Origin of the sequence: Pseudoalteromonas sp. L23 (assembly GCF_021728455.1) — a bacterium.
Classification (GTDB): domain Bacteria; phylum Pseudomonadota; class Gammaproteobacteria; order Enterobacterales; family Alteromonadaceae; genus Pseudoalteromonas.
The window spans coordinates 1-56,775 of sequence record NZ_JAKKCW010000023.1 but is presented as its reverse complement, the minus strand read 5'-3'; the positions used below and the strand labels follow the sequence as shown (position 1 = coordinate 56,775).

50 protein-coding genes and 7 tRNA genes are annotated in these 56,775 nt (G+C 43.3%); 27 read left to right on the top strand and 30 right to left on the bottom strand.

Features of this window, described 5'->3' with window-relative positions; all coding sequences use genetic code 11:
- The 8 genes from L3V43_RS22375 to murB form a co-directional block, all read right to left on the bottom strand.
- On the bottom strand, positions 1-127 hold a 127-nt coding region (locus tag L3V43_RS22375; protein WP_033023824.1), incomplete at its 3' end, for a GTP-binding protein.
- Positions 128-264: 137 nt separating this feature from the next.
- Positions 265-340 (bottom strand) — tRNA-Thr (locus tag L3V43_RS22370).
- 13 nt (positions 341-353) lie between these two features.
- Positions 354-428 (bottom strand) — tRNA-Gly (locus L3V43_RS22365).
- A gap of 44 nt (positions 429-472) precedes the next feature.
- Positions 473-557 (bottom strand) — tRNA-Tyr (locus L3V43_RS22360).
- A gap of 48 nt (positions 558-605) precedes the next feature.
- Positions 606-681: transfer RNA gene (locus tag L3V43_RS22355), tRNA-Thr, on the bottom strand.
- Between the two features lie 124 nt (positions 682-805).
- Positions 806-1,498 (bottom strand): type III pantothenate kinase, encoded by a 693-nt coding sequence (locus L3V43_RS22350; protein ID WP_102055890.1) that lies wholly within the window; start codon positions 1,496-1,498, stop codon positions 806-808.
- The gene (gene birA / locus L3V43_RS22345) at positions 1,495-2,487 is read right to left on the bottom strand and encodes a bifunctional biotin--[acetyl-CoA-carboxylase] ligase/biotin operon repressor BirA (protein WP_237117397.1); all 993 of its coding nucleotides are present in this window, start codon (positions 2,485-2,487) and stop codon (positions 1,495-1,497) included. The genes L3V43_RS22350 and birA overlap by 4 nt, the downstream gene beginning before the upstream one ends.
- Entirely contained in the window at positions 2,474-3,493 is a 1,020-nt protein-coding gene (gene murB / locus L3V43_RS22340) for a UDP-N-acetylmuramate dehydrogenase (protein WP_237117398.1), read from the bottom strand. Before murB ends, birA begins: the two co-directional genes overlap by 14 nt.
- Before the next feature lie 183 nt (positions 3,494-3,676).
- Between murB and L3V43_RS22335 the strand changes: the two genes are divergently transcribed.
- A complete protein-coding gene (locus L3V43_RS22335; protein ID WP_211868959.1) occupies positions 3,677-5,521 on the top strand; it encodes a M1 family metallopeptidase in 1,845 nt (614 codons plus the stop codon).
- A 71-nt stretch (positions 5,522-5,592) separates the two neighbouring features.
- Here the strand turns inward: L3V43_RS22335 and hemE are convergent, their stop codons facing one another.
- Positions 5,593-6,657, bottom strand: coding sequence for a uroporphyrinogen decarboxylase (gene hemE, locus L3V43_RS22330; protein WP_010374544.1), 1,065 nt, complete (start codon positions 6,655-6,657; stop codon positions 5,593-5,595).
- A gap of 466 nt (positions 6,658-7,123) precedes the next feature.
- Between hemE and L3V43_RS22325 the strand changes: the two genes are divergently transcribed.
- Positions 7,124-7,594: an Rsd/AlgQ family anti-sigma factor gene (locus L3V43_RS22325; protein WP_010607921.1), complete on the top strand. Its 471-nt coding sequence runs from the start codon at positions 7,124-7,126 to the stop codon at positions 7,592-7,594.
- Positions 7,595-7,670: 76 nt separating this feature from the next.
- Here the strand turns inward: L3V43_RS22325 and fkpA are convergent, their stop codons facing one another.
- Positions 7,671-8,423, bottom strand: coding sequence for an FKBP-type peptidyl-prolyl cis-trans isomerase (gene fkpA / locus L3V43_RS22320; protein WP_026001096.1), 753 nt, complete (start codon positions 8,421-8,423; stop codon positions 7,671-7,673).
- Between the two features lie 268 nt (positions 8,424-8,691).
- Between fkpA and L3V43_RS22315 the strand changes: the two genes are divergently transcribed.
- Both L3V43_RS22315 and L3V43_RS22310 read left to right on the top strand, forming a co-directional pair.
- Positions 8,692-9,705, top strand: coding sequence for a hypothetical protein (locus tag L3V43_RS22315; RefSeq protein WP_010607919.1), 1,014 nt, complete (start codon positions 8,692-8,694; stop codon positions 9,703-9,705).
- Complete coding sequence (locus L3V43_RS22310) at positions 9,702-9,914, top strand: SlyX family protein (protein WP_010374533.1); 213 nt, start codon at positions 9,702-9,704, stop codon at positions 9,912-9,914. The genes L3V43_RS22315 and L3V43_RS22310 overlap by 4 nt, the downstream gene beginning before the upstream one ends.
- 36 nt (positions 9,915-9,950) lie before the next feature.
- Here L3V43_RS22310 and L3V43_RS22305 read toward each other — a convergent pair whose 3' ends face one another.
- A complete protein-coding gene (locus tag L3V43_RS22305; RefSeq protein WP_237117399.1) occupies positions 9,951-10,151 on the bottom strand; it encodes a YheV family putative zinc ribbon protein in 201 nt (66 codons plus the stop codon).
- Between the two features lie 130 nt (positions 10,152-10,281).
- Between L3V43_RS22305 and L3V43_RS22300 the strand changes: the two genes are divergently transcribed.
- From L3V43_RS22300 to L3V43_RS22275, 6 genes are all read left to right on the top strand, one after another.
- Positions 10,282-12,210 (top strand): ATP-binding cassette domain-containing protein, encoded by a 1,929-nt coding sequence (locus L3V43_RS22300; RefSeq protein ID WP_237117400.1) that lies wholly within the window; start codon positions 10,282-10,284, stop codon positions 12,208-12,210.
- Positions 12,204-12,653 (top strand): TIGR02444 family protein, encoded by a 450-nt coding sequence (locus L3V43_RS22295; RefSeq protein WP_102055885.1) that lies wholly within the window; start codon positions 12,204-12,206, stop codon positions 12,651-12,653. Before L3V43_RS22300 ends, L3V43_RS22295 begins: the two co-directional genes overlap by 7 nt.
- A gap of 173 nt (positions 12,654-12,826) precedes the next feature.
- Positions 12,827-12,973, top strand: coding sequence for a hypothetical protein (locus tag L3V43_RS22290; protein ID WP_010374526.1), 147 nt, complete (start codon positions 12,827-12,829; stop codon positions 12,971-12,973).
- 247 nt (positions 12,974-13,220) lie between these two features.
- A complete protein-coding gene (locus L3V43_RS22285; RefSeq protein WP_010607915.1) occupies positions 13,221-14,228 on the top strand; it encodes a hydrolase in 1,008 nt (335 codons plus the stop codon).
- Between the two features lies 1 nt (position 14,229).
- Positions 14,230-14,475 carry a YheU family protein gene (locus L3V43_RS22280; protein ID WP_010607914.1) on the top strand — a complete coding sequence of 82 codons (246 nt, stop codon included), beginning with the start codon at positions 14,230-14,232 and terminating at the stop codon, positions 14,473-14,475.
- Positions 14,476-14,580: 105 nt separating this feature from the next.
- Complete coding sequence (locus L3V43_RS22275; protein ID WP_102055884.1) at positions 14,581-15,765, top strand: dipeptidase; 1,185 nt, start codon at positions 14,581-14,583, stop codon at positions 15,763-15,765.
- Positions 15,766-15,833: 68 nt separating this feature from the next.
- On the opposite strand, the gene L3V43_RS22270 is transcribed toward L3V43_RS22275, so the two are convergent.
- From L3V43_RS22270 to nudE, 6 genes are all read right to left on the bottom strand, one after another.
- Positions 15,834-17,423, bottom strand: a complete 1,590-nt coding sequence (locus tag L3V43_RS22270) for a methyl-accepting chemotaxis protein (protein WP_102055883.1) — start codon at positions 17,421-17,423, stop codon at positions 15,834-15,836.
- Positions 17,424-18,637: 1,214 nt separating this feature from the next.
- A tRNA-Met gene (locus L3V43_RS22265) sits at positions 18,638-18,714 on the bottom strand.
- A 165-nt stretch (positions 18,715-18,879) separates the two neighbouring features.
- Positions 18,880-18,956, bottom strand: a tRNA-Met gene (locus L3V43_RS22260).
- A 165-nt stretch (positions 18,957-19,121) separates the two neighbouring features.
- Positions 19,122-19,198, bottom strand: a tRNA-Met gene (locus tag L3V43_RS22255).
- Between the two features lie 241 nt (positions 19,199-19,439).
- Positions 19,440-20,243 (bottom strand): 3'(2'),5'-bisphosphate nucleotidase CysQ, encoded by an 804-nt coding sequence (cysQ, locus tag L3V43_RS22250; RefSeq protein WP_095728585.1) that lies wholly within the window; start codon positions 20,241-20,243, stop codon positions 19,440-19,442.
- 1 nt (position 20,244) lies between these two features.
- Complete coding sequence (gene nudE / locus L3V43_RS22245; protein WP_095728586.1) at positions 20,245-20,808, bottom strand: ADP compounds hydrolase NudE; 564 nt, start codon at positions 20,806-20,808, stop codon at positions 20,245-20,247.
- 61 nt (positions 20,809-20,869) lie between these two features.
- On the opposite strand from nudE, the gene yrfG reads away from it, so the two are divergent.
- Positions 20,870-21,529 (top strand): GMP/IMP nucleotidase, encoded by a 660-nt coding sequence (gene yrfG / locus L3V43_RS22240; protein WP_010607908.1) that lies wholly within the window; start codon positions 20,870-20,872, stop codon positions 21,527-21,529.
- Here the strand turns inward: yrfG and L3V43_RS22235 are convergent.
- On the bottom strand, positions 21,526-22,146 hold the full coding sequence (locus tag L3V43_RS22235; protein WP_017219351.1) for a dUTP diphosphatase: 621 nt from the start codon (positions 22,144-22,146) through the stop codon (positions 21,526-21,528). The two genes, yrfG and L3V43_RS22235, sit on opposite strands and share 4 nt — an antisense overlap.
- Positions 22,147-22,260: 114 nt before the next feature.
- On the opposite strand from L3V43_RS22235, the gene L3V43_RS22230 reads away from it, so the two are divergent.
- Positions 22,261-22,887 (top strand): peroxiredoxin-like family protein, encoded by a 627-nt coding sequence (locus tag L3V43_RS22230; protein WP_235368872.1) that lies wholly within the window; start codon positions 22,261-22,263, stop codon positions 22,885-22,887.
- Between the two features lie 39 nt (positions 22,888-22,926).
- Here L3V43_RS22230 and L3V43_RS22225 read toward each other — a convergent pair whose 3' ends face one another.
- The 3 genes from L3V43_RS22225 to L3V43_RS22215 form a co-directional block, all read right to left on the bottom strand.
- Positions 22,927-25,260, bottom strand: a complete 2,334-nt coding sequence (locus tag L3V43_RS22225; protein WP_237117401.1) for a fatty acid cis/trans isomerase — start codon at positions 25,258-25,260, stop codon at positions 22,927-22,929.
- Positions 25,261-25,632 (bottom strand): hypothetical protein, encoded by a 372-nt coding sequence (locus tag L3V43_RS22220; protein ID WP_237117402.1) that lies wholly within the window; start codon positions 25,630-25,632, stop codon positions 25,261-25,263.
- Between the two features lie 87 nt (positions 25,633-25,719).
- Entirely contained in the window at positions 25,720-26,385 is a 666-nt protein-coding gene (locus L3V43_RS22215) for an SDR family oxidoreductase (RefSeq protein ID WP_010607904.1), read from the bottom strand.
- A gap of 157 nt (positions 26,386-26,542) precedes the next feature.
- On the opposite strand from L3V43_RS22215, the gene L3V43_RS22210 reads away from it, so the two are divergent.
- On the top strand, positions 26,543-27,271 hold the full coding sequence (locus L3V43_RS22210; RefSeq protein WP_237117403.1) for a transporter substrate-binding domain-containing protein: 729 nt from the start codon (positions 26,543-26,545) through the stop codon (positions 27,269-27,271).
- Here the strand turns inward: L3V43_RS22210 and L3V43_RS22205 are convergent.
- Positions 27,268-28,068 carry a VOC family protein gene (locus L3V43_RS22205; protein WP_010607902.1) on the bottom strand — a complete coding sequence of 267 codons (801 nt, stop codon included), beginning with the start codon at positions 28,066-28,068 and terminating at the stop codon, positions 27,268-27,270. The two genes, L3V43_RS22210 and L3V43_RS22205, sit on opposite strands and share 4 nt — an antisense overlap.
- Positions 28,069-28,248: 180 nt before the next feature.
- Between L3V43_RS22205 and L3V43_RS22200 the strand changes: the two genes are divergently transcribed.
- Both L3V43_RS22200 and L3V43_RS22195 read left to right on the top strand, forming a co-directional pair.
- The gene (locus L3V43_RS22200) at positions 28,249-28,719 is read left to right on the top strand and encodes a DUF3015 family protein (protein WP_069023445.1); all 471 of its coding nucleotides are present in this window, start codon (positions 28,249-28,251) and stop codon (positions 28,717-28,719) included.
- Positions 28,720-28,728: 9 nt separating this feature from the next.
- On the top strand, positions 28,729-30,573 hold the full coding sequence (locus tag L3V43_RS22195) for a DUF4105 domain-containing protein (RefSeq protein ID WP_235387602.1): 1,845 nt from the start codon (positions 28,729-28,731) through the stop codon (positions 30,571-30,573).
- 4 nt (positions 30,574-30,577) lie between these two features.
- Here L3V43_RS22195 and L3V43_RS22190 read toward each other — a convergent pair whose 3' ends face one another.
- The 4 genes from L3V43_RS22190 to tesB form a co-directional block, all read right to left on the bottom strand.
- The gene (locus L3V43_RS22190) at positions 30,578-31,234 is read right to left on the bottom strand and encodes a DUF799 domain-containing protein (protein WP_102055878.1); all 657 of its coding nucleotides are present in this window, start codon (positions 31,232-31,234) and stop codon (positions 30,578-30,580) included.
- Position 31,235: 1 nt separating this feature from the next.
- Positions 31,236-31,580: a DUF4810 domain-containing protein gene (locus tag L3V43_RS22185; RefSeq protein WP_102055877.1), complete on the bottom strand. Its 345-nt coding sequence runs from the start codon at positions 31,578-31,580 to the stop codon at positions 31,236-31,238.
- A gap of 36 nt (positions 31,581-31,616) precedes the next feature.
- Positions 31,617-32,285 (bottom strand): CsgG/HfaB family protein, encoded by a 669-nt coding sequence (locus tag L3V43_RS22180; RefSeq protein ID WP_102055876.1) that lies wholly within the window; start codon positions 32,283-32,285, stop codon positions 31,617-31,619.
- Positions 32,286-32,618: 333 nt separating this feature from the next.
- Positions 32,619-33,476: an acyl-CoA thioesterase II gene (gene tesB / locus L3V43_RS22175; protein ID WP_095728597.1), complete on the bottom strand. Its 858-nt coding sequence runs from the start codon at positions 33,474-33,476 to the stop codon at positions 32,619-32,621.
- Positions 33,477-33,629: 153 nt separating this feature from the next.
- Between tesB and L3V43_RS22170 the strand changes: the two genes are divergently transcribed.
- Entirely contained in the window at positions 33,630-34,091 is a 462-nt protein-coding gene (locus tag L3V43_RS22170) for an EVE domain-containing protein (protein ID WP_102055875.1), read from the top strand.
- Here the strand turns inward: L3V43_RS22170 and L3V43_RS22165 are convergent.
- Positions 34,088-34,270, bottom strand: coding sequence for a hypothetical protein (locus L3V43_RS22165; protein WP_010374482.1), 183 nt, complete (start codon positions 34,268-34,270; stop codon positions 34,088-34,090). The two genes, L3V43_RS22170 and L3V43_RS22165, sit on opposite strands and share 4 nt — an antisense overlap.
- Positions 34,270-35,349: a potassium channel family protein gene (locus L3V43_RS22160; RefSeq protein ID WP_010607893.1), complete on the bottom strand. Its 1,080-nt coding sequence runs from the start codon at positions 35,347-35,349 to the stop codon at positions 34,270-34,272. Before L3V43_RS22160 ends, L3V43_RS22165 begins: the two co-directional genes overlap by 1 nt.
- A 122-nt stretch (positions 35,350-35,471) precedes the next feature.
- On the opposite strand from L3V43_RS22160, the gene L3V43_RS22155 reads away from it, so the two are divergent.
- From L3V43_RS22155 to L3V43_RS22135, 5 genes are all read left to right on the top strand, one after another.
- Positions 35,472-36,416 carry a chemotaxis protein CheV gene (locus L3V43_RS22155; RefSeq protein ID WP_010607892.1) on the top strand — a complete coding sequence of 315 codons (945 nt, stop codon included), beginning with the start codon at positions 35,472-35,474 and terminating at the stop codon, positions 36,414-36,416.
- A 145-nt stretch (positions 36,417-36,561) separates the two neighbouring features.
- The gene (uvrD, locus tag L3V43_RS22150; RefSeq protein ID WP_237117404.1) at positions 36,562-38,727 is read left to right on the top strand and encodes a DNA helicase II; all 2,166 of its coding nucleotides are present in this window, start codon (positions 36,562-36,564) and stop codon (positions 38,725-38,727) included.
- Positions 38,705-40,774, top strand: a complete 2,070-nt coding sequence (locus L3V43_RS22145) for a GNAT family N-acetyltransferase (protein ID WP_237117405.1) — start codon at positions 38,705-38,707, stop codon at positions 40,772-40,774. Before uvrD ends, L3V43_RS22145 begins: the two co-directional genes overlap by 23 nt.
- Positions 40,755-41,852, top strand: coding sequence for an ABC transporter substrate-binding protein (locus L3V43_RS22140; protein ID WP_010607889.1), 1,098 nt, complete (start codon positions 40,755-40,757; stop codon positions 41,850-41,852). The genes L3V43_RS22145 and L3V43_RS22140 overlap by 20 nt, the downstream gene beginning before the upstream one ends.
- 41 nt (positions 41,853-41,893) lie before the next feature.
- Positions 41,894-42,742 carry a CZB domain-containing protein gene (locus L3V43_RS22135; RefSeq protein ID WP_010607888.1) on the top strand — a complete coding sequence of 283 codons (849 nt, stop codon included), beginning with the start codon at positions 41,894-41,896 and terminating at the stop codon, positions 42,740-42,742.
- A 97-nt stretch (positions 42,743-42,839) separates the two neighbouring features.
- Here the strand turns inward: L3V43_RS22135 and typA are convergent, their stop codons facing one another.
- Positions 42,840-44,660 (bottom strand): translational GTPase TypA, encoded by a 1,821-nt coding sequence (typA, locus tag L3V43_RS22130; protein WP_095728606.1) that lies wholly within the window; start codon positions 44,658-44,660, stop codon positions 42,840-42,842.
- A gap of 387 nt (positions 44,661-45,047) precedes the next feature.
- Between typA and L3V43_RS22125 the strand changes: the two genes are divergently transcribed.
- The 6 genes from L3V43_RS22125 to L3V43_RS22100 all read left to right on the top strand — a co-directional run bounded on the left by L3V43_RS22125 (position 45,048) and on the right by L3V43_RS22100 (position 55,078).
- The gene (locus tag L3V43_RS22125) at positions 45,048-47,492 is read left to right on the top strand and encodes an ABC transporter permease (protein ID WP_227387609.1); all 2,445 of its coding nucleotides are present in this window, start codon (positions 45,048-45,050) and stop codon (positions 47,490-47,492) included.
- Between the two features lie 45 nt (positions 47,493-47,537).
- Entirely contained in the window at positions 47,538-48,899 is a 1,362-nt protein-coding gene (locus L3V43_RS22120; protein WP_102055873.1) for a sigma-54 dependent transcriptional regulator, read from the top strand.
- 193 nt (positions 48,900-49,092) lie between these two features.
- A complete protein-coding gene (locus tag L3V43_RS22115; protein ID WP_227387611.1) occupies positions 49,093-50,181 on the top strand; it encodes an ATP-binding protein in 1,089 nt (362 codons plus the stop codon).
- Between the two features lie 348 nt (positions 50,182-50,529).
- Entirely contained in the window at positions 50,530-51,783 is a 1,254-nt protein-coding gene (locus tag L3V43_RS22110; RefSeq protein ID WP_102055872.1) for an HlyD family efflux transporter periplasmic adaptor subunit, read from the top strand.
- A gap of 19 nt (positions 51,784-51,802) precedes the next feature.
- The gene (locus L3V43_RS22105; RefSeq protein ID WP_010607883.1) at positions 51,803-52,528 is read left to right on the top strand and encodes an ABC transporter ATP-binding protein; all 726 of its coding nucleotides are present in this window, start codon (positions 51,803-51,805) and stop codon (positions 52,526-52,528) included.
- 93 nt (positions 52,529-52,621) lie between these two features.
- Positions 52,622-55,078, top strand: a complete 2,457-nt coding sequence (locus L3V43_RS22100; RefSeq protein WP_237117406.1) for an ABC transporter permease — start codon at positions 52,622-52,624, stop codon at positions 55,076-55,078.
- Between the two features lie 642 nt (positions 55,079-55,720).
- Here L3V43_RS22100 and L3V43_RS22095 read toward each other — a convergent pair.
- A partial coding sequence (locus L3V43_RS22095) for an alpha/beta fold hydrolase (protein ID WP_237117407.1) occupies positions 55,721-56,775 on the bottom strand: 1,055 nt, incomplete at its 5' end.

Genomic DNA, 56,775 nt, shown 5'->3' with positions numbered 1-56,775 from the left:
CACCACCGTATACTTTTGCAAGTACGTTAGTGATTGCTGCAGTTAGAGTTGTTTTACCGTGGTCAACGTGGCCGATTGTACCTACGTTTACGTGCGGTTTTACGCGTTCAAACTTTTCTTTTGCCATGACGAAACCTATAAGTTTTGTGTATCTAGATTACATATAAAAATAATCCACGACGAGTGTGGATTAGAATTATTCAGTCTATTATAAATATTTTTTCGACAATTCAAAGGAAGTATTTGAGAAGATTCTTCGGAGACTGGTGCTGATAGGCAGATTTGAACTGCCGACCTCACCCTTACCAAGGGTGCGCTCTACCAACTGAGCTATATCAGCACGCCAGACGAACTGGAGCGGGCAGCGGGAATCGAACCCGCATCATCAGCTTGGAAGGCTGAGGTAATAGCCATTATACGATGCCCGCTTTAGGAACCTGTTCTTAACTACCTCTAACCGTCAAGAATAAAGTGGTGGAGGGAGCTGGATTCGAACCAGCGAAGGCTGAGCCGTCAGATTTACAGTCTGATCCCTTTGGCCGCTCGGGAACCCCTCCACGTAAAATTCTTTCCTAAAGCATCCTATACAAGATAGGGTAAAAAGATGGTGCCGACTATCCGAGTCGAACGGATGACCTACTGATTACAAGTCAGTTGCTCTACCAACTGAGCTAAGTCGGCACTGCTTTAGTACGGGGCGAGATATTAGAGCAACCATTGACTTGATGCAACAGGAATATGCAAAAAAATTTAAATTTATTGTTCAAACGCTCAGTTTTAAGCCAATCCCATGACATTTTTACAGTTATTGTGGGTTTTTCCACCAAACTGACAGCCCTTTGAATACCAAAAGGTCATCAAAAACCGCTGACGCCATATGATTTTTTATTAACTCGCCATATCCACCTGCACACAATACCAACGCAGACTCATTATTAAGTTGCTGTTTTGCACTATGTACGAGCCCAAGTGTTGCGGCTAACGCACCATTTTTCACCGCCTCTGGTGTATTTTTAGCAAATTCTGCGGCAAAAGGCGTGTTCTCATCACAAAATACCCGCTCTGCACGCGCGGTAATACTGGAAATCATGAGATCGATACCTGGTAAAATCCACCCTCCCATGTGTATCCCATGTGCAGTCACTACATCAACCGTGGTCGCAGTGCCAGAATCAATTACGATAATATCTTGTGTTGGATATAGAGCATGCGCGGCGAGTACCGCAAGCCACCTATCAATTCCCAAATTTTTAAAACTAGGATAGGCGCAAGTTACCCCAGCTCGCCTTGCCGATACTTGTGCTTGCTCTAGCACAAGACCAAACTCAGAGGCACGACTTTCCACCCACTGTAATCCCGCCACCTTACCAACCTGAGAGCAGACAATTGCGGTTAGCTTTTGCCATTCAATATCACTTTCTTTTACAGGACTAATACGGCCTTCATGCTCAAGCGCATATTTAACTGCAGTATTACCTACGTCAATTAGCAGTTTCACGATATCACCTTTCTTAACGAAATTTCACCGCCATAAAAAGCTTTAAGCTCACCATCTTGCCTAAGCAATAAGCCGCCTTGCATATCTATGCCTTCACAGATCCCACGCCATTCTCTTTGTCCTGTACTCAAGGTCACCGCGTCACCTTTAAAGACATTTAGACTATTCCACTCGGTCACCATATCACTCAGTCCAGACTCTTTATATTGCGTAAGACGCTCAGACAAAGAGTGAGTGAGCTGCACCACTAACTGATTTTTATCAATTTGGCCTAAGTGCGTTTGCAGATCTGTCCAAGCTTGGTCGATGTGCTTAGAGGCAGATTCTGGCATACATATATTTAGCCCAATCCCAATCACGAGATGGCAAGGCCCTTCCACCTGCCCTTCTAGCTCAACCAAAATCCCCGCCAGTTTTTGCTGGTTGAGATATATATCGTTTGGCCATTTTAATTCAACGGAAATACCATAAAGGACCTTTAACGCATCATATACCGCAAGTCCTACAGCAATAGATAAGCCCATCGCCGCTTGCATGCCAGCGTCAAACTGCCAGTAATAGCTGTAATAAAGGTTAGCACCAAAGGGCGATTGCCATACTCGACCTCTGCGCCCCCTGCCAGCTTGCTGCATTTCTGCCACCAAGACATGGCCTGAGCCCATATTCTGTTTGTCCTGCAAACGGCGCATTAGCTCGCTATTCGTTGAGTCTATAATTGCTTGATATTCGATTGGACACTCACTTTGAAACTGCTGTTGCCATAGAGTATTCAACTTACTTTGATGAATAAGCGGTAAGCTATAATTGAGTTTATAGCCGCGGCCATTGACTCGAAAAATATCCACGCCCATCTCTTGCAACGCCGCAATATGCTTTGCAATAGCCGCGCGACTAATACCTAATTGCTCACCCAACTCCTGCCCTGAGACAAACTTTCCTTTGTTCAAGGCCGCTAAAATCGTTTGCTTTTTATGATCAGGCTTTTTCATGATATTCCACACTTTGCAACTGACATTCACCATGCTTTGTTATAAGGCGCACTTCATGCTCGAGTAACACAGCAAATTTTTGCCAAACGGTTTGTTGAATATGGCTCACTAACTGTTTTAAATCTTCACCGGTGCTGCCACCGCTATGAACAAGTACTAGTGCTTGTTTCTCATACACACGAATAGCTCCGCGATGGCAACCTTTTAGACCCGCTTTGTCAATCAACCAGCCAGCCGCAAGTTTTACATGGTCATTGTCCACATTAAACGCTGGCATCTCTGGAAATTCACTTTGCAACTGAGCTGCAAACGCCCTATCAACCACTGGGTTTTTAAAAAAACTCCCGGCATTTGCAAGCGTCGCAGGATCGGGCAATTTACTGTTTCGAGTAACTATCACCGCTTCACAAACCTCTTGTGCGGTTGCTGTATCACTCAAGCTTTGTAGAGGGCCATAACTTAGCGTTGGCTGCCAACGTTTAGGCAAAGTCAATGTCACTTCAGTAATAACGAACTTATCTTTTAGGCGGTGTTTAAAGACTGAATCTCGATAGCCAAATTCACACTCTGCATTTGTTAATGTCGTGAAGCGCCGCTCGGCGATATCAAACCCTCTAACGGCGGTGATAAATTGTGATACTTCAACGCCGTAGGCGCCGATATTTTGTACCGGTGCCGCACCAACGGTACCAGGGATCAATGCGAGGTTCTCTAACCCATCAATTCCGTTATCAAGCAGCTTTGTAACGAGCTGGTGCCAGTTTTCTCCAGCTGCGACTGTAACGACATAATCATCATCTTGTTGCTCGATATCGACACCTAAGGTCGCAAGCTTAATAACGGTTCCAGCATAGTCTTCCAGAAAAACGGTATTACTCCCTTCCCCAATTAAAAAGAAAGGACGATTGAAATCGAGCTCAACCAGCGCATGTGGATCTGTGATAACAATAAGGGACTCGCAACCCGACGGCAGCGAAAAAGTGTGATAAGACTGCAAACTAGTCACTGCAGCACCTTGCCAATATTAACTAAACTGGCGCTAGTGTAGCGCATTGCCCTGACTTACGCATTAACGTCATCTTACCCATCATTTTACGTAACCCATCGGCTAATACTGTTTAAATGGTTAGAAATTAGTTATGTTAGCCGTTCTAATTGGGAATATTCTTTTTATAAGAGCAGCATTATGATGAAACTTTCGGCACTTACGCTCAGCCTTGCCATGGCTGGCCTTGTCCACACTGCTGATGTAAACGCAGCCGTTGACCAACACACTTACGCCAATCTTAACGATGTTATTACCACACACTTGCATTTAGACCTAGACGTTGACTTTGAAGATAAGCAGCTAGAAGGTTTTGTTGAACACACGCTAGATTGGCAGAACCGCCAAGCAAGAACACTGGTACTAGATACGCGTGACCTCGAAATCGACAAAGTGATGTATCAAGGTAGAGATGATAAATGGCATACCGCCAAGTTTGATCTTGCCAAGCGCGATGATGTGAAAGGTGCTAAGTTAACTATTCACTTTAAAGAGCAAGCAAAAAAAGCACGGATTTATTACAACAGCTTGCCAGTAGCATCAGGTCTACAGTGGTTAACACCGCAGCAAACCGCAAGTAAATCTCACCCATTTATGTATAGCCAGTCTCAAGCTATTCATGCTCGTAGTTGGATCCCTGTGCAGGATACGCCAGCAATGCGTGTGACTTACTCTGCTCGCGTACATACGCCTAAAGATGTGCGTGCGGTAATGAGTGCGGACAATACCGGCGCATTGATCAAAGATGGCGATTATTGGTTTGATATGCCGCAAGCTATCCCACCATACCTAATTGCAATTGGTGCAGGTAACCTTGAATATAAAGAGATGTCGCACCAAACTGCGATTTTTGCAGAACCGCAAATCCTCGATGCCTCTGTTGCAGAGTTTAACGATACACAAGCGATGATCGACAAAACCAATGCCATGTATGGTGAATACGCTTGGGGTAGATACGACCTGCTCATGTTGCCGCCTAGCTTCCCGTTTGGAGGTATGGAAAATCCACGCCTGTCATTTATCACGCCAACCGTAGTTGCCGGTGACAAAAGTTTAGTAAACCTAATCGCCCATGAGTTAGCGCACTCTTGGTCTGGCAACTTAGTGACCAACGCAACATGGGAAGATCTGTGGCTAAATGAGGGTTTCACCTCTTACGTTGAAAACCGTATTATGGAAGAAGTGTTTGGTCGTGATCGCGCGGTGATGGAGCAAGCACTTGACGCTGCTGGGCTGCGTGCACAACTTAAAACTATCGCCGCTCCTGATACACGCATGAATTTAGAGCTTAATGGCCGCGATCCTGACGATGCATTTAGCTCTGTACCTTACACTAAAGGTCAATTATTCCTTATTTATCTAGAAGAAAAGTTTGGTCGTGACAAGTTCGACAAGTTTGTTAAAACCTACTTTAACACTTTCTCTTTTAAATCTCTGACTACTGATGAATTCGTCGCGTACTTAGACAAACACTTACTACAGCAATATCCTGGTATCGTGAGCTTAGAAAAAGCCAAAGAGTGGATTTATGAGCCAGGCTTGCCAAGCGACGCACCGAACCCAACTTCTGATGCCTTTGAAAAAGTGGATGCGCTAACTCAAGCTTGGTTAAAAGACGAGAAAACACTTGCAGATTTACCGACCGACGCTTGGACAGTACATGAATGGCTGCACTTTATTAATAACTTACCAAGAGATCTCGCCATCGAGCGTATGGAAGCATTGGACAAGGCATTTAAGCTGACGCAATCGACCAACGCTGAACGCGCATTTGCTTGGTATATGCTAGCAGTAGGTAACGGCTATCAAGCTATTTACCCAGACCTTGAAAAGCACCTGGTAAGTATTGGTCGTCGCAAGCTTATTGTGAATTTATACAAGTCACTCATTAAGCATGGTAAACGTGACTGGGCTTACCGTGTTTACCAACAAGCACGTCCGGGATACCACCCGCTTGCTCAAGGCACCATCGACGCTTTGTTTGAATAATACATTTCAAAAACAAAAAGAGCGCCTCTGTGAGCGCTCTTCTCCATTTTAAGTTTAAGTTCAAACTTAAATTACTTGTGATATTGACGGCTAAATTCGTGAACCGCGTTGATGAAAACACCTGCATTTTCAGGGTCAACATCAGGCGTAATACCATGGCCTAAGTTAAACACATGACCATTACCTTCGCCAAAGCCAGCTAATATATGCTGAACTTCTTCACGAATACGCTCATGGGTACCGTGTAGCATTGAAGGATCCATATTACCTTGTAGTGCAACTTTATCGCCTACACGACGTTTTGCATCGGCAATATCAATCGTCCAGTCAAGGCCAACTGCATCACATCCAGTGGCTGCAATCGCTTCAATCCATTGACCGCCGTTCTTCGTGAATAATGTCACAGGTACTTTACGACCGTCATTTTCACGAATAAGACCGTCTACAATTTTATGCATATATTGTAGTGAAAACTCTTTGTAGTCACGCGGGCTTAATACTCCACCCCAAGAGTCGAAGATCATTAGCGACTGAGCACCCGCTTTTACTTGCGCATTTAGGTAGTCGATAACCGAATCAGCCACTTTATCTAGCAGTAGGTGTAGTGTCTGCGGCTCCGCAAACGCCATCTTTTTAATCTTACCGAATGTTTTGCTGCTACCGCCTTCAATCATGTAAGTCGCTAGTGTCCATGGTGAGCCTGAGAAACCAATAAGTGGTACTTCACCTTTAAGCTCACGACGAATTGTGCTCACCGCATTCATTACATAACCAAGCTCATCGGTTGGATCCAATTTAGGTAGCTTTTTAACATCGTCTAACGATTGGATAGGACGCTCAAACTTTGGACCTTCACCGGTTTCAAAGTAAAGTCCAAGTCCCATTGCATCTGGAATAGTCAAAATATCGCTAAACAGAATCGCCGCATCTAGTGGATAACGACGAAGCGGCTGTAATGTCACTTCACATGCCAGCTCTGCATTTTTACAAAGGCTCATAAAGTCACCAGCTTGTGCTCTGGTGGCACGATACTCTGGTAGATAACGACCAGCTTGGCGCATCATCCATACTGGTGTGACGTCAACTGGTTGTTTTAATAGCGCTCGTAAATAACGATCGTTTTTTAATTCGCTCATAGCGTCTCTATTCCAATACTTAAATTCAATTGTGCGGATTGTATCACTAAGTGCACATGGGCACTATCTAAACTATCCTTGCCAGCGCCTCGTCATGATCTAGATTAAACCTCACTTTATTAGGAACAAATTCATAAGCTTGTGTAAAAGTTACCGAAACAAGCAATTAAACTGTTTGCAACACGATTAAAAGGTTGGTATAAAATTACCGCGTTAGAAAAATAACAACAAAACACCTTCAATTAGAAAAATAACAACATTACGCAACAAGCTAAACTGCTATTTTGAACCACCTTGAGTTTCTCTCGGTGGTTTTTTTATTTTTATCCTCCTGAATTTGTTAACATTCCCGATAATCAAACCAATAATCTTTTGATCTTTTTACGCTTTTACAGAAAAAATTGGTTGACCTTTTGCCCCGTTTCCCTTTCCATAGGGGTAGGTAACCCGCTTAAGGAGAATCACTATGCTTTCGCAGTTAGAACAAGCCCAACAGAAATGGGGAGGTAGCCATAGTGTTATTGATGCATGGTTAGCAGAGCGTCAGGAACTATTGGTTTTATATTATAAAGTTGCAGGATGCTCACCAACTCGAAATGGTAAAGCACTTCCTGAGCAAGTTGACATTCAGTCATTCTGCCAGATTTTGATGGACTACCTTTCAGCTGGTCATTTTGAAATTTATGACAACATTGTTGAGGCCTGCCAAGAAAAAGGCCCTGAAAGCGCAAAATTAGCTCAGTCACTGTACCCTCGGATCACAGATACGACTGATACCGCACTTGATTTCAACGACAAATACGCTGAAGTAAATCAAGAAACGCAAGAATTAGCAGACTTCGATAACGACTTGTCTGTATTAGGTGAAACGCTTGAGTTACGCTTCCAATTGGAAGACGAACTGATCGATAACCTTTATTCTAATCACACTGAATAGTCTAAATTTGCGGGCACCAAAATATAAAAAAAGGTGAGATAGCTATCTCACCTTTTTCTTTACGGACACTGCCAAATTATTCAGCAGCTTCTTCAGCTTCGTCTTCGATACCTAGCAGTTCAACTTCAAATACCAGTGTTGAGTTAGCTGGAATTTTACCAAGGTTACGAGTGCCGTATGCAAGCTCCGCAGGAATAGTAAACTTATACTTAGCGCCAGTGTTCATTAACTGTAGACCTTCAGTCCAACCTGCAATAACTTGATTTAGGTTGAAAGTAGCAGGTTCATTACGTGCGTAAGAGCTATCGAACTCAGAGCCATCTAGCAATGTACCTTTATAATGTACTGTCACCTTGTCTGTTGCGACTGGCTTTTTACCGTCGCCTTCGCTTAGCACTTCATACTGAAGACCTGACTCAGTCACCTGAACACCTTCTTTCTTCGCGTTCTCAGCTAGGTACTTATCGCCTTCTTCTTTATTTTTCTTCGCGTCAGCTTCAACTTTAGCAGCTTGCTTTTCACGAACAGAAGAATCTAGTGAAGTGAGTACTTCACGGATTTTTGCTTCATCTAGCTTAGCTTCACCAGCCAATGCGTCTTTAAAACCACGCATTAATAACTCTTGATCAAGTTCAATGCCTAGCTCTTTTTTATCCGCTAAGTCTTTTTGCAAGAAGTTACCAACTGAAGCACCGATACCGTATGCTTGCTGTTGCACCTCTGTATCTAGCTTAACTTCAGCAGGCTTCTGCTCTTCTGCTTTTTTATTACACGCTACTAGTGCTAACACTGAAGCAGCAACGAGTGACAGTTTAATCGTCTGTTTCATTCTCAACTCTCCGACAGTCCCTACTATCAAAACACCAATGCTCGCGCAAGAGAGCTTGATATGCGGTGCCATTGTTAATTTTATATTAATAAGAAAAGGTGCTAGCCACATTAACATTCTCTAATCAGAATGCCAATATGCATTTGCTTGCCATTATCGCGTAACGACATTACGCTTTTAATACGCTAATATCAAAATAATATCTTGTTTTTAGTGCCTTTAGTCTACCTGTGATAGACTTCGGAGTTAAGGAGGATTTACCTAACTTATGGTCAAACTCGTCAACATTAAGTGGACAAGCCTCCTCTTTGCATGCGCGATGCTCAGTTGCTTCACCTTAACCGGCTGTGGCCCTGACACTTCAAAAGCCGTTATGACCGTGGAACATGCCAGCAGAGGCGCATTTTCTGCAGCAATCTCTACGGACGGTCACTACAGCCTTGTTTCTTCCATAGAGCATGGGGCCGTACTTTGGGATAATCAAGAGCAAGGCCTCAAATTTCAATGGCGTCACTCCGATGTCCCCGATGATCTCATTCACTCACTGGCTTTAGCTAATGACAACTCCACGGCCGTCACTGCCACTGATAAGACTTTCGCCATCTGGAGCATCGAAAGCGGTCAAAACCTAGGATATTTTGAGATCGAGTCTGGCACTATTCGAGATATCGCAATTAGCAATGCGGGCCGATATTTACTCTATGCCCGCAGTGATAACGTTGTCGTTCACCTCGACTTAGAGAGTGGAAGGCGGATAGAGTTCCTTGGACATCAAGAAAATATCAATTCTATTGCCATGTCTCCCAATGGTCACTTTGCCTTAACCGGAGGCAACGACTATACCGCTTACTTTTGGGATACTAGAACGGGGCAAGTGATCCACCGCTTTAACCACCCAAGTCGCGTGACCAAAGTTGCATTAGATGACCAAGGAAGATTTGCTTTTACCGCAGATAGCATGAAAAAAGCGAGCATTTGGCAATTAACTTCTGGTGATCTCAAAGCACAATTACAGTATATTGCTCGCCAGAAAATTTTCAGTGCAGTGCGCTTTAATCAAGACGCAACGCTCTTGGCTACCGGCTCACCTAACCGCGAGCTTATTTTATGGCAAGTGAGTGATGGTGAACGATTGCAAACTTGGCGTGTGCAACCCCGAGAAGGCAGCCGCCCTAAGTCTGCGGTTGTATTTGACGTTGCTTTTCAAGACCAGGACACTGCATTGTTAACCGAAAGTTCCAGCGGACTACTGGAAAAATTTGCGCAGGTGAAAAAGCCATGAATGAAATCGAAAACAGAATTACTGAGCTTGAGGCTAAGCTTGCCTTTCAAGAAGATACAATCGAAACCTTAAATGAAGAGCTAAAGGCACATCAGCAGCGCTTGGCTAAAATGCAACGACAAATTGAGCTATTGGCAGAGAAAATGAAAGAAGGCCGGGATCCGGGTTTAATGCCTCAACATCAAGAGCCACCACCACCGCACTACTAACAGACTAATTGACTAATTGAAAACCGGGGTGATCACTCACTCCGGTTTGAACACCCCTATGACTTGCTCAAACTGGCGTGTGGAAACCTGTACCGCGTCTTTCGGCTGTGACATTACGTGGCCACACTCAACACATTCAACTTTTTCAACATCATGCTCTTTGTAGAGCATCATTACGTCGATTTTTTGGCATTCTGGACAACTTGCCCCTGCAATAAAACGCTTCTTAACTTTCAACTCTACACCTCTAATGAACACCGAGTTTAAGGTTTGTCATTTTATCCTAATTTTATTTGTCATGATACGCTTGGAGTAAGGGATTGGATCCATGCTATGATGCGCGCAATTTAGACAGACTTTTAGAATTATGATCCAACTTTCTGATATCGAGCTACTTCGTGGCAGTAAAACACTGCTAAAACAAGCAAATGCAACGCTTTATCCACAACATAAGGCGGGCCTAGTCGGTGCCAATGGCTGTGGTAAATCATCTCTCTTTGCGCTGCTAAAAGGTGAGCTGCAACTCGATTCAGGTGATTTTTCTATTCCAAAAGATTGGTCTATTGCATCAGTAAAACAAGAAACCCCAGCACTCTCCATTAGCGCCCTCGAGTATGTACTACAGGGACACCCTGAATACTATGTATTGAGAACGCAGCTACAACAAGCGGAGCGGGACGGTGATGGTGAACTACAAGCAAAAGCACACCAACAGCTAGAGAACATCAAAGGGTATAGTATTGAAGCCAAAGCGGGTGAACTACTCCATGGCCTTGGTTTTAGCAATGAACAGATTGAGTTTGCCGTTAGCGACTTTTCTGGTGGCTGGCGCATGCGCTTGAACCTTGCGCAAGCGCTGATCCGCGATGCCGATTTATTGCTTCTGGATGAGCCAACCAATCACTTGGACTTGGACGCGGTTTATTGGCTAGAACGCTTTTTGCGCGCCTATCAGGGTACATTAGTGCTTATTTCTCACGACCGCGAATTTTTAGATGCAGTTGTTGGCGAGATTTGGCATATCGACCAACAGCAGATCAACGTCTATAAAGGTCACTATTCTCAGTTTGAACGTCAAAAAGCAGAGCGCATGGCACAGCACCAAGCGCTTTACGAGAAGCAACAAGAAACGATTGCACATTTAGAGAAGTTTATTACCCGCTTTAAAGCGAAAGCGAGTAAAGCAAAACAAGCGCAAAGTCGAGTGAAGGCCCTTGAACGCATGGAAATGCTCGCGCCCGCTCATGCAGATTCACCATTTAATTTTGAATTTGCAGATCCAACGAGCTTGCCTAATCCATTGATGACACTAGAGCAAGCCAAAGCGGGCTATGGTGACGTTACCATTTTGCATGACATCAAGCTTAATCTGGTCCCAGGTAGCCGTATTGCGTTACTTGGCCGTAACGGTGCTGGTAAATCGACCCTAATCAAGTTACTTGCCGGCGATTTAACCCCACAAGCTGGTGAAGTGTTTCTACACCAAGGATTAAATGTAGGCTATTTTGCTCAGCATCAGCTTGAGTCTCTCGATCTTGAGGCCAGTGCGGTTACCCATATTCAACGTTTAGACCCTAAAGTACCAGAGCAGCTTATTCGTGATTTCTTGGGCGGTTTTGCTTTTCATGGTGATAAGGCCCTCGAACCCGTTGCGCCGTTTTCTGGTGGCGAAAAAGCACGACTCGTACTTGCGATGCTGGTGTATCAAAAGCCGAACCTGCTGTTACTCGATGAGCCGACCAACCACCTAGATTTAGAAATGCGACACGCACTTGTGATGGCCTTGCAAGGTTTTGAGGGTGCAATGGTCACGGTTTCCCACGATCGCCACATGCTGAAAAATACCGCTGACGAGTACTATTTAGTTGATAATGGAACCGTTTCTCAGTTCGGCTATGACTTAGATGCCTATTACCAATGGCTTATGAATGCCAATAAAGAGCAAGCGAAACCAAGTGGATCAGAGGCTGAACCAAAGCAAAACTCTAATGCCAATCGTAAAGAGCAAAAGCGTCTTGAAGCCGAATTCAGAAAAACCATTCAACCGTTGAAAAAGTCGATTGAAAAACTCGAAAAACAGCTCGACAAACTCACTGAGCAAGCAGATGAAATTGAGCAAGCTTTGGCTGACAACAGTCTATACACGGACGAGAACAAGGCAAAATTAAGTGACTTACTGGCAAGACAAGCCAAAATAACCCCAGAGCTTAATGACACAGAAGAAAACTTATTAATGGCATTGGAAGAGTTAGAAGAAAAGCAAAATCATTTCGATGAGACTGGAGAGATATGCTAAGTCGTGAAGACTTTTGGCAATTTGCCTGTGAGTTCTACAGCCGCCCGCAAATGCAATCGCGGCTGCTGAATTTGCAAGATGCTGCAGGCAAAAATATCAACCTGTGCCTGTTACTTTGTTACCTAGACACTTTAGCACTGACGATTACCCCCGACACCCTAACCGCACTGGTAAAGACTGCTAAGCAATTTGACCAAGCGGTGCTACAACCCCAACGCGCGATCCGCCATACCCTAAAAACACATCATCAAGACTACCAAGACTATAAAAAGTTACGAGCTGCGATGCTGACTGCAGAGCTTGAGCTTGAAAAGCGCCAACAAGTGCTATTGTTGGAAACATTAAAGCGCTTTTCGTTTGCGCCACTGCAATCATGTAGCAATGTGCTGCTCTATTTGAGTCAGAGTGAGTACGACGCTTTATTCAATACGGCTGACTTCTAAGCCATTAAATAAATATAAGCCCTGATATTTACCCAACTTAGATATAAAACCTGATCGAGATCAAGCCTTTGCCTAGGTTTAATTTCACTCAGGATTGAAACTTGATCTTGATCATATCAAGCCCCTCAGACCTCCACTACTATTTACTCATCGACAAATTAGGAGGCACAGCCATGAACGTATTCTTTAGAGACTTTTTTTCCGACCCTGTGTTGTTTCTGTCTTTTGGCTTTTTAGGGATTGTAATTTTGCTGTGCTGTTATTACGTCTATTTTTTCATTAAAAAAGTCATGGACGCTGAAGTACCTAACGAACAATAGAACAGATTTAAATGTATTACCTTGGGGCGATTGAAGAATAAGTAGTAGAAGATCGGCTCGACGTAGTTCCCCAACTTGCAGAATTAAGCACGACGCACAAAGCACCTTATCAGTTTACTGGTCGGGTGCTTTTTATTTGCTTAACCCTCAACTGATAATACGTTAAACTGGCTAAAACGTGTTTTGCAACTGGATAGCTTCCTTTCTTTGCTTTGCGAGCAACCGTCAAAAAGACGCAGTTTCTATTATGAATCAAGCCATGAAAACAATAACAGCCGATAATTACGAATTTAAGCCCGCTTGGTGGATGCGCAACCGCCATGCCCAAACCATACTTCCGCGATTCTTTAGGCCTAGATTACAGGTGCCCGTCGACTATGAAACACTAGACACACCAGACGATGACTTTTTAGAACTTGCATGGGCAAAACACGGCGATAAATCGGCACCTTTGGTTGTGGTATTACATGGGCTAGAAGGCAATATCAACAGCTTTTATGCAAAAGGCCTATTAAAAGCGTTGGTACACCATGGTTTTGATGCCGTACTGATGCACTTTCGCAACTGCTCACGTGAAGTGAATCGCCAAGCTAGGGCTTATCATAGCGGCGAAACCTCAGATCTTGGCTTTTTTATAGACACGCTAAAAGCCCGTTTTCCTAAACGGCCATTATTTGCGGTTGGCTTCTCGCTCGGCGGTAATGTACTTGCCAAATACTTGGGAGAAACCAAATCGCAAAGCGGTCTTGAAGCTGGTGTTGTCGTCTCAGCGCCTTATCACCTTTCTTCCTCTTGTCAGGTGATCAGAAAGAGCTGTTTTAAGCTCTATCAAAAATACTTGCTAGACAGGATGAAGAAATCTTTTTCACGTAAGCTAGACACCATCCAGTCGCAAATTAGGATAGACAAGCCTGCCCTTTATGCCATTGATGACCTTTGGCAATTTGACGATAAGATAACGGCACCGCTGCATGGTTTTAACGGCGCGGAAGACTATTACGCACAAGCAAGTTCGCAGCCCTACTTAACCCAGATCACGACACCAACACTCCTGATCCACGCCGAAGATGACCCCATGCTATCATCACAAGCCGTGCCTACAGCCGCTCAGGTTAACTCACCGGTGACGCTCGCAGTGAGTCCCCACGGTGGTCACGTAGGGTTTATTTCGGGAAGTAACCCCCTTAAACCTAGGTTTTGGCTAGAAAGCGTTATTCCACAATATTTACAGCAAATTTATAGTAAGGCTAAGTAGTATGCTCATTCCCTATCAACAACTTCCGCAAGAGACGCTAGACAATCTTATTGAGCACTATGTGCTGCGAGAAGGAACAGACTATGGCGATACCGAGGTCAGCACCGAGAGCAAAGTCGCGCAAGTGAAAGCACAGCTAAAATCCGGAGAAGCGCTGATCGTTTTCTCAGAATTACATGAATCTGTGAATATTGTTAGCAAACAACAATTTCAAGCAATGCAAGCACAGGAAGATTACGAGTATTAAAAAACCTTCAGCTTTCTTTGTATTTAGCGCTAATCGTAAACAGTTGTCGAAGTGACAGGAGTTGTTACAATCAAATTTCTATAACTATAAAGGAAAGGCAATTTTATGAAGCTCGGCACTGCTCTTTGCGCCCTAGCGCTGGCTGTTTCTAGCGCTTATGCAACTGAATACAAAGCCTCTGAGCGCGCAGTTAAACTCGCTCACGATAACATCCTAATTGATACACACATCGACGTTCCATATCGCATCCAAAGTAAATGGGATGATGTTAGCCAAGCAACCGAAGGCGGTGATTTTGATTACCCTCGCGCGATAAAAGGCGGTCTTAATGCGCCATTTATGTCTATTTATATTCCTGCTAATTTAGAATTTGAAGGTAAAGGTAAAAGCTATCAACTCGCCAATCAACTGATTGACGGTATGGAAGCCTTAGCACATCGCGCACCAGATAAATTTGCAATGGCTTACAATACCGACGACATTTATGCGCAATTTGACAGTGGTATTATGTCTATCGCGATGGGCATGGAAAATGGCTCGCCCATTGAAGGTGAGATGAAAAACCTTAAGCATTTTTATGACCGTGGCGTACGCTATATCACCTTAGCACACTCGCAAAGCAACCATATTTCTGACTCTTCTTATGATGTACGCCGCAAATGGAAAGGCTTAAGCCCATTTGGTAAAGAGCTTGTGGTTGAAATGAACAAAATTGGTATGCTCATTGATGTATCACATATTTCCGATGACGCCTTTTATCAGGTTATGGACATTTCAAAAGTACCGGTCGTTGCTTCACATTCATCCCTGCGCAAATACACCCCAGGATTCGAGCGCAATATGGATGACAAAATGCTCAAAGCCTTGGCAAAAAATGGCGGCGTGATCCAAATTAACTTTGGCTCGAGCTTTGTGACGGCAAAAGCTGGAGCTTGGTATGACAAGCGTGACGAAGCACAAAAAGAAGCCAAAGACAAAGATCGCACCGATTTTAGAGCGGCGTTTAGAGCAAAAAATCCGTTTCCATTTGCCACACTTGATCAAGTGCTAGATCACATTGACCACGTCGTTAAGTTGATAGGGATAGATCACGTAGGAATTGGTTCAGATTACGATGGTGTGGGTGACTCACTACCGGTTGGCCTGAAAGACGTGTCAACGTATCCAAATCTTGTGCAAGGTCTCTTGGATAGAGGTTACAGCGACGCTGATATCAAAAAGATTTTAGGTGGCAATACCCTGCGCGTGTGGAAACAAGCTGAGGCTTACGCAAAGAAGTTCGCTAAATAACCTCAGGTTAAATAACTGTTCAAACCACTGATTTATAAGGTGTGCCGCACGGCATACCTTACAAGACCTTAGACTTTAAACTGAGATAATTCATTCACCAATTTACTGGTGACTCGCAGCACATCATCCGAAATTTGGTGCGTTTCTCCAGACAACCGCTCGCCGTCCAATGTTTTGTCATTTAAATCAGTTAAATTACTGCTAACCTCAGTAGATACTGCATTTTGCTGCTGAGTCGCATGAGCGGTTTGCTCTGAAAGCTCAGTCACTTTCACCGCACTTTGTGCAATTAACTCCAATAGCTCCGTTGCCTTCGTAAAACTTTCTACTGCAACATCAACATACTGCTTACCATCTTCAATGGTCTTTTGTGAGTCCTCTACGCTATGGGAGAATGCTTCCAACATCTTCTGAATATCATTAGTGCTGTCTTGTGTTCGAGTGGCCAGTGACCTAACCTCGTCAGCTACCACTGCAAATCCACGACCTTGTTCGCCTGCTCTTGCCGCTTCTATTGCCGCGTTGAGCGCTAATAAATTGGTTTGCTCAGCGATCCCGCGAATAACATCAAGCACTTGCGTAATGTTTTCAGAGTTTTTTTGTAAAGCTAACGAACTGGAGAGTGCCGCTTCCATATTATCAGCAAGATGAGTGATTTTTTGTTTTGAATCAGCCAACACCGTTTTACCTTGTGCTGCGTAGCGATGTGAAGCTTCAGCTTCTTTCAATGAGTTTTCTGCCACCGACGAGACTTCTTGACTTGAGTGACTTAGCTGATTCACCGCGCTAACAATGGTATGTGATGACTTACCAAGCGAGTCGATTAAGTCATGGCACTGTGTGGCATAATGACTGAGTTTTGACGACAAACTCGACAGCTCGCCACCATCTTTCACAAGTGCTGTAACCATCGCCTGTAAACTCTCGAGAAAATGATTAAAGTTTAGCGATAGCTTTGCAAACTCATCATTTCCTTTGATTTCAATGCGACCAGTTAAGTCTCCGTCTCCAGAGGCGATTTCAGAGATCCTATCTGACACAAAGTTTATCTGCTTTGCTAGCTGACGAGGGATTCGATAAGCAATCCAACAAGCAATACCAAGTAGGAGCAAGGCACCAACACCAAGACCCCACTTTATCTGAGTAACCTCAGCAACGACTAACGCGCGACTTGCAGCAGATTTTCCATCGGCTAATTCACCGGCTTTATCAAGCACATCACGAACTGCACCAAATAACTTAGCCGACTCAGTTTGAAGCGCTTTATCTGTCGGGGTTTTAATACTCGCCACCGTCACGCGATACCAACTTTGAAAGTCCGCGTCAAAAGTTGCAAAACTACCCAGCTCACTCTGGTGGAGTGACATAAACTGAAGATACTTTTGATAGCGCTGTTTCACCTGCTCGGCGTTTTCTTCAAAATCCGCCCGCTTATCTTCACCAGCTAATAATTTGAGGTAGGCTTCTTGAGCTTGATAAAAGTCTCTATCCGCATTGAGTACCACTGACACGGCTTTTAAATAGTTTTCAGTTTGGATCTCAAGTGCCGATTGCACTTTATTGAGCAACACCGAAAAACCAAAAAACACAAATAGCAACACGATCGTCAACATAGCCGTAGGCAACGAACTTTTGACTCGAATACTATGTAAATCCATCTTCATACACCTCAAACAAGAGATAGTAAAAGCCTAGACCATATAAAGATTTATAGACAAATAATCTTCACCCATTCAAAAGAAAACAAAATAATTACATTTCATTATTTGTTTTACAACAACACTTCTTTGTATTATTTTTAAACAGATCACGCTATCGGTTTCGTGATAACAAACTTAATAAATCTATAAAAAGGATATTGAAAATGAAAATAAAGCTCCAAAAAAAGCAGCTAAAAAAACTCACTCAAGATAACAAACTACCTCAGGAAGCAACCCCTCAAGTAGCCGGAGGTGATTATACGAGAGTTTACGGATGTCAGGACACGATGAAATGTGCATCTCGCCAAGACATCTCAGCTTGTTGCAATCACTCCGATCTTGCTAGCTGTCAAATCGGATTCACCTGCCTTTGCTAAATCTATTCACTTTTTAACAGCGGGTTTCCATAACCCGCGTATAGGTTGTTGCTCACAGTGTAAGTATTAAGATTAATTCCAATGTAAGAAATGCATCAAACAACAGCAACACTCAGGCTTTGAATAATAAAAAGTGGATGATTTATTTCTCTGTATATAGCGAAGAAAACTGACTGTCCATTGAGAGGGTTTTAGGTAACTGAACTAAAAAGGCTGATTGCGGGAGCCATTAATTTATGAAGAGTGAACCGACGACTTTTGTACTAGTTCTTTAGATTTTACAGCCCAATTAAGAATTGGTTGCGGGAGCCATTAATTTATGAAGAGTGAACCGATGAATTTTGGGAGAGTTCTTTAGATTTTACAGTCCAATTAAAAATTGGTTGCGGGAGCCATTAATTTATGAAGAGTGAACCGACGACTTTTGTACTAGTTCTTTAGAGTGTGCAGTCCAATTAAAAATTGGTTGCGGGAGCCATTAATTTATGAAGAGTGAACCGATGAATTTTGGGAGAGTTCTTTAGATTATACAGTCCAATTAAAAATTGGTTGCGGGAACTATTAATTTATGAAGAGTGAACCGACGACTTTTGTACTAGTTCTTTAGAGTGTGCAGTCCAATTAAGAATTGGTTGCGGGAGTCGTTAATTTATGAAGAGTGAACCGACGAATTTCGGAGTAGTTCTTTAGATTGTGCATTCCAATTAAAAATTGGTTGCGGGAACTATTAATTTATGAAGAGTGAACCGATGAATTTTGGGAGAGTTCTTTAGATTATACAGTCCAATTAAAAATTGGTTGCGGGAGCCGGATTTGAACCGACGACCTTCGGGTTATGAGCCCGACGAGCTACCAGGCTGCTCCATCCCGCGCCTGTATGTTTTTGTGAATCTATTCTTCGTCGGGGACCGACGACCTTCGATTCTTTCCAGGTTTAGCGAGTCCGACGAATGATTTATCATTCTGCTCCATCCCGCGCCTGTATTTGTACTTAATTTTAAGTCTTGTACTTGAGACTCTATACATCCAACGGATGTTGGTTGCGGGAGCCGGATTTGAACCGACGACCTTCGGGTTATGAGCCCGACGAGCTACCAGGCTGCTCCATCCCGCGCCTGTATATATTTTTGAACCTACTCTTCTTCGGGGACCGACGACCTTCGATTCTTTCCAGGTTTAGCGAGTCCAACGAATGATTTATCATTCTGCTCCATCCCGCGCCTGTATTTGTACTTAATTTTGAGTCTTGTACTTGAGACTTTATACATCCAACTGATGTTGGTTGCGGGAGCCGGATTTGAACCGACGACCTTCGGGTTATGAGCCCGACGAGCTACCAGGCTGCTCCATCCCGCGCCTGTATGTTTTTATGAATCTATTCTTCGTCGGGTACCGACGACCTTCGATTCTTTCCAGGTTTAGCGAGTCCGACGAATGATTTATCATTCTGCTCCATCCCGCGCCTGTAAACTCTTAAAAAGGACTTCCCTTTCAAGAGGCCGCTATAATAATGGATTAAAATTTTATTGCAAGGGATTTAATGCTTAAAACAATTCAAGTGCGCAAAAATCCCACAACCTTCAACTTAAACCGTTATTTATTCTATCGTTCGATGATGTGGACTGATCAACTTTTGCCATTGCCAATCGGGATGCCCCATAACAATAAAGTCTGGGTTTTCGGTAGTTTCTCGTCGATTGTAGGTCAGCGGGTTAAACTCAGCATCGGTAATACAACCTCCGGCTTCTTCGACGATGATTTGTGACGCGCCAGTATCCCACTCTCCCGTTGGCCCTACTCGTAAAAAACAATCCGCCTTACCTTCTGCGATAATGCAGGCTTTTAATGAACATGACCCAAGTGCCACAGTGTCGAACTGACTATTTAAGTACTGACTAACCGCTTCAAGCTTTTGTCTGCGACTTACTGCCAATGTCAGCGTTTCTCGTGGCGAGACGAAAATACGTTTACTTTCGCCTGAGTCACTACGTTTAAACGCACCTTCATCTTTGCTCGCGTAATATGTCAGCCCTTGAGATGGCCAGTAAATGACGCCTAACACAGGATGATTATTTTCGATTAGCGCAATATTGACGGCAAAGTCACCGCTTTCGAGAATAAATTCCCCAGTGCCATCCATAGGATCGAGTAACCAGTAGCGCTGCCAATCTTGTCGCTCACTCAATGGTGGAATTGGTGTTTCTTCAGACATTACCGGAATGTCAGGTGCTATTTCAGCAAGACCCGCCATTAAGATCTCATTAGATGCCAAATCTGCGGCAGTGACAGGAGTGTGGTCAGACTTTTCTTTTTTACCAATATCATCGGCTTGATAAATTGCCATAATGGCTTCACCGGCACGTTGTGCCAGTGCGATGCAAGGCTCTAAATAGGACTGCAATTTACGCCTCCAGATTCAAATGTGCTTTTAATAACAGTAGTGCCGCGACACTTCTTGCTTCGGTAAAGTCCTCTTGATGTAACAGATCATATAATTTATCTAGCGGCCACTTCACTACTACCAGTGGCTCTGGTTCATCACCTTCAAGCTGTTCTGAGTAAAGTTCACTAGCGACCAAAATATGCATTTTAGCATTAAAGTAACTCGGTGCCAGTGACACTACTTTGAGTTCAGAGAAAGCATTTGCACCAAAACCCACTTCTTCTTTTAGCTCTCGGTTACCCGCTTCCACCGGGGTTTCGCCAGGGTCAATTAGCCCTTTGGGAAAGCCGAGTTGATAGTCATGTGTTCCTGCACAGTATTCTCTCACTAATAATAGCTCATTATCAGCAGTTATGGGCACGATCATTACTGCGCCACGGCCACCGCCACGAACTCTTTCGTATTCTCGTTGCTCGCCATTCGAAAAAGATAACGAAAGTGCTTCTACCGTGAACAATTTGCTTTTAGCCACGACGTCGCAAGCTAAAATTTCTGGTGGTGTGGGATGCTTTTTATGTGACATAGATCATTATTTGCTATCATGGCGAATAACCTAATCATAAAGCCTTTGAAGTTAAATGCCTATGCTAAATTGGTCAAATATCGATACCGTTTTGTTAGATATGGATGGCACATTACTCGACCTCCATTTTGATAATCACTTTTTTCTCGACGTTGTGCCTAAGGCACACGCAAAACGTCAAGGCTTAACCCTTGAGGCTGCAAGGGCCGACATCCTCGCGCGTTATGACGCAGTAATGGGCCAGATAGAATGGTATTGCCTAGATTATTGGCAGGAACAACTACAGCTCCCAATTATGGAGCTTAAACGTGAAGTACAACACTTGATCTCAATTCGTGAGGATGTACCAGCGTTTTTAGAGGCCTTAAGAGAGAGTGGAAAACAGCTTATCTTGTTGACCAACGCTCACCCAAACAGTCTAAGTTTGAAAATTGAGCGTACCCAATTCGATAAGTATCTCGACAAATTGGTTTCAACCCATGAATATGGCGTAAGTAAAGAAAGTCAGATGTTGTGGCAACAGGTAGAGCGTGATTTGGGCTTTGATAAGTCCCGCACTTTATTTGTGGACGATAGCATTAGCGTGTTAAATGCTGCGAAAGAATTTGGTATTGGCCATTTGCTTGCCGTTGCTAACCCTGACAGTCGGCAACCAGAGCGAGAGATCACTGAATATCTCTCAGTCTCCGATTACCGTACCTTGCTACCTATTATAGATTAAGCTGGGTAGCGAGCTTTTAAGCCGTCGTACACGTGTGTTTTAAAGTCTGGGTGTGCTGTATCTAGACTTTTCACCACTTCGACTAAGTGCTCGTTATCTTCTTGGCCATTCCATACCTTGATGTAAGAACCATCTTTATAGCCATGGTCTTGGCGGAAGAAGTTAAGCGTGTTTTTACCGACATATCCACGGTATAGGTCATCAATAGACATTCCGATTTGCTGCATACATCCCGCAAACGCATGGGCATCAAACTCGCGTTTGGTTACAGCCGCACTTGCAAGTAATTCAAGGGTTTCCTTGAAGTCTTCTGCGGTAGTTGGCTTTGCCAATTCAGCCTCTAACTGAGTCGCTAGTTGCTCAAATGATGTTTCGCCATCGATACGTAAAGACAAGCCAAAATGAAAAATATCCACTAGCTCTAAAATCACTTGTTCTGTATCTGGCGTTTGCTTTTTCCACCATTTCCAGCCGTAGTGATCTAGCATTTCTGCACACTCAACCCAAATTGCGCGGTACCATTCAAACCCTTGTTCAAACCATTGTTGGTGTACTTTGGTATTCATGGCATGTTGCATTTCTAGCATAACCACAAGCTTAGTGATGTTTGCAGACATTGTGCTCTCTCTTCATGGAAATCAATTACGAGCGATATCATACCGAAGTGAAAGATTTTCGCCAGCGCTTAGGTCTTCTGAGTCGATATCAACTTGAAACCCTAGGAACTTTTTATGCGTCATTTTATTTTATCGCTCGCTTTGGCTTGTTCAGCCTTTGTCAGCGCAGCTGAAATCACTAATATCGCCGCAGCACCTGAACAAGTAAGCCCACTCCTTCCAGGCATTGATGCCCCTGCATTACAACTCAAAGATAAGTCAGGTAAAACTGTCGACCTCCCGACACGCTATAAAGAAAATATCACCGTACTGGTGGTTTATCGTGGTGGCTGGTGTCCATACTGTTCAAGACAGCTCGCGGGTATCCAAGAAATTGAACCACAGCTTGTTAAGATGGGGGCACAAATTATTGCTATCGCACCAGACTCACCTGAGGCGCTGGCAAAAAGTACAATTGAATCCCCTCACTACCAACTGTTGTCTGATAACGAAATGCGTATGAGCCAAGCGTTAGGTCTCGCCTATTTCCTAGATGATAAAACAGCCCTTGCTTATCGCAACAAGTTGGGCGTAAATTTTGTTGATTTTGAGGGGAACGATAAAGTTGCCTTGCCGGTGCCGGCGGTATTTGTAGTCGATAAGAAGGGCTTGATCCAATTTCAATACGCAAACCCAAATTACAAAGTGAGATTGGATGAAAGTGTGCTACTAGCCGCGGTCAAAGCAGCTAGTCAACTATAGAAAAAGCACATAAAAAATGGAGTCCGAAGACTCCATTTTTTAGCGGTTTTCTAGCCGGTTATAGTCAAATAAACCATATTCAACGCCACGTGTTTGTTTGGCAATATCGTGAATTAAATCACTGTAACGCCAAAACTCTGGGTGAGTCCTGCGGATCCCATATTGCGCTCGTAGCGCTCGGTAATCAGACTCACTATTCATTTGGCTAAATGATGAGACGAAGTCCTCTTGTGCTACCTCGCTTTCTAAATACCAAATTGCCTCTGGGTAATCTCCGATAAAGCCTGGCACAATCGTCGCCGTGTCTTCTGTATACGCTCTTTGCCCTTCTTCATTTAACAAACTGGAGATGTTGTAGTGGGCATTATGGTGTAATAGCGAGAACGCTTGATGTGAACCGTCACTTTGCTTAGTAATAATAAACGAGACCTGAGGAAGCAAATTAATCGCCCTAACGGACATGCTATTGAGTGCCTGCAGTGGCTTGCCGACGGCTTGATAGTCATAATCCCTATTTAGAATCGGCTTAAGCACAGCATGTAGTTTGTCATACAACTCTTGCTTTGGATCGTCCGTTTCGTATTTTATCCCCGTTGGCGCACCGATTAGTGATTTGCGATTGATAAACTCACTTAAGCTCAAGTGTGACTTACGATACCAATAGCGTTTAATTTCCTGTCGATGACTAAGTGGCAGTAAATTTAAAAAGTTTTGCTCACCTTCAAGCCTCAAAAAGTCCATATATAAGCGTGTGATCAACTGATGACCAATGTTGCCATACACGTCAAAACCTGCCACCAGCAAGTAGTGAATGCGCTCGAACAAGGCATAGTCTAATACCCAAGCTGTTTTGGGAGGCTGGCCGATAAAACCTTTAACCACCGTTGCGCTATCAAAATGACGGAAGATAGTTAATGCTGCATTCGGGTTTTCCCCCTCTCCACGCCAAATCAAGTCCATATTGAGACGCTGCCCATCGGCAAACATCTTATCTGCAAGCTCTGTTTTGGCACGTAAGTAATCCTGCTGCTTAGTGGCGTATTTCGCCCAACTGGAAAGCGGTAAAGCATTACTTTGCTCAGCCGCAGGTAGTACCAAATCTTCATCATGTTTAAGCAGCAGCTGGTTCACCGCTTCATTGCTATTTTTTTCAGGATCAACAAACGCCACCCAGAAATGATCGTTAATGACATTAAGCGCTATTTGGCCTCGACATACAGGACCTTTGATAAAGCCTTTTACAATTAACTCGGCCTCATCCAGCATAAATTGATAACGAGAATTAACCGGAATATCTTTGAATACCTTAAATGGGTTTGCTGCAAGCTCTGGCTCATAACCTGGCAGTTCCTCCACGTGATAATCCGCTGCATAAAATTGCTGATGTAACCGAGATAGCTTGGCGTCGTTCAATGCCAGTGGCATGTGAGTTTTTGACAAAATGGTACTGCGCACTTGCATCAATCGATAATACACCCTATCGATCTCAGGATCGTCAAACGGACGCACCGAACTCACCAGTGCGATTGGCTGGCCCGGCGGCGTGCTTGAGCGTACCAATTGAAAAAACGCGGGGTCATCCAGATGAGGGAAGTGGATATGGGCTAAATACCAATGCTCAAAAATATAACGCGCGGCAAGGCGGTGTTTATTGGAGTCCTGATTAAAAAATTGTTCCCACTTTTTCACTTCTTTTTGTGCTGCAACACTTGGCTTTGCAATCTGGCTCATTTTACTGCCACTTTGCAGCCATGCTTCCAAGGTTTTGAATTCATCATGCGTGAGCGCTGGTAAGCCGTAGGGCATCCCCGCATGAGGCTGTTGTTTCGCAAGGGTAGAAAATTCATCCATGGTTGGGCAAGACTGCGTTCGATCTAAAGAGAAATCAAACTCTTTACCCAAAATACCTTGCTCAGGAAAACGATGAGACATTTTTAACAGCAAGCTATTGTAAAGCACACTTCCAGCTAGGTTGCTGTATTCAGATTGATTGCGCTCATTCAGCACTGGGGTAAAACCACGCTCACGCCACTGTGTCGTGGTTTGGGCATCGAATAACAGCCGGGTTGGTGTTTGTGCTAACAACCGCGTGCCGTCATACACTAATTCCTTTGACAATCCCCTATCTATTCCTTCTGGAGATGACAGTTTAAGCTGACAAGGTGCGTCATAACAACCATGGCAAACCACACAACGCGACTCCAAAATGGGCTTCACGCTTTGTAAGTAACGTGCACCGCCTTGGTGATATTGTTCGATTCGTGCTTGGGGTTGCTCTGGTCCAAACATATCATCATATTTAGACACACCCAAAGCCACACAGCCAGAAAGCACGGCGACAACCACCGCACAAAACAGTGCACGTTTAGACATTTACTCGCCCTCGTCGTCATCCAGCCCAAGATCAAAAGTCGGCATCATTTCTACTGGAGGCGAGACAAATAATGCATCGCTACTGGTGCTCAGCACAGCACTGAGAATAGGCCCGCGATTAATGAGCAATTGCAACTGATGTTCCGCACCTATCAACTCAGTCATTGTCGTACTAATGTTGTTGAGCGCATAGTCATCAATATGCAAGCTAATATTCTCATCTTCTTTTGGGTTTTGGCACAAATGAGCAAGGAGGTTCTCACTCAACATCACTGATACTTCAGCATCTGGAGAGTCGATATCACGATTCTCGATGTTATCGTCTAACAAAAAAAGCGGCAGTGATAATGGGGTATCTTGTTGTAATTCCATCAAAGGTTACCATCTGAGTATTTGCTTTATATTAGCACAGTTAGATGGCTGATGGCTGAAAAGGGGGCGACGATGCGCCCTGCTTGATTACCAAGGGAGCGTGTCTCCATTAGAGTGCCAAAAACCACCACTGTTTTCGATAGTTAGGTGTTCAATTCTCTTAATTAAACGTTCCGCGGCAACATCTGGACCAATATCACCTGCAAATCCCACCATCTGCGTTTGTACAAAGCCAGGATGGAATAGTCCAACAGCGATATCTTGGTTTTTCAGCTCGTGAGCCATACTCACACTCGCCGCGTTTAATGCTGCTTTCGACATTCTATAACCAATGTAACCACCAGAACCATTATCTGCAATCGAACCCATACGACTTGTGATCATGGCAACTTTACTACCGGCTTTGAGGTTATCGAGCAGTGCATGAGTGACTCGAATTGGTCCTAGCGCATTAACGTTAAATTGGTGGTCGATATTTTCAAAATCCATTTCCGCTAGCGTTTCATTGTGAAATACTCCAGCGTTATTAATAAGAATGTCTATTTTCTCCGAGCCCAATGCCGCCAATAGCTTTTTCGCGCCATTTTCCGTCGCAACATCTATATCTTCAATGATATCCACGCCTAGAGATTCTAGTTCTGCCGATGCTTTGCGAACAACCGCAGTTACTTTGCAGCCTAGAGATAAGTATTGTTTACAAAACTCTAATCCAATCCCACGATTAGCACCGGTCACCAAAACATGTAGTGTCATATCCTTCTCCTCACGATTTTTATGCTCAAACTATTACAATTGGTATGAGTTTACTAAACTCAAGGTCAATCCTGACTGAATTCATTTTTATGATGTACTTTTTCACTTTCTGACAACTTTGCTACAGTTATAACTCTGACAACCGTAAGGATATGTTGTGAAATTCGCACTTAGCACCCTCTTGCTTTTCTTTATCCACAAGGCGACGTTCGCCTACCAAATCAATGTCAGTGAGCTGGTCGCTTATCAGCTTGGCCAACAGCAAATCGCACAACTCATGCAAAAAATATACTCACCTTTGGACATCACGCCCACACTTGTCGTGTTACCCAGTGAGCGCGGATTAGAATATGTAGATCAAGGGTTTTATGATGCGGAGGCAGGACGCACTAGCGCTATTGCAAATGCCTATCCTAACTTACTGCAAATACCCGAACCACTTGCAACCGTGCGAATGGCGGTGTTTTGTCTCAAGAAGGAGCGTTGTACTTTGTCGACCCGGCAAGACTATGTGGTAATACAAGGCAGTTTAATAACGGAGCAAGTTTGTCAGAGTAAAAGGTTGACCTGTAACGCGGTCTCTAACGATGTTTCTGCGTTTCAAGCACTTGAAAAAGGTCATGTAGAACAAATTTTAGCTGATGACTTATTTGCGCTTGGTGCGCTATGTCAGTCAGGACTCGCCGCAGTTTATGTGCGTAGGCTACGAGATGCGAGTTATCCTATTTATCACTATATCAATCGTAAACACCAAGACCTACTGCCGAAATTAACAGCGTCTATCAAGCAGCTAAATAGTAGTGGAGAGCGCGATACTATTCTAAACCGGCTCTCTGAGAACTTTGCCACTTGCCATGGCAAAGTGATTGAATTAGAAATGCATTAAGTTGAAATATCATCCATGGCAGATTCTATGATAGAGAATACCGCCCCTTGAGGATCGGTTATCACGCTGAAGCGACCTACATCTGGTATATCTGTCGGCGGTACACAAATTTCTCCGCCAAGCTTTTGGGCATATTCAGCTTTACTATCGCAGTCCAATACCGCAATGTAAACCATCCAGTGCGGAGGAATGTCTTCACCCCATTCAGCCGTCATTTCTAACATGCCAGCGACGGGTTGCTCATTTACTTTGAACAAGGTGTAGTCCATATTTCCCATGTCTTTGACTTCGATTTGCCACCCAAATAATGCGGAATAAAAGTCACGACTTTTGGCGCTGTTTTTACTCACTAGCTCAAACCAATAAGGGGTATTCGCTTCAAGATGACGTTGCGTCCCAATATGGCCACCCTCTTGCCATAACGCAAACACCGCGCCACCTGGCTCCTTTAACATCACCATCCGCCCTGCCCCTGGGACATCATGAGGGCCTGCAAGCACTTCAGCACCGAGCTCGTTGGCTTTGTTTAGACATTCATCGACATTGTCTACCGCCACATAAGCAAGCCAGTGACTAGGCATGCCTCCTTGTTGTTGCTCAGCGGTCATCTGATACATCGCTGCGACATCATCGACTTCTTTTTGCAACATGGTGTAATAACAATCTTCACCAATGGGCTGGTCAAGAATTTGCCAATCAAATAGTTGGCTATAGAAAGGTTTTGCTGACTGCCAGTCGCTTGAACACAATTCAATCCAACAAAAATAACCGGGTCTAAATTCACTAATTATTGCCATGATAAGCACCAAACTCATTCAAGTGTATTGAATATAGCAGCAGTAGCCTAAAGCCGCCTGAGGCATTTACACAAATTTACAAGTGTGGGAGGTTTATTGTTGTGGAATTAAAAATTAACCTATAGAATCCCGTTCCGCCTTTGAAGACTAGGCGAAATAAAAACAACTATAGGATGTAAAATGTTTAAAACTACTCTAGCTGCAGCAATCGTCGTTGGCGCAATGACTGCCCCTCTAGCTGCACACGCTTCTGATTCTGTAAACCCTTGGCAAGAATGTGGTATCGGTGCAATCATCTTCCCAGATAATGGTGCAGCTGCTGCAATTTCGAATATCATTTGGGACCTTGGTACGACTGCTGTTTCTACAAAGATTTCATCTGTAGAATCTTGTGCTGGTCGTGAAGTAAAAACTGCAATGTTTATTCAGCAAACATTCCCTACACTGGAGCAAGAAATTGCAGAAGGTCAAGGTGAATACGTGTCTGCGATGTTAGCAGTACGTGGCTGTGACGCAGCAGCAACAGCTGACATTGTAACCGCTATCAGAAATGACTACGCAGCGCAGCCTGCAAATAACGCTGAAGCACTATACAACATCGTAGAAACTCGCGTTTCGACTAGCTATTCAGCTCAGTGTAACGCAAGCTAAATAGTATAGGTGAGCACACCTAATAGCGCTGTGCTCACTTTTTTGATGAAGACCGTTCTCAAATATTCAGCTTACAGCTTACTGTTTTATAGTACAGCCACATTAAGCTTTGATACCAACGAGCTGGCCCAAAACACAACGTGGCAAAAACTTCTCCATCTAAAGAAAGATGGCCACAGTTTAATAAAATCAGCTTCTTTTTTTCTATCTGATCACACCCAATTTTCACCAGCGAACGAACTTAATGCAACTATTGCAGCTTTTCAACGTGAGCCTAGTTCACAGTGCCAATTTCCGGCTCGAGCCAAGTGGCTAAGATCCCAAGGCGTTCCGTTACCAAAAGCGCCAGCTTGCGTGGCTTTTGATGAATGGAAAAATGAAGGTGACTGGAATTCTATCAGCTTAGTGTTTGCCTCCGGATACATGAGCAACCCGGCCTCGCTGTATGGGCATATGTTACTTAAAATCGGCTCTCAATCAGCTCACAATATCCTGTTAGACCGGAGTGTCAATTATGGAGCAATCGTTCCAGAGGACGAAAATGGGTTAGTTTATATAGCTAGAGGGTTATTTGGCGGCTATCAGGCTGGCTTTTCAGATCAGCGATTTTTTCATCATCACCATAACTACAGTGCGGACGAGCTGCGTGACCTTTGGGAGTACAAATTAAATTTAACACCAGATGAAGTCGAATTTATTACAAAACACCTTTGGGAATTACTAAACGCTCAATTTGATTATTACTTTGCTGACGAAAATTGCGCATTTCATATCGCACAACTTATTGAACTTGTGCTTGATAAGCCATTAACGGCTGACCTACCGCCTTGGGTGATCCCTGTCACTATTTTTGATAGATTGAATCAAGCTAAGCACCAAGATAATTCTTTAGTGTCAGCGATTCATTATATTCCTTCAACAAGCAGTGAGTTCTACAACCTATATGAAAAATTAAGTCCTGAGCTCAGATCGTTGGCAATCCATCTTTATCACCATCAAAAAGACTTCAATAATGAAAAGTATCAACAGCTTCCAACTGAGCAAAAAGTAATATTACTTGAAGTATTGATGAGCTTTGTACAGCTGCAACTTACCTTAGAAAGAGACGAGAAACGCAACAGCGAGTTTAAACGTGTATTGCTAAAAGAACGAATAAAGCTTCCAGCAGGCATCAGTAAGGCGAAATCCCTCTCGGCTATAACACCAAGTGACAAAGCACCACACTTGGCAACAAAACCGTCGAAAGTAAGCCTAGCCATTCAGTCACAGCCCGATTCAGAGTATACTGCGAGGTTTGGCTTTAGATTGACATATTTTGATTCGCTTTCTCCAGACACTGCTAGAGTTAAATTTTCAAACTTAGAAATGCTGGATGTAGAACTTGCGCTAGCTGATAACGACATAGATATTTACAAGTTTGACGTGCTGGATTTAGAGTCCTTTAATCCAAGCTATGCAAAAGGGTTTGATAACCAAAACTGGGCTTGGCGCCTACGCTTAGGCTATGAAAAGCAGCAGGCTTATTGTAATGATTGCGCTTTTGTTGGATTAAATACTGCAGCAGGCTACGCCCATCTGCTAAATGCTAGCAGCATCACATTTGCTCTCGCAACAATAGAAACTTTTTCTATAAATAACAATTACTATCTCAGCCCAGGTATTGAAGTTGGCTTACTTTCAAGGCTAAATAATTCTTTTGCATTCAGAACCTCTATCTCGAAAAACACTCATCACGCAGCACATATCAAACTTGAGCTCGCAAACCAGCTTTCGCCTCAATCCGATGTAAGGATTGGTTGGGACTATGCAGAAACATCCCGACTTTCATTACAGTTCAATTATTATTGGGATTAGTGGCTCACTTCGGCTGCCCATACTTAGGTGAGCGCACGCCATAAAGCAAACCACTGCTTGAGTCCGCTGATAATAATCTCTGTGATGCTTTCTGTGAAACTTCAAATCCTTTATCTGAAGTGCTTTCAATCACCTGATTTAGTACCGCGCCAATCAATGCGCCAGCCAAACTGCTATCACGGTCATCTCTGTCTTCACTACTTGACGCTTTTGACTTACCACGCCAAATTACTTGGCCAGTTTTTAAATCAACCAACCTTGCCGATAGCGCTACGGTAGTGTCACTATCTAATACAACGTATGACGTACCATAATCTTGAATCTCTATGTATAAGGCGGCGTCCGCAGCAAAGATTTCATAGAGCTTGTCTATCGCAACATTGTGAACATCATGAGCCACAGTTAAGCCGTTATTTTTAAAAGTCTCATTGACCAAAGATACTGGAAAAACATAATAGCCAGAGTCTGCAAGTGGCTTCACCACTGTCGCCATGACCCCGTAAGGCGCAACCACCTCATTGGAATTATTGATAGGCGGTAACACCAGTATCGACTTAGGATCGCTTTGAATAAAAGCGCTGTAATCCTGCTTAGGAGCCGTCGCACAGCCATTCAATAAGGCAAAAGTCAAAAGCACCAAGCTCGCTTTAATCCATTTCATCTTATTCTCCCTGTGCATTTTTTAGTAAAAAGTCGATATATTGCCTGGACTCAGGATACAGTTGTTTTTCCTGTTCAAAATACGCAAACCCTTTGCCGTTATCCCCTTGCATCAAATATAAGTAACCGAGATGCGCATACATACCTGGTGCTGGACTGATCTGCTTTACTTCTGCGCGCGCTATGCTTGACTCTAACTGACTGATCTGCTGCTCAAGCGACTGCCCATCACCTCGAAAGAACTCATAGAGGTTACGTTCGTAAGAACCGTAATAATATTGTGGTGTCGTACTCTGACAACCAGACAATATCAATAGTAAAGTCGCCACAAATATCATTTGCTTCATAATTTACCTGAGGTTTAGATTAGCTGTGGGGATTGTCTATAAAGGCTTCCAATCGCCTTTCTCGATACCACTCACCAAGTTATTAACGGCTTCACGAATAGCTAAATCCAATACCTTGCCGTTTAGCGTTGAGTCATACCCCGCAGTGCCACCAAAACCAACCACTTCTCGATTAGATAAGCTGTATTCTCCAGCACCTTGCACTGAGTAGACAACTTCTGAACTAGTCACATCAACGATATTCAGATTTACCTTAGCGTAAGCAATTTGCGATTTTCCTTTACCTAGGATGCCGAACAATTGTTTATCACCTACTTCTTTTCTACCAAACTCGGAAACATCTCCCGTGATCACAAAGTTAGCGCCTTTAATACTTTGTTTTGCGCCCGCAAATCCAGCTTCTTGGGCAATCTCTGTCATGTTTTCTCTATCTAAAACAATAAAGCGATTACTCTGCTGTAAATGGGTGGTCAGAATAGTTTTAGCCTGAGAACCCAAGCGATCCGGTCCTGAACTAAACACACCATTGTGAAAAGCTGAACGGTTTTGCAATTTACCAACCGCTAACTGACTTTTTGGTCCATTATATGTCTGATTATATGAGGCCACTTTAGGTGCTTCTACCGTTCTTGATGCTTCCGTTGCGCAACCCGCGGTTAATCCGACAAACGTCAATGCAATTACTGTGGCAAGCGGTTTATTCATTATCATTCTCCTAAAGTCATATGCGCCAGTCTGTGACGCAGCGATTCGTTTTGTTAATAACAATGTAGATAAATTTAGCTGACTTTAGTGTTAATTTTTGTTTGGGAAAAATGCAATAACGCTACATCTAGATGGGATTTTAAAGATAGTGCAAAATAAAACCGAGTACAGCACCGGAAAAGTAGTGCAGACGACTTAAGAAGCGGCCATCAACAAACCTAAATTCATTTTTATAACAAATAGTTATGGATTTGTAAGTTTGTGATTTGCTTAGTACTGCACAAAGCACCAAGCAAGATTACTGTTAAAAAGCGCCATACACTTTCCAACAAATTAGCGTTGGCGCATCACGCCTTCTTGAATAGTCGACGCAACTAACTCACCTTGGCGGTTGAAAAATTGACCACGTACTAGGCCTCGGCCATTAGACGCGCTCGGACTATCAACGCTATATAAAATCCATTCATCCATTCTAAACGGACGATGGAACCACATCGCATGGTCTATTGTCGCGACTTGCATATTTGGCTGCATAAACGACAAACCATGTGGTTGTAGTGCAGTTGGTAGAAATTCAAAATCAGAGGCATAAGCCAGCAAATAGTTGTGGATCCTTCTGTCGTCCGGCATGTCACCATTGGCTTTAAACCAAACATTTCTCACCGGGTCCTGTTTTTTAGGTTTGAATGGATTTTGAAAGTTTACAGGGCGCATATCCAGCGGCATTTCTTGCGTAAATTTCGCTCGAAGTGATTCTGGAATGAGGTCCGCATGTTCTTGATAAAAGTGAAGTGATGACTTCAATGTTTCAGGCTCTGGCACATCCGGCATCAAAGATTGATGAGAAACGCCGGGTTCATCCCCTTGGAAAGAGGCAGTCATGTAAAATATCGGCTTACCATATTGAATGGCACTGATCCTACGAGTGCTAAAACTGCGACCATCACGAATGTTTTCGACATCGTAGACGATGGGCTTGCTTGCATCACCAGGACGCAAAAAGTAAGAGTGCAGCGAGTTAACAAAGCGCCCTTCTGGTAAGGTGTATTTTGCTGCGGACAACGCCTGCCCCATCACCTGACCTCCAAACACTTGAGGAAAACCAAGGTCTTGGCTTTGACCTCGATATATCCCTTGCTCAATTTCTTCAAGGCTGAGCAAATCCAACAGATTTTGTAACACTTGACTCATGTTGCACTCCGAACGTCTAGTAGAACTGGCGATAGTCGTTATAATGAGATAATACTTTTACCAAATCCAAGTAAGACTCGGACTGGTAGCAAACCAAGTACATTGCTCAAATGAGTATAATACATCATAACTCAAACTATTGGACTAACCCATATGGCTTATTGGCTGTTTAAAACAGAACCCGATGCATTTTCCATTGATGACTTAAAAAACGCGCCTGAGCAGCAAACTTTTTGGGAGGGAATTCGTAATTATCAGGCAAGAAACTTCCTGCGTGACGAGGTTAAGGTGGGTGACTCAGTGTTTATTTACCACTCAAGCTGTAAAGTCCCTGCGGTTGTCGGTATTGCCAAAGTGGTGAAAGCAGCAGAGCCAGATCCACATCAATTTGACTTAAGCAGTGATTATTATGATGCTAAATCAAGCACTGATAACCCTCGCTGGGTAGGTGTCACTCTAGCATATGAGCGGCACCTACGCCCGGTGACCCTGCAAGCGATAAAAGCCAACACTGCGCTCACCGAGCTGGCTCTAAAAAAAGGGGGGAGGTTATCCATCATGCCCATCATCGAACCTGAGTGGCAGGTTATTTTAGAGATGTCGGGGCAAAGCTAACGTTTTGCTTTGCCTTTTTGTCGCCCGTGCTTAGGCACTATGCTGATATATAGCAGCAAAGCGACCCAAGAAAACAGTAGCGTTCCTATCAGCCAGCCGTTTTTTTCATGCCCTTTGCTGCGCTTGCTTCCTGCAACCAAAGCGACAGGAAGTAAGTAAGCGCACACAACAGCAATCATCAAAAAGAGTTCTTCGAACATAGTGATGACCAGTCAACCTCTGATGCAAGCACTCGCTGTGGTGCAATATAGTGCAAAATATCTCCCCCTGTGATGTTGTAATCCAGAGGTGGGTTTAGATCCATATTTAGCGCATTTATATCGTGCGCAACACCGAGCAGCGTCGCATCATGATGCTGTTTAAAATAACCAAAAATATCACCAAAGGTTAAACAGCTTACCTCTGCAGGTAAGGCTAAGCTAAATTGCGTATCGCCGTGTAGCGTCGACAGCAATTCCTCTTGTACTCGGCTTGAGCCTGGGTCTTGCATGGCTCGCACTAAGATTTCCGCAGACATAGATGCTGAGCATTCAACATTTTTACAATGCTCTCTTAAAAGTAGTGCTTTGCTATCGTCCAAGAAGTGCGCGCTAATATGTGCTTCGGGTTTTACTACCCGACTAAGCTTTAGCGCGGTGGTAAATGTCTGGTTATCATCATCGCCATCAATGATGATTTTGTCAGCCCGCTCAATGTTAATCCGACTTAGCTGTTCGTCATCAGTAAAGCTGGTTAAACGCGCAAATGCGACTTCCGGATAACTCAACAGCGGATGCTCCATGGCCTCGGTGACGGCTAATACGATTTTTCTATCTTCGCGTTTATTGTCACCTAAAATGTAATCCACCATTTTTTTTGTTCTGACATCATGCCAACCAAAAATTACAATGTGGTTTTGCAAATGTGCAAAGTCTTTTTCCCCTGTCATGCCTCTTCTCACCCAATACGTCACAAATTGTCCAGCTTTTCCCAATAACACACCAAATAGCGCAAGGCCAAATGGGATCTGTATTATGGCAACGACTAAACGGCCAAAATCCGTTGTTGCACTAAAGTCTCCGTAGCCAACTGTTGAAGTCGTCACCACGTAGTAATAAAAGAACGTGCTCAGTGGTAATAACGCCGATTCATTGCTGAGCCATAATAACCCCCAGGTCACCGACATATGAATGAGCGTTGCCATAAATAACAGTTGCCAGCTGGCCTTATCCACATGAGCCCGCATCAAAACAACTAAGCGCTTAAAAATTATAGGCATATTGCTTCCCTATCAAATACATACTGCTACCTTACTGCAGATTTTAGCCAAAAAACAACACGACATATCGACTTCTTTGATATAGTCTTAGAAAAGGTTACAAGAAGTAATGAGGGGTTAACATGGCTGGCGTATTGGCCTCAGTAAATCAACGCACACAACTGGTGGGTGAAAACCGCCTAGAGTTGCTATTGTTTCATCTTCATAGCCGCCACTTTTTTGCGCTCAACGTCTTCAAGGTAAAAGAAGTTGTTAAGCTCCCTCATCTTAACAAAATGCCCAATGCACACCCTAAAGTGTGTGGCGTAACCAACATCCGTGGTGAGTCTATTCCGGTTATCGATTTACGACAAGCGATATGCATGCCGCCATGCGACCGAGACAAAGACTGCAACTTAGTGATCACAGAGTACAACCGCTCAGTGCAGGCTTTCTTAGTTGGTAAAGTTGACCAAATCGTCAATACTACGTGGTCCGATATTATGCCAACCCCTAAGTCTGTTGGCCGCAATCACTATCTCACCGCACTGACCAAAATCAAACGTGACGGCGTTGAACACATCGTTGAAATTATCGATGTAGAAAAGGTACTTGCCGAAATCGTTGAATACAAAGTTGAGATCCCGCAAGACATTCTAGATAAAGATATCATCAACGAGTTTCATGGCCGTAAAATTCTACATGCCGATGACTCGCCGACTGCTCGTCGTCAAGTTGCCGATACCTTGGCACAATTGGGCATAGAAATCATCCCAGCGACTGACGGCCAAGAGGCGCTCAATGTGTTAAAGCACTGGGCCGACGAAGGTATCGACGTACAAAAAGAGTTACTTGCGGTGATCACCGATGCAGAAATGCCGGTTATGGATGGTTATCGACTCACCTATGAAATTCGCAATGACAGTCGCCTGAAAGACCTTTATGTCATTCTCAATACCTCACTCAGTGGCAGCTTTAATCATGCCATGGTCGAAAAAGTGGGTTGTAATGCGTTTCTATCAAAATTCCAGCCCGATTTATTGGTTACAGAGGTACAAAATCGGTTGAAGGACGTTTTGCAAAAATAAATATAAACACTGTATAAAAAACCAGTTTATGTTTCTTTATAAATCATAACGTTACCTTTACTCGGTTAGGTTTGCTTTGCGATATGCTGGGATTTACGGCAACGACTCGGTATACTTGCCATCATTTGAGCAAATAGGCAAAGCAATGGACGTATCAGAATTACTCGACGGCCTCAACGACAAACAGCGCGATGCAGTCGCCGCACCTCTGCAAAACATGTTAGTGCTCGCAGGTGCGGGGTCAGGTAAAACACGAGTACTCGTTCATCGTATAGCTTGGCTTATGCAAGTTGAGCACGCCTCTGCATTTAGTATTTTCGCGGTAACCTTTACCAATAAGGCAGCCAAAGAAATGCGTGCTCGTGTTGAAGCGACGCTCAATGGCCCTGTTGGTGGTATGTGGATAGGCACTTTCCACGGCCTTGCCCACCGCATGTTACGCGCCCATCACCGTGAAGCTAAATTACCAGAGTCATTTCAAATTCTAGATAGCGATGATCAGCAACGAATGATCCGCCGTTTGCTCAAAGCCATGAATATCGATGAGAAAAAGTGGCCACCTAAGCAGTTAAGCTGGTACATCAGCGCGCGTAAAGACGAAGGATTAAGACCCAAAGATATTCAAGCATACGATGTCAACGAACAGCTGATGCTGAACGTATATAGTGCTTACCAAGATGCCTGTGATCGAGCCGGTCTTGTTGATTTTGCCGAGATCCTATTGCGCTGCTACGAGCTATTACAGCAACAACCTACCTTGCTACGTCACTATCAACAACGCTTCCGCCATATGCTAGTGGACGAGTTCCAAGATACCAACAGCATTCAGTATTTGTGGCTACGCCTGCTTGCAGGTAGTGACAACAATATCATGATCGTAGGGGATGACGACCAGAGTATTTACGGCTGGCGTGGTGCAAAAATAGAAAACATCAAACGTTTTCTAGACGACTTTAACGCCGAAACGATCCGTCTTGAACAAAATTATCGTTCTACTGCAACCATTCTAAAAGCATCCAACGCGCTCATTGAAAACAACGCGGAGCGAATGGGTAAAAGTCTCTGGACTGACGGTAATCAAGGCGAGCCAATTTCAATTTACGCCGCTTTTAATGAACTTGATGAAGCACGCTTTGTGGTTGGCAAAATTAAATCTTGGTTACAGGCTGGCAATGCACTCAGCGACAGCGCCGTACTCTACAGAAACAATGCACAGTCCCGAGTGTTAGAAGAAGCCCTACTTCAAGAAGGATTAAAGTACCGTATTTATGGCGGTATGCGTTTCTTCGAACGCCAAGAGATTAAAGATGCCCTGTCTTACCTTCGTATAATCAGTAATCGTAATGACGACGCGGCATTTGAGCGTGTGATAAACACCCCAACCCGTGGTATTGGTGATAAAACATTAAGTCATATTCGCGATTGTGCACGTCACGAATCACTCTCACTTTGGGATGCAGCCAAAGCCGTACTTGCGCAAAAGCATTTGGCGGGAAGAGCAGCTACGGCGGTGACAAAATTTATTGAATTAGTCGAGCAACTAGACGATAAAATTGCCGAGCTTGAACTGGCACAACAAGCACAGACAACCATTGAGCAGTCAGGTCTCATGGCAATGTATCAGGCCGAAAAAGGCGAAAAAGGCCGCGCTCGAGTGGAAAACTTGGAAGAATTGATCAGTGCTTGTGGTCAGTATGAACTTCCTATCGATGAAGATTTTACTTCACCATTACAAGGCTTTTTAGCCTATACCTCTTTGGAGGCAGGCGAAGGCCAGGCAGACGAGCACGAAGATGCGATACAAATGATGACACTGCACTCGGCCAAAGGGCTCGAGTTCCCATTGGTCTTTATGGTTGGGGTGGAAGAAGGCATGTTCCCATCGCAACAAAGTAATGAAGAGTCAGGCCGCTTGGAAGAAGAGCGCCGCTTGTGCTACGTCGGTATGACGCGTGCCATGGATAAGCTTTACATTAGCCACGCAGAAAGTCGCCGCTTGTATGGTCAAGAAAAACATCACAGCCCTTCAAGGTTCTTACGTGAAATTCCTGAAGACTGCATGGAAGAAATCCGGATCAAAACGCAAATTTCTCGTCCGGCTAACTCGGGTCGATTCAGCCCATCAATCAGTCACGCGACCTTTGAAGATAGCGGCTTTAATTTAGGCCAGCGCGTCCTCCATGCCAAATTTGGTGCAGGTACAGTGCTTAACTATGAAGGTGCAGGTGCTCAATCACGCATCCAGGTTAGCTTTGATGATGTTGGTAGTAAGTGGTTAGTAACCGCCTATGCAAGACTTCAAGCACTCTAGTCTTTCACAATTACGTTCTCAGCTTGCCGATGCCCGCCATCGGCAACTCTTGCTTATCACCGGCAGCCAAGCTTGGTGTTACGGGCAGTGTCAGCAGCTACTAGCAAACTCAAACGATAATCTTATCCTAAGTAGCAATAAGACATTAGAAAATGCCGTTTGGCCTGAGCATTTACACCAAATACTCGGACAAGAATTTAGCAACCTAGTCTACGACGGCTTTAGCGGTATTGTGCCTAACAAAATCGCAGCGGCAGCGGGCACGGTAAAAGCAGGCGGCTTACTGCTGTTGTTACTTCCCGAGTTAGATGAACTCGACCACTGGCTAGACCCTGCAATTACCCGCTGGTGCTCAGAGGGGCAAACGCCCAAACACAGCCACTTTTTAAAAAGGTGGCAGCAGCTCTGGCAGCAACGAACAGTTTGGCATATCAGTGAACACTTTGGAGCTCAATTGCCCTCAGCGTATCTTGCTACAAGTTCAGTGGTTAGTGGTATTGAAGAGCAACAAATTGTACTTGCGCAACTCTCCGCAATATTGGAAAGCCAGCAAACACCTGTATTACTGAGTGCAGATAGAGGTCGAGGGAAGAGCGCGTTATTAGGTCTCTTGGCATCAAAGCATCCTACACAACAATTTGTTATTTGTAGCCGCCATTTTCATGCTCTGCATAGTTGCTTTAGCATGCTTGCTCAAACACTCAATACCGAGATTGATGTAAAAACGAAGAAGCTGGCTAATCTCAGCTATATGGCACCAGATGCGTTACTACAACAAGCCTCTACGCTTGATAGCAATACGATTATTTTGGTAGATGAGGCAGCTGCCCTGCCAGTTCCATTTTTAATACAAATCACTCAACTTGGTTTTCGCTGCATTTTTTCCAGCACCTTAGTTGGTTATGAGGGTAATGGTAGAGGCTACACGTTACGGTTTAAACGCTACTTAGAATCACATTACCCAAGTTATCTTGATTTCACCTTGTCGACTCCTATTCGTTATGCGTCAGATGATCCACTGGAGCAGCAGATCAGGGATTTATTTGTACTCGAGTGTAAAGCGACATCACCCATATTCACTTCATCAACCACAATGCGTACTATTTCCCAGAGTGAATTGGTAGAAAATAGCCAGTTACTTGAGCAAGTATTTTCACTGCTCGTTTTAGCGCATTATCAAACCAGCGTCGATGATTTACGGCAATTATTAGATGCACCCGATCTGCGCTTACAAGGTGCGTTTTGCAATAACGAACTAGTAGGTATTTGCCTTGCTGTCATCGAAGGCGGACTCGCTTCAGATCTCGCAGAAGATATTCTAGTAGGAAAACGAAGACCCACAGGCCATCTCTTGGCGCAGCAGCTAACGACAAGCTTGGGTGATAGCCGTTTTGTCACCGAAAAAAGCGCAAGAGTCGTTAGAATAGCCGTGCACCCGGATGTACAACAGCAAGGAATTGGCAGTCAATTACTTGAATGTTTTGAAACCACATTACCAGAAGATATCAGTTACATAGGAACCAGTTTTGGCCTTACAGCGCCATTGCTTTCGTTTTGGTCACAACGTCACTATCAGCCGATGAAACTGGGATTTAAGCAAGATAAGGCCAGTGGCGAGTATGCAGTTTTGATGTTCAAAAAAATCCGAGGCGACTTAGACAACGCCTATACTCGAGTATTCAAACAAGCTTTTTTCTATCAGTTGCGCTCGCACTATCAACAACTCGATACTGAGGTGGTGAGCGCGCTATTGGCGACCTTACCCTTTGAACATATAACTAATGAGCAGCTGGATTATTTGCGCTATTTACGTAAAAGCAACCCGGTTGAGCAACAAGTATGTCCTTTTTTATGGCAGTTGATCACAACTGATCCTCGATTGCTTAAAAACTTAACTAAAGTTTCCAAAGCATTAGTGATTCGTCTAATATTACAGCAACATTCGACCCACGTCGTAATTAATTTGCTTGGGTTATCTGGTAAAAAAGCCCTCACCACAACGCTAAGAGAGACAGTACGGCAAGTATATGAGTATTTTCGGTGTTAAATTTTTACTATTCACTTTTGCTTCTGCTGTACTGAGCTTTGCAGCTTCCGCTCAACCTGTGGTGAAAATTGGTATGTCCACCGCACTCTCAGGTCCTGCAAAAGAGATTGGTCAACAACTAAGGGCTGGTGCTGAGCTACATTTTAACTTTTATAACCAGCATAAAACGGATGGCGCAGCTAAGATTGAGTTGCAGGTGCTAGATGATGGCTATGAGCCACACAAAACTGTAACCAATGCTCGTAAGCTCGTTTATGAAAATAAGGTCGATGCATTATTTGGCGTTATGGGCACCCCAACCTCTTACGCTATAAAACCAATTTTAGAACACTCTAAAGTTCCCTTTCTTATGCCATATACTGGCGCTGAGTTTCTCCAAGATCCTATTACTTTTAATGTGTTTAACCTCCGCACTAGCTATAATAAAGAGGCTCAAGATATCATCCGCTACTTCGTCGATGAACAAAAACTCAAGCGAGTCGCTCTACTCATACAAGCCGATGAATTTGGTCTCACCGTAGAAAAAAGCCTTACCAAAGCGTTAGCTGAACGTGGATTCAAACCTGTTGTGATAACCCGTTTTAGACGAAATACTGATGATATTGAGCGAGCACTTGAGCAAGCACAGCGCCATAAAATTGAAGGCTTGGCTATGGTCGGCACCTACACGCCACTGTCTAAGTTTATCAATCGTGCCATGGAAGTTGGCCTAGAAACACAATACGCCACGGTTTCATTTGCCTCCTCCAATGAGCTATTCGCTAGACTCAGAGGCAAGCCCAAAGTATTAGTCACCGAAGTTGTGCCTGACCCAGCGATTTGTAAGGGTAAGCTTTGTGACACTTTTCGCGAAGCAGTCCGCAATAGCACGCTTTCCCAAAACGAACAGGTATTCGAAGGCTATCTCAATGCCTACTTGTTGACGACTGCTATCCAGCAATGTGATCTGCCTATTGACAGCAATTGCCTACTAAACGCATTACAACACGAGTTGGAGCATAACACCGTTATTAAAGAGGTATTTATGCTCCAGCCAGCGCAAAAGAAATTGCCAGTTTACCGTTCCTTTTTCCAATAATGTTCTATGCTTAGTTGATACTGACCATATGCGAGGCTGACATGGATTTAATTAACTTTCGCGTCGGGAAAAAAACAATATCACTGCAAATCCTCGATATTCTATTAACTGAACGCTACGAAGAAAATTTAACGGATTTACCCAATGACAACCCCAGCTTCTTGGGCGTCAAAGATTACATGGGCGTACCGACCCCTATTTTTGATTTAGGGATCATATTGAACAAACGCTCTTCCTATGAGACCAATCAAGAATTGGTCAGCATGCTACAGCAGCGAGAGCAAGATCATAAAGAATGGCTTGTCGCACTCGAAGCAAGCATTTTTAACGATGTCCCCTTCACTAAAGCCAAAGATCCAAAGCAATGTGCTTTTGGACAGTGGTATTACGGCTTCAAAACTGAAAATGACGATCTTAAAGCACTACTGAGTCGCTTCGAAGAACCACATGCAAAACTACATTCATTAGCGGATAAACTATTAGTGATGTGCGCACAGGGACATAAACAAGAAGCCATAGATACTCTCGCTCGTGAAAAGAGCACCACTTTTAATAAACTCATACGATTGTTTGAATCAGCCCGTGATCAGATCATGCTTGACCATAAACCTATCATCGTCTTTACCACTCAAGATGGCCAAAGTCCGCATATCGGTTTGCTTGTCGATAAGGTAGAAGATAACGTTCACTGTGACGAAAGCGATATTAAATCACTACAGGAAATGACCAGTATTGGTTTTGAAATCGATGCGCAAACCAAAAAGTTGATGAAGGGTTTGGTCAAGATGGGAAAACGTCACAGCGTATTGATTGACCCTAGCGCCATTTTCCGCCCAGAACATTTACAAAATTATGAGCCAGAAGAAACAGAAGAGTACGGCTTGTTTTAGATTCAGCAAATGGAGCACAAAAAAACGCCGCAAAATTGCGGCGTTTTTTGTATTCTAAGTAGCCTGCTTCGAGATAACTTGTTATCCCAAGCTCAGGTTACTTAGCTTGGCGGCTAGCGCGTTTACGCTCGCTTTCAGTCAGTAATTTCTTACGAATACGGATGCTTTCAGGCGTTACTTCTACTAGCTCGTCGTCATCGATGAACTCAAGCGCTTGCTCTAAAGACATAACAACAGGTGGCACAAGGTTTTGTGCTTCATCAGTACCAGATGCACGTACGTTTGTTAACTGCTTACCTTTAAGCGCGTTTACCGTTAGGTCGTTATCACGGCTGTGAATACCAATAACCATACCTTCGTACACTTCAACACCGTGACCAATAAATAGGCGACCACGCTCTTGTAGGTTGAATAGTGCGTTTGTTAGCGCTTTACCTGCTGCGTTAGCGATTAGTACACCATTTTTACGCTGACCGATGTTACCGCCTTTGTGTGGGCCGTAATGTGAGAACGTGTGGTACATCAAACCAGAGCCAGATGTTAACGTCATAAATTCAGTTTGGAATCCGATTAGACCACGCGCAGGCATCATGAAGTCCATGCGTACACGACCTTTGCCGTCAGGAGACATGTCAGTCATTTCCGCTTTACGCAGACCAAGCTGTTCCATGATAGAGCCTTGGTGTTCTTCTTGACAGTCAATAGTCACTGTTTCGTACGGTTCTTCCAGCTGACCATCAACATGGCGCAAGATTACTTCTGGACGAGATACTGCAATCTCGTAGCCTTCACGACGCATGTTCTCGATAAGAATACCTAAGTGAAGTTCACCACGACCAGATACACGGAAGCTATCTGGGTTATCTGTTTCTTCAACACGTAGTGCAACGTTGTGCACAAGCTCAGCTTCTAGACGCTCAAGAATGTTACGTGAGGTTACGTATTTACCTTCTTGGCCTGAGAATGGAGACGTGTTCACAGAGAAAGTCATTGTTACTGTTGGTTCATCAACAGACAATGGTGGTAGTGCTTCGACATTATTCTGACAACAGATAGTGTCAGAGATTTTCAGCTCACCAAGACCTGTAATTGCGATAATATCACCAGCCGTTGCTTGCTCAACTTCGTGACGGTCAAGGCCTAAATAACCAAGTACCTGGCCAACTTTACCATTACGTGTCTTACCATCAGCACCGACAATAGTCACTTGTTGGTTAGGTTTAACTGAACCACGCTTGATACGACCAACACCGATAACACCAACATATGAGTTGTAATCAAGCTGAGAAATTTGCATCTGGAACGGACCTTCAGGATCCGCGTTAGGCGCTTCAACTTCGTCTACGATAGCTTGGAACATTGGTTCCATGTTGTCAGACGGTTCATCAAGATCAAGTGTTGCCCAACCGTTGATTGCTGATGCGTAGATCACTTTAAAATCTAGCTGTTCGTCAGTTGCACCTAAGTTATCGAATAGGTCAAAAACTTGGTCCATTACCCAATCAGGACGAGCGCCCGGCTTGTCGATTTTGTTGATTACAACAATTGGCTTAAGACCCTGAGCAAACGCCTTTTGCGTTACGAAACGCGTTTGTGGCATCGGACCTTCTTGCGCGTCAACTAGTAGTAATACTGAGTCAGCCATCGAAAGAACACGTTCTACTTCACCACCGAAGTCGGCGTGTCCTGGAGTATCTACGATATTGATACGGTAGTCGTTCCACTTGATTGCGGTATTTTTTGCAAGGATGGTGATACCACGCTCTCTTTCAAGATCGTTTGAGTCCATCACTCGCTCTTCATTACCACCGCGCTGCTGTAGTGTACCTGATTGCTCAAGTAGCTTGTCTACAAGCGTTGTTTTACCGTGGTCTACGTGCGCGATAATCGCGATATTTCTTAACTTTTCGATGCTCATATTATTACTCAGTGAAGTTGGCCCTCAGTGATCCTAGTCGATCTACGCAAAAATGCGCGTTGAGATTGCCCGATTGAGAATTAAAGGTCGCGTATTATCTACTATTAATGTGACAGATGAAAGTTTATCCAACATTTTTTTCAATAATCCTCATCAGAAACTCATAAATCAATGGCAGAGTATCGGATCACCGCAGTCTAAGCGCAGTCACAGTCCATTTATGGTCTTTTATCGTCCGATAATGGACTAAATGATTGCAGTAAAAATGTAAATTCTATATTTATCAAAAAGATAAATTCTGGCATACGCGTTGCTGACCTTGTTCTATTTGAGTGACATGTCTGTTACAGAATACAGACGGATATCGTGAGCGGATTTGGGGTAAAAATGGTAATACATTCTATTAAAATGGCCTGGCAAAGACTTCAATGCCACATTAGTTATGCGTTAACAATCACGCTCACTCTAGCAATGACGCTAGGCGCATTGGTATCAATGTATAATCTAAATTATCAACTTCTCGCAGCTCCACTTCCCTATCCTGATTCTGAACGCCTAATGCTAATGCGTGGTGAACTAGTTGATGACCATAATGAGGTGAAACAGAGCAACTTTATTCCTCATGCGGGGAGTTTAGAGGCATATAACAAACAAACACAATTCTCTGATATCGAAATCATGGCCATTCAGAATATTAGTATTGATGTTGAACAAAGTTTACCGAGCAGTCCTACATTTAACATCGGTGCTATTACCCCTGAGTTTATGCCATTACTCAATGCGCCACTGGCATTGGGGCGCTACTTTAGTGCTGATGAAGGGGTCGGTAGTCAGCAACCCGTTGCAATCGTTTCATACCAAGTATGGAAGCGTTACTTCGGTGGTAACCCTGATATTTTAGATAAAACGCTCGTATTCAAAGGCGTTAGTTTTAAAATAGTAGGTGTTACTGATAAGCAATTTATTGAACCCGTATTATCAACACCCAACTGGTATACTGATGTATGGATTAGCTATGACTACAATGATTCACCAGCTCCGACATGGCAAAGGAATAATATCCAGACATATCAATTGCTAAAGTTACATGATGTGCAACATGCACGTCGCGCAAAGCTGTCTCTTGAAAACTGGCTCAACGAACAACTACAACAACAAACTGCTGGTGAACAAGCATTTGCCAACAGTAAAGTACATCTCAAATTTATCCCCGTTAAACATCGTATTATCGGTGAAGCATCGCAAGTGAGTATTATGATGTTGTTAGGGAGCCTTGTATTGCTGTTAATAGCATTGAGTAATATTTGTAGTTTAGTGCTATCACGTGCAGCAGAGCAACAAAAGAGCTTTGCTATTCAGGCCGCTTTGGGTGCAAAACCAAATCACCTATTTTTGCATATTGCAATAGAGCTAGGACTGCTGTTTATAACAGCCGCAGCATTGTCGCTGTTCATTGCCGAAGGGATCATCGAGCTGCTAAAGTCAGGAGTAGCTGGCCCATTAGCACGCCTACAAGAACTCAATCTAGAGATGCATACTATTGCATTTGCCTTCTTAGTCAGTATTACGGTGTGCTTACTCCTTTCTTGGATAGTAAGCCGGCAACTTAACTACCGCCATATTGTTCAGCAACTGCAAAGTAGTGGTAAAGGAACCAGCGTTCAAATCTCCGCAACGACTCGCACTTTACTAATCTCGTTTCAGTTATTTATCTGTCTTTCACTCCTCACTATTTGCATTGGGATATTCCAAACAAGCTGGCAAAACTTACAACGTGATACAGGGATTAGGGAACAAAATACCTATCAAGTCGCGCTTAACTTAGGCACTCTATTAGAACAAATGAGTCGGGAAGAGCGTCAACAATTACTCCTATCTGCCGTTGACTCATTGGCGAAGCTACCCCACGTCGCAACAGCTGGTATTGGGGGTTACCCGCCAATTTCCTACTGGTTGCCTGGTTTTTCTGACCGCCAGATGCAACTTGAACCGGGAATAGAAAAGAATGCTTTTGAGTATCAACGCACGACTGGTACGTCAACTTACTTCGACACCTTTGGTGCTAAACTTACCAGTGGGAGATCCTTTACCATGAAAGAAGCCATTAATAGTGATCCTGTCGTTATTGTAAATCAAACACTCGCTAAACGACTGAAAGAACAGGGACAAGTACTAGGTGCAAAATTATACCCACGTAATAGTCATGAGAGTTTAGAAGTGGTGGGTGTCGTTGATGATATCTATCTTCCTAAACAGCTGCACATCGCGAGAGTTTTTACACCAGCAATACCGACAGGTTACCCTTTCATTTTAATTCAAACCAAGCCTCACTCTACAATTAGCAGAGCGGAAATCAATCAAGTATTAACACGTATTCACCCTCAGATGCGCGTTTACAACTTCCAATCTACAACTGAGCTTCTAGCGGCACATTTACAGCAAGAACGTGTAATCAGTATCTTCACCTTAACACTTTCTGTGATTGCACTTGCACTCGCTGCGCTTGGTATCTATGGTGTATGTAAATACAATATGGCATTACGACGCTTTGAGCTAGGTGTCAGAATGTCATTAGGCGCAACACCTATTGCCATATTTTCACTCGTGTTAAAGGATAATTTACGACCTATTCTAGCTGCCGTATGCACCTCAATCTTGGTATTATTGAGTATTTCGATGCTTCAGGATACGCTTGTACCTGTTACAATAAATAGCGCTATCCATTGGTTAGTTTCTTTCACTTTAGTCGTTATTCTAGTCGTTGGTGTTGCGCTACTATCCTTAAAAAGTATTATTACCCGCCCAGCATTACACTCGCTTCGCGGAGAGTAATGCTGCTGTTGATGGTATGATAATAATAAATCAAGGAAGCTTGCTGTGAGCGTTAAACCACTAATATTGCTAGTAGAAGATAATAGAGAAGTTAGGTTGGCCGCACGATTTGTATTAGAAGATTTAGGCTTAGCTGTCGAGGAAGTTGAAAATCCAGTACAAGCACTGACTTTTCTAGCACAGAATAAGCCTAAGTTAATCTTGCTCGATATGAACTTTGAACTAGATTCAACATCGGGGCAGGAGGGTTTAAAGTTTTTAAGACAGCAGCAGCAGCTTGGCAATACGACACCTATTGTAGCAATGACAGCCTGGTCACATACAGAGCTTGTTGTGCAAGCTATGCAATTAGGCGCTGCTGATTTCTTAGAAAAGCCATGGAAAAATCAACGTTTCGAACAAGTAATCCGGTATCAGCTACAGCTCAGTGATTTAACTAATAAAAATCAAGGGCTTCAGCACGCGCTAGCTGGAGATGCTAAACCCGTACTTTGGCGTAGTAAAACAATGAAGCAGCTCATGGAGCAGCTTGAAGTGATGGCCCCTACTGATGCTAATATTCTACTGACTGGGGAAAATGGTGTAGGTAAGAGCCTTATAGCCCAGTGGATCCATCAGCACTCACACCGTTCAACGCATCCGTTTATTTCTGTCAATATGGCGACAATCCCAGAGCAACTCTTTGAGAGCGAGCTTTTTGGACATACAAAAGGTGCATTTACGGATGCTAAATCAGACCGTGCAGGACGATTTAAACTCGCGAATCTTGGTACTTTGTTTTTAGATGAGATTGGTACCCTGCCTCTAGCGCAACAAAGCAAGTTACTTCGGGTATTAGAATCCAGAGAATATGAACCTGTTGGCTCAAGCACTACTGAAGTGGCTAATGTAAGGCTAATTAGTGCCACTAATGCAAAGCTTGAACAGCTAATATCACAAGCTGAGTTTCGCCAAGATCTCTTCTATAGAATCAATACTTTTACCATAGAAATTCCTCCATTGAGAACGCGGCCTGAGGATATAGAATTATTGGCAGAGCATTTTATAAAAACCCACGGTAACCGATACGGGAAAAATGAATGTAGCCTCACTCCCGCAGCACTCAATCAATTAAAACTTTATGACTGGCCAGGAAATACTAGAGAGCTGGGGCACTTACTAGAGCGAGCAGTTCTATTAGCTCAAACAGATGAAATAGGGCCGGAGCAATTACATATGAGCACACCATCGCAGCTTACACAAAATCATTCAGAAGCATTACCTCTGATCACATTAGAACAAGCGGAACAACAATTAATCACACAAGCTTTGAATAATACGGCAGGAAATAAACAACAAGCGGCTGAATTACTGGGTATTACTAAACAAGCACTCTACCGACGCCTTGAGAAATATGAGCTTAACTAAAGAACCGTTAGCTCGGTATTTTGTAGTAAAGTTTTTACTGCTGGTAGTACTTGAAATTGTAGGCATTTGCGTTTTGAGTTGGCACTTAGACGTGCACATTTCGGCATCCATAACTTTATATTCACTACTAATAATTGTCATTTTTATTCTGTGTCAAGGCTTGCTGGTAAGACAGCTCTACAATCGTTGTAAATTGTCTTTTGAACGCTGCGGTTATCAAGTCGAAGCATGGTTAAAACGTGATTTTAGCCTAAGAGCTAAGCCCACATTTTCTTCGGGTGTTGTCGCGCAATTGCACAACCAACTGAATGCGCTCTCTGACATGTTGCAAAGTGAAAAAACGGATGAAGATGTCCAATCGTTTTTGGTCGCTGAGCTTATCAGTGTGTTGAATACCCCCATACTGATCTTTGATCAACGCATGCAACTTTGTTTTGGCAATGAAGAGTGCTACCAATTATTCCAAAAACCATGGCAAACTTTACGCTATAGTCGCCCTGAATCGCTTGGGCTAAGTAATACGCCACAGTGGCACTTTGTTGACCTTGGACTCAACAAGCGCTGGCAAGTTAGACACAGTACATTTACAAACCAAGAACACACTTATCATCTCGTTATTTGTATAGATATACAACATGCATTGCGAAATCAAGAGCTACAGGCTTGGCAACGCTTGATTCGTGTCATTAGCCATGAAATACGTAACTCACTTACACCAGTAACTGCCTTATTAGAAAGGTTGCAAACACGCATCAACGATCCTAGAGATAGCCAAGCTTTCGATATTGTCTTAGAGCGCTGTTTTCACTTACAGGACTTTATTCAAAAGTACACACAATTAAACCAACCAATAACAGTGACGATCCAGCGCCTATCGGGCACTGATCTCATAAAAATGGTACAAGGTATGTTTCCGGACCAACAGTGGCAAGTAGAGCTTTCTCCCGTTTACTTTCACGTTGATCCAACCCTGTTTAAACAAGTGATTATTAATATTGTTAAAAATGCCATAGAAGCTAGCCCGAGAGACTCAAAAATAACACTTCGGTTGTATACCACCAACAATACCGCTGTTTTTGAAGTTTTAGATGAAGGAAGCGGTGTAGCTAATAGCGATAACCTTTTTGTTCCATTTTATTCTACAAAACAAAAGGGCGAAGGTATCGGGCTCTATATCAGTCGTTACTTCGTTGAGCATATGTCCGGATCCATCAGCTTAACCAACCGCTCTGATAGGCCTGGAGCTCTTTGCCAAGTGCTCATTCCAGTACCACTTAGTTAATCTAAACATCGGAAAATTAGGGTCTGTTGGCCTTTCAAGGTTAAATTTGCAGCAGCCTGTGTGGTATTTAGGCAAGACTGAGCCTATGTAGTGTGGTTGTTCCCCATAAATAAGCGATAACGCAGTATGGAGGTCAAGGCAGAAAAACAGTTATGCCATGCCTCATTTCATAATAAATAGCGCCATTCTTGTTCCACAAATTGCTGGTCCGATTTACTCATCCGCATAGTCCAGAACCGGACTTTACTTATCCAAATAAAAATAAAACAACAAACAAAACAACAAGATACAAGTGGCACACTGTTTGCTTACATCAAGTTATCAATCCGATAAAAAAGGCAACTAAAGGTGGATGTAATAAAAAAGAAACAAGCTAAGCCATTACGTAAACTGTTTATACTCATAAGCATTCCTGTGGTACTTGTATCTATTTGGTTCATGATAGGGAAACTTTCAGATCAGACCAGTACTAAGCTTGAAAGGCATTCAATTATCATTGGCAATGTACAGCGCGGTAACCTTGACGTTGAAGTGACAGGCTATGGTGTACTTCGCTCAAATAAGCAAAAACTAATTACCGCACAAGACCCCGCAACAGTAAATGAAATATTAGTGCGCCCCGGCGGTGAAGTACTACCTGACACCATTATTTTAAAGATGCAGGATCCAGACCTGACGCAGCAGCTAGCCAGCGCAGAAATGGAATTAAACAGACAAAAAGCCAACTTCCGCCGACAAAAACTCGCAAACCAACGAGAGCTTCTCATGGAAGCTGCGACGTTAGCGGAATTAAAAAGTGAGCATCAGTCTCTAGCTATGCGCCGCGAAGCACAGCAGGAGCTCAGAGATCAGGGAGTTGTACCTGCAATTGAGGTAAAAACCGCAGAACTTGAAGAAAGGCAGCTTGCTGAACGTGTAAAGTTACAACATCAGCGTATAGAGCAGTTAAAGTTACTGCATAAAGAAGACTTAACTATTTCACAGGAATTAATAAATCAAGCTAATTCCATTCTCGCACGACTTATAGAAAGAGAAGCTAAGCTCACCGTTCGCGCTGGAACTGAAGGTGTTTTACAACGATTGGCTGTAGAACTAGGACAAAGTGTTGTGGCTGGCCAAGAGCTAGCGCAAGTAGGTAGTAGCGCAGATCTTCAAGCACTTGTTCGTGTTTCACAATCTAAAGCCGAGCAAATACGAGTGGGTCAACCTGCGGTTGTAAACACTAGACGTGAGAAAGTGCAAGCAACTGTTACTAGGATCAGCCCTCAAGTACAGGAAGGGACAATCGAAGTCGAGCTCACCTTCAACGATGCCGTACCAGAATCTGCAAGACCAGAACTCAACGTGGACGCAACAATCATGACACATTCATTACAGGACGTGTTATACGTCGAGCGCCCTAGTAATACTCATCCCCACACCCAACAATCTATTTTCGTTTTAGATAGTGCAGGAGAGTATGCCAACTCAACATCTGTTTCATTCGGTATTGACGCTGGCAACTATATTCAAATAGAGGAAGGTATTGGCTTAGACCAACAAGTTATTCTCTCCGATACCACCTCTTTCAAAACAGCGCAGAAAATAAGAATAATTCAGTAATTTAATAGGATAACAAACTATGAAAGAAGCAATATTGAAAATGTCAGGCATCACTAAGGTGTTTAGCACAGAGGAAATGGAAACGCACGCGCTGAGAGGAATAGACCTCGAAATATATAAGGGTGATTTCGTCTCAATATGCGGTCCATCAGGTTGTGGTAAATCAACTCTCCTTTCCATATTGGGGTTACTAGATACGCCTACAGATGGAAGTTATCAGGTTGAGGGAATAGAAGTAAGTAAATTAAGCTTGAGTGAAGCTGCACATATACGGAACCAAAAGGTTGGCTTTATATTTCAATCATTTAATCTGATAGATGAACTGACCGTATTTGAAAATATTGCACTTCCATTGCGTTATCGCAAAGAGCCAATGACCGAGGTTGAGATCACACAAGCGGTTACCAGCTGCCTTACAAAAGTAGACATGGGCCATAGAGCTAGCCACCGCCCTAATCAACTTTCAGGCGGACAGCAACAACGTATTGCTATAGCCCGCGCTTTGGTTGGCAACCCTGCGTTACTGCTTGTAGATGAGCCGACTGGTAACCTTGACTCAAAGAACGGTGATGCCGTGATGGATATGCTCAAAGCGCTAAATTTAGAAGGCACCACATTGTGCATGGTTACGCATGATCCTAGGTATGCAGATATGGCAACACGAAAGCTGCACCTATTAGATGGCAAGATTTTAACTCCTCAAGAACAGAGCACTGAAAAGCATTCGGAGCCGTTGGCTAGCTAAATAACCATAAGAATACACAAGGAAGCTTAAAATGTACGAACCGCACTTCGAATTGCCAATTTTGCTCGTCACACAGCCGGTGAGGAGCTCAACATGTTGAAACAAGAGATCCAATCATGCTTATACTCTCTTAGCAAAGCAAAAATATTTACCCTTACTATAATTATAACTCTTGGAATTACTTTGGGCACGCTTATTGCCATGTTCAACTTAAACTTCCAGATTCTCGCAGCCCCCCTGCCATACCATGATAGTGAGAAATTATATGTCTCTAAGACAAACCACTACATAAAAGATAAAATTGAATTTGAAGACTACACCCCAATGCCAATTTTGGTCGAGGCGTATAAAAACGAAAAATCAGATCACATTCAAACTGCACTTTTTGCCTATGGTGAAGAAGTAATACGAAGCCGTGCCGATACCCCTCGGGTGAATGTTGCTTACACCACTCCAGAGTTTATGCCCCTTTTGGGTTTCAATTTCGAGCTTGGTCGTGGTTTTTCTGATGAAGAAGGTATCGATAGTATATCACCTGTAGCGGTGCTTTCTTACCACTCTTGGCAAACGTACTTTGGCGCAGATCCACAGGTTTTGGGAAAAACGTTCCAGATAGATCAAGTTAACTTCAGAATTATTGGCGTACTTTCAGAGAATACACCTGAGCCAGAGCTATATACTCCAGGCAGACTAACAAGTATTTGGCTTCCATGGGATTACCTTCCATCCTATCGACGAGATGCTCAGCAATGGGGATTGACAGGCCCAAACAGACACATTTTAACTAAAATTTTAGCGGATGAAGATATCGCGAAGCTGAATCACCAACTGACAAATAAATATAACGGGCGTTTTAAAGCAGAAACTGCAGGTCGTTCATTTTTTAATGATATGACTATCACTTTGGAGCTAAAACCATTAAAAGAAAAAATCCATGGCGACAGTGCATCAAGAACAATTTGGTTATTAGTTGGTGCATTTTGTTTGACGCTAATCGCTTGTGCCAATATCGCCAATTTAGTGCTCGCAAGAGCAGTAAATCAGCAGCGGACTATGTCCATAAAAGCGGCTTTAGGCGCTCAACGAAAACAGATCGTTCGAGGCATTTTTATTGAGCTTGCGACATTAACTCTCTTATCAGCAATTTTAGCATTGGGTGTATCGGAGCTGTGCTATTACCTATTAAAATTAATTGCAACAGACAGCTTACCTAGTGTTGCACGCTTAACAACTAATGTGCCGTCAGTCATATTTTGTTTAACTCTTTCAGCATTATTAGCTTGGCTAGGTGCTTGGCTTATCAGTGCCAAAATTAACTTCAGTAAACTAAACTCTCAAATACAAAGTAGTGGTAAAGGTACCAGCATCCAAGTGAAATCAAGTACCCGTTCAGCACTAATTTTCAGTCAGATCTTTCTTGCTAGTTTATTACTGATTTCTTGCTTTCAAATCTTTATAAACTCATGGTCATTGCTAAGCCAGGCTCCCAATTTCGTAAGTAAAGATCGTTACCAAGTGGAATTGAATCAGCTTTTCGAACCAAGGCCAAGTCGCGCTGAAAGAGATTCATATTATAGTACGAGAAGACAACAACTACTTGATATTGTAAGCGAGATAAGAGCCAACCCTAGAGTTGTATCTGCAAGCTTAACTACAGGTACGCCTGTCGAGTTTGGTATTAGTACTTTCTTAAGCCCAGACTCTGGGTTTGAGAATCAGTATTCTGTCTCTGGCAACTTAATTGATGAAGCGTATATACCAACGTTACAGTTAGACATTCTCCAAGGTCGCAATTTTACTCGAGAAGACGTGTATAATCGCTCTCCTTACCTCATTGTAAATAAAGAGTTTGCCAATAAGTTAAAGCCGGGTGGCGATGTAGTTGGTGAGCGTTATTACTGGTTAAATGGACGCCGTACAATTCAATATGAAATTATTGCCGTCACCGAAGATCTAAACCTACCGGAACAAAATAACTCAGCCAAAATGTGGGCTGTAGATAATATCGAGCGTTACGCTCCTTCTTTTATCATAGAAGTAGATTCAAACCAGCAGCTTACTCCCCAATTTATAAATAGTATTATCGCGAAGACCACACCCACGTGGCGAGTCTCGGATATTCAACCACTTGAATCACAATTAGCAAATTCTCTTGCGCTTCATTACATCGCTAGTTGGGCATCTCTAGCTTTGGCAATAGTGACACTTTCAATCGCCGTGATTGGTATATATGGCGTATTAAGTTATGGAATTAGCATGAGAAAATTTGAACTCGGGGTTCGTATGGCTATTGGAGCGTCACCACTTACTATTGTGAAAGGTGTGATCTTAGAGAACTTTAAGGTCATCATACTCGCGCTAATTGGAGCTGCAATCATAGTTTCAGGCGTTGCAGTGTGGATAACTTCAACCCGTTTCACATTCGCTCTTTCAACAACAGGATTAATATTACCAATAGTTACTATTATTGCAGTAACTGCGTTTACATCCACACTTGCTGTTTGGGGGATTATCAGAAGACCGGCAATTTATTCCCTACGAGATCAATAACTGCCCATCTAAGCACCCAGAACTCGGATTGAGAAACTATTATTCCGAGTTCTGCTTTCCCTCAATAAACATTCTAAAAAAGCTATTAATTAACACGCTACGAGATGTAATCCACCTAAGTGAATTTTAGCCAGAACGCAGAATTTGCAGTCAAGCAACTTATACGAAAATTGATGAATTAAGCGCAGTGTGATGGCCTCTCGCATCAATGCCATTGATTAGTATCTTTACCTTGCTGTTAGGCTAATTATGCTGTGCCAGTTTTAGCTTGTACAAGTGTTGATTACATTAAATAACCTGAGCTTGGGATAACAACTTGTTCTCTAGCAGCTGTTATCCCTTACTACTGCGTTAAATTTTCTTGCAATAGGCCAGCTTTTGACGCACAAATTTGCCTTGCATTTAAGAAATAACTTCTGGCTAGAGTGATATTACGCTTTTGAACTTAGTGATTTAGTGGATTAACTTACTTCTTACCCCGAGGTTAAATAAATGAACTTTTTTAAGCGTGGAGATATCGTATTTTCGTTCCAATTAGTTGGAGAATTAGCGTGATTGATGTTAGACCGATAAATAAAAATGGGCCCCATAACAGTATGGAGCCCAGCTCATTTCTACAACTGATTCATCTACGTCTAGTAGTTATTGAATACCGAGATAACGTAACAAGCCATGACTGACTTGCTCAACGTTAGGACTTTCCAGCATGGATTTATGACCTCCCGGTACCATTTCAACTGTTACAGGACCACTAAACCACTGCTTTGATAGCTCAATATAATTGCATGACTCGATCGATGAACCCTCCGCGAACATCATTAGCACCTCTTTGTCCCAGATCTGATCAGGGCTATATGAGAAAAACGCTTCCGACTGCCACTTAGCCAACCTATTCAACTTATTAACAAGCTCTGTATCTTTAAGTGATTGTGTCCACGTTGCTATATTTTCTAATCTAGAGTCCATATCCATCCTGTATGAACTCTGCGCAAAATAACTATCCAGCAAAACAAGCGATATTTGATTCTCAATACTGCCCATACACTCTGCAACCTCTTGGGCCAGAGCTCCACCATAAGAATGCCCAACTAAAACGATCTGTTTATTCTTAAACTGTGGCCTAATGCTGTCAAAGATATACTGTCCATGTGATTTGATCGTAGTAACTGACTCACAATCATCGAATACACCGGGATGGTGAATACTGATACATGGTACTCCGTGTGTATCAAGAGTCTGAGCGAAAGACCTAAAATCATTCGGTGTTGACAACACCCCAGGAATCGCAACAACCAAAAACTCAGACTTATCTTCACTTGCACTTTTGTTTAAAAATACTAAAGGCGAATTGTGATTACTATCTGCTATGTTTTTACTCTGAATTGCGTTGGCTTGCTCTCTCAGTGAGAGTGCAGTATACAAATCTGGAAAAGACACAGAAACAGCTAACTGAGCTTGGATCTGATTGCAAAGTTTTACCAATAACAACGAATGCCCACCCAGAGTAAAGAAGTTCGCCGTTGCACTGATATCAGCAGCTTTTATACCCAAAAGCTGTGCCCAAATACCAGCTAACTGTTGCTCAATATCACCTTCAGGGCTTACATATTCCCCTTGCAAACAACCCACATCTGCACTTGGCAATGCCCGTCTATCCACCTTGCCATTTGCCGTCAATGGCCATTCATCCACTGCAA

Coding starts and splice junctions, on each gene's coding strand:
- L3V43_RS22300 (WP_237117400.1), top strand. CDS start 10,282: ATGATCCAACTTTCTGATATCGAGCTACTTCGTGGCAGTAAAACACTG.
- L3V43_RS22285 (WP_010607915.1), top strand. CDS start 13,221: ATGAATCAAGCCATGAAAACAATAACAGCCGATAATTACGAATTTAAG.
- tesB (WP_095728597.1), bottom strand. CDS start 33,476: ATGAGTCAAGTGTTACAAAATCTGTTGGATTTGCTCAGCCTTGAAGAA.
- L3V43_RS22135 (WP_010607888.1), top strand. CDS start 41,894: ATGGATTTAATTAACTTTCGCGTCGGGAAAAAAACAATATCACTGCAA.
- L3V43_RS22140 (WP_010607889.1), top strand. CDS start 40,755: ATGAGTATTTTCGGTGTTAAATTTTTACTATTCACTTTTGCTTCTGCT.
- L3V43_RS22280 (WP_010607914.1), top strand. CDS start 14,230: ATGCTCATTCCCTATCAACAACTTCCGCAAGAGACGCTAGACAATCTT.
- L3V43_RS22105 (WP_010607883.1), top strand. CDS start 51,803: ATGAAAGAAGCAATATTGAAAATGTCAGGCATCACTAAGGTGTTTAGC.
- L3V43_RS22125 (WP_227387609.1), top strand. CDS start 45,048: ATGGTAATACATTCTATTAAAATGGCCTGGCAAAGACTTCAATGCCAC.
- L3V43_RS22230 (WP_235368872.1), top strand. CDS start 22,261: ATGCGTCATTTTATTTTATCGCTCGCTTTGGCTTGTTCAGCCTTTGTC.
- L3V43_RS22205 (WP_010607902.1), bottom strand. CDS start 28,068: ATGGCAATAATTAGTGAATTTAGACCCGGTTATTTTTGTTGGATTGAA.
- L3V43_RS22200 (WP_069023445.1), top strand. CDS start 28,249: ATGTTTAAAACTACTCTAGCTGCAGCAATCGTCGTTGGCGCAATGACT.
- L3V43_RS22170 (WP_102055875.1), top strand. CDS start 33,630: ATGGCTTATTGGCTGTTTAAAACAGAACCCGATGCATTTTCCATTGAT.
- L3V43_RS22315 (WP_010607919.1), top strand. CDS start 8,692: ATGGTCAAACTCGTCAACATTAAGTGGACAAGCCTCCTCTTTGCATGC.
- nudE (WP_095728586.1), bottom strand. CDS start 20,808: ATGTCACATAAAAAGCATCCCACACCACCAGAAATTTTAGCTTGCGAC.
- L3V43_RS22215 (WP_010607904.1), bottom strand. CDS start 26,385: ATGACACTACATGTTTTGGTGACCGGTGCTAATCGTGGGATTGGATTA.
- typA (WP_095728606.1), bottom strand. CDS start 44,660: ATGAGCATCGAAAAGTTAAGAAATATCGCGATTATCGCGCACGTAGAC.
- birA (WP_237117397.1), bottom strand. CDS start 2,487: ATGAAAAAGCCTGATCATAAAAAGCAAACGATTTTAGCGGCCTTGAAC.
- L3V43_RS22185 (WP_102055877.1), bottom strand. CDS start 31,580: ATGAAGCAAATGATATTTGTGGCGACTTTACTATTGATATTGTCTGGT.
- L3V43_RS22270 (WP_102055883.1), bottom strand. CDS start 17,423: ATGGATTTACATAGTATTCGAGTCAAAAGTTCGTTGCCTACGGCTATG.
- L3V43_RS22335 (WP_211868959.1), top strand. CDS start 3,677: ATGAAACTTTCGGCACTTACGCTCAGCCTTGCCATGGCTGGCCTTGTC.
- L3V43_RS22310 (WP_010374533.1), top strand. CDS start 9,702: ATGAATGAAATCGAAAACAGAATTACTGAGCTTGAGGCTAAGCTTGCC.
- L3V43_RS22100 (WP_237117406.1), top strand. CDS start 52,622: ATGTTGAAACAAGAGATCCAATCATGCTTATACTCTCTTAGCAAAGCA.
- L3V43_RS22155 (WP_010607892.1), top strand. CDS start 35,472: ATGGCTGGCGTATTGGCCTCAGTAAATCAACGCACACAACTGGTGGGT.
- L3V43_RS22295 (WP_102055885.1), top strand. CDS start 12,204: ATGCTAAGTCGTGAAGACTTTTGGCAATTTGCCTGTGAGTTCTACAGC.
- L3V43_RS22225 (WP_237117401.1), bottom strand. CDS start 25,260: ATGTCTAAACGTGCACTGTTTTGTGCGGTGGTTGTCGCCGTGCTTTCT.
- hemE (WP_010374544.1), bottom strand. CDS start 6,657: ATGAGCGAATTAAAAAACGATCGTTATTTACGAGCGCTATTAAAACAA.
- L3V43_RS22235 (WP_017219351.1), bottom strand. CDS start 22,146: ATGTCTGCAAACATCACTAAGCTTGTGGTTATGCTAGAAATGCAACAT.
- L3V43_RS22290 (WP_010374526.1), top strand. CDS start 12,827: ATGAACGTATTCTTTAGAGACTTTTTTTCCGACCCTGTGTTGTTTCTG.
- L3V43_RS22190 (WP_102055878.1), bottom strand. CDS start 31,234: ATGAAATGGATTAAAGCGAGCTTGGTGCTTTTGACTTTTGCCTTATTG.
- yrfG (WP_010607908.1), top strand. CDS start 20,870: ATGCTAAATTGGTCAAATATCGATACCGTTTTGTTAGATATGGATGGC.
- L3V43_RS22160 (WP_010607893.1), bottom strand. CDS start 35,349: ATGCCTATAATTTTTAAGCGCTTAGTTGTTTTGATGCGGGCTCATGTG.
- L3V43_RS22180 (WP_102055876.1), bottom strand. CDS start 32,285: ATGAATAAACCGCTTGCCACAGTAATTGCATTGACGTTTGTCGGATTA.
- L3V43_RS22145 (WP_237117405.1), top strand. CDS start 38,705: ATGCAAGACTTCAAGCACTCTAGTCTTTCACAATTACGTTCTCAGCTT.
- uvrD (WP_237117404.1), top strand. CDS start 36,562: ATGGACGTATCAGAATTACTCGACGGCCTCAACGACAAACAGCGCGAT.
- L3V43_RS22275 (WP_102055884.1), top strand. CDS start 14,581: ATGAAGCTCGGCACTGCTCTTTGCGCCCTAGCGCTGGCTGTTTCTAGC.
- L3V43_RS22165 (WP_010374482.1), bottom strand. CDS start 34,270: ATGATTGCTGTTGTGTGCGCTTACTTACTTCCTGTCGCTTTGGTTGCA.
- L3V43_RS22325 (WP_010607921.1), top strand. CDS start 7,124: ATGCTTTCGCAGTTAGAACAAGCCCAACAGAAATGGGGAGGTAGCCAT.
- L3V43_RS22220 (WP_237117402.1), bottom strand. CDS start 25,632: ATGGAATTACAACAAGATACCCCATTATCACTGCCGCTTTTTTTGTTA.
- fkpA (WP_026001096.1), bottom strand. CDS start 8,423: ATGAAACAGACGATTAAACTGTCACTCGTTGCTGCTTCAGTGTTAGCA.